The 57,671-nt window shown below is 57.3% G+C and carries 36 protein-coding genes, 1 tRNA gene and 1 pseudogene (1 of these 38 only partly in view); 4 read left to right on the top strand and 34 right to left on the bottom strand.

Features of this window, described 5'->3' with window-relative positions; translation table 11 throughout:
* The 5 genes from bcp to GSQ80_RS22675 all read right to left on the bottom strand — a co-directional run.
* A protein-coding gene (gene bcp / locus GSQ80_RS22695) for a thioredoxin-dependent thiol peroxidase (RefSeq protein ID WP_158789886.1) crosses the window boundary here: on the bottom strand, positions 1–146 show its 5' portion. The gene continues 310 nt to the left of window position 1, outside the view; only the first 146 of its 456 coding nucleotides appear in the window; the start codon lies at positions 144–146; the stop codon falls past the left edge of the window.
* Positions 146–454, bottom strand: a complete 309-nt coding sequence (locus GSQ80_RS22690) for a pentapeptide repeat-containing protein (protein WP_158789885.1) — start codon at positions 452–454, stop codon at positions 146–148. The genes bcp and GSQ80_RS22690 overlap by 1 nt, the downstream gene beginning before the upstream one ends.
* A 25-nt stretch (positions 455–479) precedes the next feature.
* Positions 480–2,285 (bottom strand): alpha-glucan family phosphorylase, encoded by a 1,806-nt coding sequence (gene glgP / locus GSQ80_RS22685; protein ID WP_158789884.1) that lies wholly within the window; start codon positions 2,283–2,285, stop codon positions 480–482.
* 276 nt (positions 2,286–2,561) lie between these two features.
* Positions 2,562–2,852 carry a hypothetical protein gene (locus GSQ80_RS22680; protein WP_158789883.1) on the bottom strand — a complete coding sequence of 97 codons (291 nt, stop codon included), beginning with the start codon at positions 2,850–2,852 and terminating at the stop codon, positions 2,562–2,564.
* Positions 2,853–2,934: 82 nt separating this feature from the next.
* The gene (locus GSQ80_RS22675) at positions 2,935–4,506 is read right to left on the bottom strand and encodes an adenosine deaminase (RefSeq protein ID WP_158789882.1); all 1,572 of its coding nucleotides are present in this window, start codon (positions 4,504–4,506) and stop codon (positions 2,935–2,937) included.
* A gap of 250 nt (positions 4,507–4,756) precedes the next feature.
* Here GSQ80_RS22675 and GSQ80_RS22670 point away from each other — a divergent pair.
* Positions 4,757–4,831, top strand: a tRNA-Phe gene (locus GSQ80_RS22670).
* A gap of 435 nt (positions 4,832–5,266) precedes the next feature.
* Here the strand turns inward: GSQ80_RS22670 and GSQ80_RS22665 are convergent.
* The 14 genes from GSQ80_RS22665 to GSQ80_RS22600 form a co-directional block, all read right to left on the bottom strand.
* Positions 5,267–5,830: a YceI family protein gene (locus tag GSQ80_RS22665; RefSeq protein WP_158789881.1), complete on the bottom strand. Its 564-nt coding sequence runs from the start codon at positions 5,828–5,830 to the stop codon at positions 5,267–5,269.
* 51 nt (positions 5,831–5,881) lie between these two features.
* Positions 5,882–7,012: an NAD(P)/FAD-dependent oxidoreductase gene (locus GSQ80_RS22660; RefSeq protein ID WP_158789880.1), complete on the bottom strand. Its 1,131-nt coding sequence runs from the start codon at positions 7,010–7,012 to the stop codon at positions 5,882–5,884.
* Between the two features lie 263 nt (positions 7,013–7,275).
* Complete coding sequence (locus GSQ80_RS22655; protein WP_158789879.1) at positions 7,276–7,911, bottom strand: DUF2306 domain-containing protein; 636 nt, start codon at positions 7,909–7,911, stop codon at positions 7,276–7,278.
* 365 nt (positions 7,912–8,276) lie between these two features.
* The gene (locus GSQ80_RS22650) at positions 8,277–9,749 is read right to left on the bottom strand and encodes an ATP-binding protein (RefSeq protein WP_158789878.1); all 1,473 of its coding nucleotides are present in this window, start codon (positions 9,747–9,749) and stop codon (positions 8,277–8,279) included.
* Positions 9,730–10,425, bottom strand: coding sequence for a response regulator transcription factor (locus tag GSQ80_RS22645; RefSeq protein WP_254059876.1), 696 nt, complete (start codon positions 10,423–10,425; stop codon positions 9,730–9,732). Before GSQ80_RS22645 ends, GSQ80_RS22650 begins: the two co-directional genes overlap by 20 nt.
* 555 nt (positions 10,426–10,980) lie before the next feature.
* Positions 10,981–12,189: a lipopolysaccharide assembly protein LapB gene (locus GSQ80_RS22640; RefSeq protein WP_158789877.1), complete on the bottom strand. Its 1,209-nt coding sequence runs from the start codon at positions 12,187–12,189 to the stop codon at positions 10,981–10,983.
* Between the two features lie 163 nt (positions 12,190–12,352).
* Positions 12,353–15,910, bottom strand: coding sequence for a TonB-dependent receptor (locus GSQ80_RS22635; RefSeq protein WP_158789876.1), 3,558 nt, complete (start codon positions 15,908–15,910; stop codon positions 12,353–12,355).
* Positions 15,911–16,603: 693 nt separating this feature from the next.
* On the bottom strand, positions 16,604–18,082 hold the full coding sequence (locus GSQ80_RS22630) for a rhamnulokinase family protein (protein ID WP_158789875.1): 1,479 nt from the start codon (positions 18,080–18,082) through the stop codon (positions 16,604–16,606).
* Positions 18,079–20,286, bottom strand: coding sequence for a bifunctional rhamnulose-1-phosphate aldolase/short-chain dehydrogenase (locus GSQ80_RS22625; RefSeq protein WP_158789874.1), 2,208 nt, complete (start codon positions 20,284–20,286; stop codon positions 18,079–18,081). The genes GSQ80_RS22630 and GSQ80_RS22625 overlap by 4 nt, the downstream gene beginning before the upstream one ends.
* A 262-nt stretch (positions 20,287–20,548) precedes the next feature.
* Entirely contained in the window at positions 20,549–21,637 is a 1,089-nt protein-coding gene (locus GSQ80_RS22620) for a substrate-binding domain-containing protein (RefSeq protein WP_158789873.1), read from the bottom strand.
* Between the two features lie 146 nt (positions 21,638–21,783).
* Positions 21,784–22,977, bottom strand: a complete 1,194-nt coding sequence (locus GSQ80_RS22615; RefSeq protein ID WP_158789872.1) for a TIM barrel protein — start codon at positions 22,975–22,977, stop codon at positions 21,784–21,786.
* A gap of 117 nt (positions 22,978–23,094) precedes the next feature.
* A complete protein-coding gene (locus GSQ80_RS22610; RefSeq protein WP_158789871.1) occupies positions 23,095–23,754 on the bottom strand; it encodes a lactate utilization protein in 660 nt (219 codons plus the stop codon).
* Positions 23,744–25,201 carry a LutB/LldF family L-lactate oxidation iron-sulfur protein gene (locus tag GSQ80_RS22605; RefSeq protein ID WP_158789870.1) on the bottom strand — a complete coding sequence of 486 codons (1,458 nt, stop codon included), beginning with the start codon at positions 25,199–25,201 and terminating at the stop codon, positions 23,744–23,746. The genes GSQ80_RS22610 and GSQ80_RS22605 overlap by 11 nt, the downstream gene beginning before the upstream one ends.
* The gene (locus GSQ80_RS22600) at positions 25,198–25,938 is read right to left on the bottom strand and encodes a (Fe-S)-binding protein (protein ID WP_158789975.1); all 741 of its coding nucleotides are present in this window, start codon (positions 25,936–25,938) and stop codon (positions 25,198–25,200) included. The genes GSQ80_RS22605 and GSQ80_RS22600 overlap by 4 nt, the downstream gene beginning before the upstream one ends.
* 125 nt (positions 25,939–26,063) lie before the next feature.
* Between GSQ80_RS22600 and GSQ80_RS22595 the strand changes: the two genes are divergently transcribed.
* Positions 26,064–27,257, top strand: a complete 1,194-nt coding sequence (locus tag GSQ80_RS22595; RefSeq protein WP_158789869.1) for an L-rhamnose/proton symporter RhaT — start codon at positions 26,064–26,066, stop codon at positions 27,255–27,257.
* Between the two features lie 29 nt (positions 27,258–27,286).
* On the opposite strand, the gene GSQ80_RS22590 is transcribed toward GSQ80_RS22595, so the two are convergent.
* The 5 genes from GSQ80_RS22590 to GSQ80_RS22570 all read right to left on the bottom strand — a co-directional run bounded on the left by GSQ80_RS22590 (position 27,287) and on the right by GSQ80_RS22570 (position 37,080).
* Positions 27,287–30,043 (bottom strand): glycosyl hydrolase, encoded by a 2,757-nt coding sequence (locus GSQ80_RS22590; RefSeq protein WP_254059875.1) that lies wholly within the window; start codon positions 30,041–30,043, stop codon positions 27,287–27,289.
* Between the two features lie 65 nt (positions 30,044–30,108).
* Entirely contained in the window at positions 30,109–31,545 is a 1,437-nt protein-coding gene (locus tag GSQ80_RS22585) for an arabinose isomerase (protein ID WP_158789868.1), read from the bottom strand.
* A complete protein-coding gene (locus tag GSQ80_RS22580) occupies positions 31,542–31,910 on the bottom strand; it encodes an L-rhamnose mutarotase (protein WP_158789867.1) in 369 nt (122 codons plus the stop codon). The genes GSQ80_RS22585 and GSQ80_RS22580 overlap by 4 nt, the downstream gene beginning before the upstream one ends.
* A gap of 24 nt (positions 31,911–31,934) precedes the next feature.
* Positions 31,935–33,449, bottom strand: coding sequence for a glycosyl hydrolase family 39 (locus GSQ80_RS22575; RefSeq protein WP_158789866.1), 1,515 nt, complete (start codon positions 33,447–33,449; stop codon positions 31,935–31,937).
* Positions 33,450–33,675: 226 nt separating this feature from the next.
* A complete protein-coding gene (locus GSQ80_RS22570; RefSeq protein WP_158789865.1) occupies positions 33,676–37,080 on the bottom strand; it encodes a glycosyl hydrolase in 3,405 nt (1,134 codons plus the stop codon).
* A 370-nt stretch (positions 37,081–37,450) separates the two neighbouring features.
* Here GSQ80_RS22570 and GSQ80_RS22565 point away from each other — a divergent pair, with 370 nt between their 5' ends.
* Positions 37,451–38,449: an amidohydrolase gene (locus tag GSQ80_RS22565; protein WP_158789864.1), complete on the top strand. Its 999-nt coding sequence runs from the start codon at positions 37,451–37,453 to the stop codon at positions 38,447–38,449.
* Positions 38,450–38,936: 487 nt separating this feature from the next.
* On the opposite strand, the gene GSQ80_RS22560 is transcribed toward GSQ80_RS22565, so the two are convergent.
* From GSQ80_RS22560 to GSQ80_RS22545, 4 genes are all read right to left on the bottom strand, one after another.
* Positions 38,937–40,112 (bottom strand): multiheme c-type cytochrome, encoded by a 1,176-nt coding sequence (locus GSQ80_RS22560; protein WP_158789863.1) that lies wholly within the window; start codon positions 40,110–40,112, stop codon positions 38,937–38,939.
* A 94-nt stretch (positions 40,113–40,206) separates the two neighbouring features.
* The gene (locus GSQ80_RS22555) at positions 40,207–42,648 is read right to left on the bottom strand and encodes a TIM-barrel domain-containing protein (protein ID WP_254059874.1); all 2,442 of its coding nucleotides are present in this window, start codon (positions 42,646–42,648) and stop codon (positions 40,207–40,209) included.
* Positions 42,649–42,836: 188 nt separating this feature from the next.
* A complete protein-coding gene (locus tag GSQ80_RS22550; RefSeq protein WP_158789861.1) occupies positions 42,837–44,768 on the bottom strand; it encodes a lipopolysaccharide assembly protein LapB in 1,932 nt (643 codons plus the stop codon).
* Positions 44,769–44,775: 7 nt separating this feature from the next.
* Positions 44,776–48,399, bottom strand: a complete 3,624-nt coding sequence (locus tag GSQ80_RS22545) for a TonB-dependent receptor (RefSeq protein ID WP_158789860.1) — start codon at positions 48,397–48,399, stop codon at positions 44,776–44,778.
* Positions 48,400–48,925: 526 nt separating this feature from the next.
* Here GSQ80_RS22545 and GSQ80_RS22540 point away from each other — a divergent pair.
* A complete protein-coding gene (locus GSQ80_RS22540; protein ID WP_254059873.1) occupies positions 48,926–50,782 on the top strand; it encodes a CRTAC1 family protein in 1,857 nt (618 codons plus the stop codon).
* Between the two features lie 96 nt (positions 50,783–50,878).
* Here GSQ80_RS22540 and GSQ80_RS22535 read toward each other — a convergent pair whose 3' ends face one another.
* The 6 genes and pseudogenes from GSQ80_RS22535 to GSQ80_RS23170 all read right to left on the bottom strand — a co-directional run.
* Positions 50,879–52,153, bottom strand: a complete 1,275-nt coding sequence (locus GSQ80_RS22535; RefSeq protein ID WP_158789859.1) for a hypothetical protein — start codon at positions 52,151–52,153, stop codon at positions 50,879–50,881.
* Between the two features lie 811 nt (positions 52,154–52,964).
* Positions 52,965–53,882: an OmpA family protein gene (locus GSQ80_RS22530; RefSeq protein WP_254059872.1), complete on the bottom strand. Its 918-nt coding sequence runs from the start codon at positions 53,880–53,882 to the stop codon at positions 52,965–52,967.
* 181 nt (positions 53,883–54,063) lie between these two features.
* Positions 54,064–55,764 carry an endonuclease/exonuclease/phosphatase family protein gene (locus GSQ80_RS22525; RefSeq protein ID WP_158789858.1) on the bottom strand — a complete coding sequence of 567 codons (1,701 nt, stop codon included), beginning with the start codon at positions 55,762–55,764 and terminating at the stop codon, positions 54,064–54,066.
* 174 nt (positions 55,765–55,938) lie between these two features.
* Entirely contained in the window at positions 55,939–56,469 is a 531-nt protein-coding gene (locus GSQ80_RS22520) for a hypothetical protein (RefSeq protein ID WP_254059871.1), read from the bottom strand.
* Between the two features lie 9 nt (positions 56,470–56,478).
* A complete protein-coding gene (locus tag GSQ80_RS22515) occupies positions 56,479–57,060 on the bottom strand; it encodes a hypothetical protein (protein WP_174241381.1) in 582 nt (193 codons plus the stop codon).
* 63 nt (positions 57,061–57,123) lie between these two features.
* Positions 57,124–57,671, bottom strand: a pseudogene (locus GSQ80_RS23170) (hypothetical protein); the annotation flags it as partial.

Genomic DNA, 57,671 nt, shown 5'->3' with positions numbered 1-57,671 from the left:
CCGCAGGCTTCGATGGTGCAGCCGGGGGTGTCGGCCTTGGGGTAGAAGAAGAGGACCACGGGCTTGCCGGCGAAGTCAGAGAGGCTGACGGGGTTGTTGTCCTGATCGGGGAGGGTGAAGTTTTCTACTATGTCGCCGGCTTGCATTAATTGACGTCCTCAACAGTGGTGACGGTGCGGTTGGCCAGGACTTGCATCGCTTCATACGAGGCCAGCAGATCAGTGACGAGAATGCCGTTGATGGTCATGCCGGCGAGCGCGACGTCTGTGATGCAGAGTTCCTTTAGAGAGGCATTCGAGATACGCACGCCGGACAGGTTCATGTCCTCGAGGATGCAACCGGAGAGGTTCACGTTCTCGAATCGTGTGTTGGACAAGTTGACGTCATTAAAGGATGAGCCTGAGAGATTGGATCGGGTCACCTCCAGCGCCTCGGCTACTTCGTTCAGTTTCATCGCAAGCTCTCCGATGAAGGAGATTTTATACGAGCACGGACACGTGCGCTTCGTCGTCGACGACAACCTGGTTGGAGGCCGCGATGGAGGCTGAGGGTGGGTAGTACGCGTTGGAGACATACTGGCCGAGCATACGGTGGGTGTTGAAGAAGGTTCCGTTGATGGCGATGCAATGGCGGCGAATGCGGGCCCATTGCGCCTTGTCGGCGAAGGCTGGAGCGACCGAGTACTCGAGCTTGTGATAGACGCGCTCGGCTTCGACGGCCTCGTCTTCGGAGTTCTCGATGGCCCAGCCGGTGATGTTTTCGGCGCAGCCCTCAACCCACCAGCCGTCGAGCACGCTGAGGCTGGGAACGCCGTTGAGCGCGGCCTTCATGCCGCTGGTGCCGGAGGCTTCGTAGGGGCGAAGCGGCGTGTTCAGCCAGACGTCGACACCGTTGGTGAGCTGCTCGCCTAGATCCCAATCGTAGTTTTCGAGGTAGAGGATGCGGAGCTTGCTGGACTCGAGCTTGGCTGCGGTGGTGAAGATGTCGCGGATGAGGCCCTTGCCGGCGTTGTCGGCAGGATGAGCCTTACCGGCCATGAGGATCTGGAGGCCGCCGATGCGGTTGGCGATCTCGATGAGGCGCTCGGGCGAGTGGAGGATGAGGCTGGCGCGCTTGTAGGTGGCGACGCGGCGGGCGAAGCCGAGGGTGAGGACGTGCGGGTCGAGGTCGAGGCCGGTGCGTTGCTTGACCGTTTGGAACAGGCGCAGCTTGCTGGGTAAGTGGGTGGCTTCGATGGCTTCGGGCTCGATGCCGTAGACCGATTTGAAGTACTGGTTATCGTGACGCCACTCGGGGACTTCCTTGTCGAGCAGCTTTTGGAAGGGCTGCGAGAGCCAAGTGGCCGCGTGGACGCCGTTGGTGATGGAGTGGACGGTGTATTCGGGGAACATCTGCTGTGAGACCTTGCCGTGCAGCATGGCGACGCCGTTGACGTAGCGCGAGAAGCGCAGGGCGAGGTAGGTCATGTTGAGCAGGTCGTTGTGCAGGGCACCAAAGCGCTCGATGGTGGAGGAGCGGTCGGCGCCGAGGATCTGGCGCATCTGGTCGAGGCCGAATTTGTCGTGGCCTGCGGGGACGGGAGTGTGGGTGGTGAAGATGCACTGCTGCTTGACGGCTTCGGCGTCGGCGTCGGTGGCGGTGCTGAGGGGGGAGGGAGCGACGCGGGATTCGAGAAGGGCGATGGAAAGAAGGGCGGCGTGGCCCTCGTTCATGTGACAGACTTCGGGCTGCATGCCGAGTGCGTGCAGGAGATGGATGCCGCCGAGGCCGAGGATGGCTTCCTGACAGAGACGATAGTAGGTGTCGCCGCCGTAGAGGTGGTCGGTGAGGCGGCGGTCCCAGGGGTCGTTGCCTTCGACGTCGGCGTCGAGCAGGAAGACGGGGATGATGTGGCCTGTGTGGCCGATGACGTCGAAGCGCCAGGCGCGGAGGGTGATCTCGCGATTTTGCAGGGTGATGGTGATGGTCTGGTTGGCCGAGGGGAGGGTCGTTTCGGGAGACCAGACTACGTCACTCTCGGTCTGCTGACCGTGGGAGTCGAGGTGCTGCTCGAAGTAGCCGCGGCGGTGCACGAGCGAGATGGCGACAAGAGGGACGCCGGTGTCGGCGGCAGAACGGAGGGTGTCGCCGGCCAGCATGCCGAGGCCGCCCGAGTAGGTGGGCAGGGCTTTGGCGAGGGCGATTTCCATGGAGAAGTACGCGATCTTGCGCGCGGTGATGTCGAAGGATGCTGGCGAAGGCTGGGTTTGCTGGGATTGGGAGCGATTGGTGGGAGCTGGGCTCATGATCTAGGGAGGATCCTCTTCCGGGCCCGACCTTCTGGCCGAGACGGTACAAATACAGCAAACAGGAAATTCATCGACAAAATGCGCTGTCCGATCAGTCTTTCGGATCGCATTCAGCTTGCCGACAGAATTTCCTGCCGCTGTAGTTTACCAAGGTTCAAATAGGGAAAGTGGGAAATGAACCGATTTTGGCACGGTACTCTGCGGTACTGGAGCAAACTTTGGTCTGCTCAAATATGAGCGAACGTTCATCAACGACCCGTCGAAGTGGAGGATCTAGACGCTCTTGAAGCCGAACTTCATGAGCAGGCCGATGATCAGGGCGAGGACCAGGGCAATGGTCGCGTTCGGGAAGGTGATGTTGATCCGCTTGCGGGCGGCGGCGATGAGTAGGATCACGACATAGATCAGGAGCATGAGAAGCAGGCCGTCGTAGACGAAGAGGCGGCCGGGGCCGGTGGAGATGCTCCAGGTGGGGAGGACGTTCGCGCCGGGGAGCAGCGAGCCAATGCCGAAGACGACAAGGTAGAGGATGAATTGAAACACTACCGAGAGAACACGTTTCATCGGGCTTCCCTTCCTGCTGTGTTGATGCTGCGAGATTCAGTCTAGCGTATGGGCTGGGGTCGGGCAGGGATGGAAGAAGATCTTAGGGGATGGAGGCTTCGAAGGCGGCGAAGCGGGCTTCAAGTTCGTACTGGGCGGCGGCTTTCTCGTTGGCGATGAGGAAGGCTTTGCAGGCGGGGGTGAGCTCGGCGGTGGGGGTAATGGGGGCGGCGCAGGCGGGGTTGCGGTGGGCGAAGTCGTCGGGCGAGGAGTAGAGGCTTTCTCCCTGCAGGAACGCGTGTTCGAGGGAGGTGCGGGCGGAGCGCTTGAGGTCGAGGTAGGTGAGGTTCTGTTCCTCGACGCCGCGGGCGTACTCGTGGGTGAGGTCGATGCGGGAGACACCTTCGTCGTCGGTGGAGAGCGCCCAGGGGACGTGCGCGGACATGTAGGCGGCGAGGGGATGGGCTTTCTTTTCGATGCCGAGGATCCCGGCGTTGGAGGTGAGGTTGATCTCGACCATGATGTGCTGGTCGGCCATCTGTTTGAGGAGGGCGTCGGGATGATCTTCGTAGAGGACGTCGACGCCGTGGCCAATGCGCTGGGCGTGGCCGAGATCGATGGCTTCTCGGATGTGGAAGCTGAGGCCTTCGAAGGGGACGAGACCGGGGGCGAGCTCGCCGGCGTGGAGCGAGATGCGGACGGTGGGGTAGATGCTGTGGAGGTAGTCGAGCATCTGCATCTGGAGGTGATAGTCCTGCATGGAGATGCGGCCGTCTTCGGGCATGACGAAATTGATGCCGACGACGTCAGGGTTCGTGGAAGCGACTTCGAAGCCGAGGAGGGTTTGGGCGAAGACTTGTTGGGGTGGGAAGCCGCGGAGGATCTGGTAGAGGAAGTGGATGGTGATGCCGCAGGCGGCGGACTCGTGGTCGGGAGAGTCGCAATGCTCGATGACACTGCGCGCTGCTTTCGCGTCGGCGAGCTCTTTTACGTCGGCCGCGACTTCATCGCGGAGGCCGCCGGCGAAGAGTTCGTCGCGGAGGGCAGCGAGTTGGTCGGCGGTGATGCTGGAGGTTGCGTCGGGTGGCCAGCCGAGTTGGTTGGAGAGTCCCCTGGCGTGAGCGAACGTAGGGGTCTGCATGATTTCGAGGTACTGCTCGTTCTGTGCGGCGGCGCGGGTGGCTACTTCGTCGAGCCATTCGGCGACGGCGGCTTTTTTGAGCGCGTCCCAGCGAGAGAAGGTGGAGAAGAACTGATCGTGGCCACTCCAGCCGCTGGACGGGACGTAGCTGCGCATGGAGAAGGCGTCGATGAGCTTGTCGTAGAGGGGCTGGTTGGTGAGGGTGTCGGAGGCGGGGAGGAGAGGTTTCGTGCAGGGGGGCGGGGCGAGCTTGAGGGCGTCGGGGTCGACGCAGAGGTTTTCCTTGACGGCCTCGGCGAGGAAGGTTTCGGCGTAGACGGCGCCGGAGAGATGCATGTGGAGGTCGGCGCCCTTGGGGAAGGGTTTGAGGAAGGCGTAGAGCTCGCCGGGGCCAAGGGTTTTGGCAGCATTGAGGGCGCGGGTGGCGCGGGCTTCGCCGGAGGCGGCGGCGTTGGCGGCGGATTTATTTTGGGCAACGGAGGTACAGGCCAGCGCGGTGAGGGCGAGGGTGAAAGCGATACGAGCGCGGACCATATTCCCGTGCCTTTCGAGTGCTTTGAATTGTCCAAGGATACCGCAGGGGTGGGGTTCGGGGCGAAGGAGTTTGGAGCATGAGTTTGGAGCTTGGGCAGAGGGATTGCTATACTGTGGGTCGACGTTCTCGAAGGCGCCATCGACCGATGAAGCCGTAATTCCCTCCTGACAGGCAGGCGAAGTTGAGACGCACGAGCCCGGCGGGCGATCTTGGCTGCCTGAGGGTTGCGTTCGCGCAAAAGCATGCCAAGGCCAGATAGCTCAGTGGTAGAGCGCGGCCCTGAAAAGGCCGGCGTCGGCGGTTCGATCCCGTCTCTGGCCACCACCACTCATTCCAGGACATCCCAGCAAGTCTTATAAGGAGCATAACTCCTTATTTTTCGGCGTTAGGTATCTCAGCGCGTCCCGCCGTGTTCCTTGACAGCGCAGGCAGTCTGGGGGCAACTCGCCATTCCGAAAACGTTGCCCCAGGCCCAGAAAGAGTTGCCCCCAAATGCCCTTGACTGACGTACAGATTCGCAATTTGAACGGCGGGCAAAAGTCCATGCCATTGTTGCGTCGACCCGCTGAGAGCGCCCCCGTTTCCGGGACATTGTCCCTTCACGCCGTAGCGGCACGGGGAGAGCAGTTTGTCTTCATAGAAGTCGCCTGGCGTCTCGCGGCGAAGCGATAGCAGTTTCTGCCAACATCGCTGTCGGACATCTCGATACTATGCTCGAGTTGTCGAAATGCCCTTGCGGCGGCCCGAAACGAGCAGTTGCTAATTGGAAATCTGGCCGACGAGATTTAGATCAATCGTCACGTCGTTCTCAGCCTTCCAGATCAGGAAGCTCGGGTTCTTGAGACCCCATTGCACATACGGAATGACGAAGTGCGCCTTCGCCGTGGCCTTCGTTCCTTCCATGTGGATCTCCAGTGGAATCGTTAGGTCATGTGGAGTTCCAAGCAAAGTGAACACTCCACTGACCTGGATGGTCGAGTCACCCGACGCGACAAGCGGTCCAGTGTACGCTTTGGGGGCGAAAGAGACAGTAGCTAACTGGTCCGTCTTGAGAATGTCTTTGTTCATTTTTTTGTCGCGGCTGTCGTTTCCTGTCTTGCCGCTGCCCGCTGCGACGATGATGATTCCAGAGATATGAGCACCGTTTCGGTCAAAACCGATTGATCCGGACTGCACATGGAAGACGCCGTTCACAACCTCGTGGGTCGTATTCAGTTTCATCTTAACCTCGCTCGCATCGGGGCTGACGACAAAGGTCTGGTGTTGTGCGAGCGCGACCGGAGCGAGGACGACAGCGAGGGCGAGAACTACGAAGGATTTCATGGAGTTCCCTTTAGGATTTCGACCGGAAGCGTTGCCACAAGCGCGACTCATTCAGTTTGCGAACGCCTGTGGAGCAATAGTGGCTGGCTGGGTGACACGCGTCATCCTGGCGGTCACGCGCATCGCACCGGGCCAAATTCTAAGGCAGAACGGCAGTACGGCGCGAGCGAGTGCGTTATTCAAGCCATCGGCGGCGAGCTCGGCAAGACGCATCTGGGGAAGCATGGCGGAGCGCAGCTTTGGTTGGAAGACGGGCGCCGGCTCCGAGGCAAGGTACGCAGTTGCCGCGTGATGTGCGGTATGCAGGGCTATGGATATTCCATCGCCGGTGAATGACGGGATCACGGCTGCCTGATCGCCGATGCAGTAAAGACCATCCTCGGTTGCGCGGCGGAGGTACCCGTATGGGATGTGAGTAATGGTGATCGGTTTGTCGAGCAGCGGCTCCGCACCGTCCAGGCGCATCGCGAGGTGGGGACAGTCCTGCTGCATCTTTGCAAGAAGAGCGTCCCAGCGAAGACCCGCACGTGCAAAATATTTTCGCTGCACCACACAGCAGAAATTCGTAACGCCGTCCTCCACCGGCTGGATACCGCCGTAGCCTCCGGCATAGAGTGTCAACTCGGAGGCGTCCGCGAGGGCAGCTGTCTGGGCGGCAGAGAGCCGGTAATACATCTTGAAGCCGACCCACTGGTGAGGGTCTTTTGGGCGACCGTGGCCGCGGAGATCGTGCTTGCCCGTGGCGAGGAAGGCGGTCGGAGCTTCGTAGGTAGTACCGTCGTCGAGCGTAGCCCGCCAAACGTTACCGGCGGCGCGATTGAGTGACTGCACACTGCGACCACGCTCCACGCGGACTCCCGCGGAGATGGCAGCAGCGATGAGCGCTGCATCGAGCGCCTTGCGCGTGAGGGAGGCTGCGGGAAAAGGTAGCGGAGCCTCTGCGGCTCGTCTCGACGCGGCGAGTCGAACGTAATTTATGGGCACAGCCCCAAGCGATGCCACGTCGATACCCAGCGCATGCAGGTCCTCAAGAGCTTCACCACTTAGAAACTCTCCGCAGACCTTGTGGCGCGGCGTGGGCTCGCGTTCAATCAGTGTGACGCTTCGTCCCTTTCGAGCGAGCGCGATTGAAGCGGCACAACCCGCCACTCCACCACCTAGGATAAGGACTTCGTCGTGCAATGCGTTACTCCTGTTCTTGGGATGCTCAAGCTATTGCTAGCGAGAGGGTCTGCTGCTTTCTAACCTGATAGACGTGCAAGGAAATGGTTTGAGGGTCATTCTGTACGAAACGTCATCTTGAGATCAGAAAGAGCTGGTGCCAGTCGGCGGCGGGCGATTGATTCGGCTACTGATCTCGCGCAACGGTGACGAGCCGTTTCATGTGGCAGGACAGGCTGTCACAGCGAGGGTATTTCGCATCCATCCTGAGTTGGGTGGGATTGTCAGGTGCGGCGCGTCGTTAGCTCGTGCCAGTTGAGGCCGAGGTCGACGAGAAGAATGGAAACTAGCGTGAAGGCGATGACCCCGACCGCTGACAGGACATCGCCAAGATGGCTCCAGTAGGCTGGCACAAGATTGAGTACACGACTGGAGACGAAGGTAAACGTGACCGCATAGGAACGCGCCATCCACTGTCGATGTACGGCGATCTGGCGGTTACGTGCGGCGATCACGGCTGCGGTAGTGCAGATGATCCAGGCGGTCCCTTGCATGGCGGTCCCTGGCAGGCCGGGGCGCCCGGCGGCAAGAGCGATTCCCGTAAACGCGCCAAGTATGACTGAGAGGAAGTACATGCGGCCCAGGATGCGATGAAGCTTCAGGTGGCGCTGCCGAAAACGCGACGAGAATTGTAGCGGACCGGCCAACAGAGCAAAGGTCCCGCAGAGGGTATGCGGGACGAGCAGTCCGCGGTCAGCGATAACCTGGAGGCGATAGGCATGGTACATCGGGTAGTCGGTGACAAGGAGGACCTCCGAAGTGATGAAGACAAAGAGCGTCGTGAGACCAAGCGAAACCCAGAGAATCGTCTTGAATCTGGAATTGGCGGGACTAGGCGCTGGCAGAGTGGAAGTTGCCATCATTCTCCTCGAACGCTGTTAGTCGCACACCCACGTTGCGCCGTTCGCGCCTGCTGCATTATTGGCTCCAACACAAGCATCACCGCCTGCGCGATCGAATGTTGAGTGATGTACTCGAAGGTCAAGAGGCTACGCGATCCCGAGACCATCGGCTACTTGAGGACAGGCGGCTTGTCTCGACACAACTTCCACTCTTTAAGACGAGATATCTATTAACTAGATAGCACTCACAGACGAATGATGGAATGACGATTCGTTCATGGATGGCTTCGAAGCGCTTTTGTCCGTGTGGCAACCCTGGCCGGACCCGCGCAACTCAGCGAAGATCCGCGCCTTCACTTATTGGCCAGCCCGAACACGCTGCATCATCCAATTTCCGCGGCAACCGACTGTCCGGACCGCTCCTGCGACTCCTGCACGCACGGCAGGGTAATCACCAGCCGCGCGCCGCCTTCGGCTCGGTTCGAAGCCATCACTGTTCCTCCATGCGCTCGCGCCACCGCTTCCACGAACGCCAGACCGAGCCCATGTCCGCTGGAGTTTCGTCCCTTCACACGCTGCTGAAACATGGCATCTTGTACCTCTGCGGCGAAACCCGGCCCATCATCCTCCAGAGTGACTACCGCTGCCTCGTTCTCCGCCTGCAGGCCGATCGTCACTGTGCAGGAGGCTGGCAGATGCTTGAGCTCGTTGTCGAGCAGGTTGGCGACCGCACGGTGTACCAACGCCGCGTCCGCAAACACCTTGACGGCGCCGCCGCTGCGCAACTGCATTCGCAGTCCGTGCTCAGACATGCAGGGTTCGTACAGATCCATCATCACGCGCATCACCTCATCCAGATCGATCTCTGTGCGCGTCAAGCGAAGAGCATCCGCCCTGGCCTCGGCAACGTCCAACGAGGTGTTCAAGAACTCAGTCAGCCGATCCAATTCCTCAATGGCAGACACGATCATCGGTTCCGCCTCGGGGTCTGCGCCGGCCTCAGAGAGCGACATCTCCAGCTTCCCGCGTATCGCGGTCAGGGGGCTTCTCAGGTCATGCGCAAGCGAATCGGTTATGGTGTGCAGCTGATGCACCGAGCTCTCAATCCGGTCAAGCATACGATTCAGCGTACGGGACAGTTGTCCAATCTCGTCGTTTTGCCCGGTAGTGGGAACGCGCCGGCTTAGATCGGACTCGCCGATTCTAGATGCCGCCTCTGTGATCTCTCGAACGTGACCCAACATGCGCCGTGTTGTGTAGAACACGATCCCAAATCCAAACAGAACGATCAGCAGGCCAAGCCACAGGAAACGTATTCGAAGATTACGCAGCACACGCAACTCGTCGCGCTCAGACAGGCCCAGGTAGATGAAACTTCCATCGTTGATCGGCGATGCAACCACCCGAAACGGTTTCGGAAAGCCCTTCACGTTCAAATGAAAGGGGACATCAGGCACTACCTTCTGAGCCCGAATGGCCGCGAGGTTCGCCTCGCCGTCACCCGCACCTACCCACAATTTTGGCGGCCCCGTCGGATCCGCCTGCAGAAAGAAGACCGAGTCATTTTCCTTGCCTTGATTCCGCGATCGGTTCGGAACCTCTCGACTCGCCAGCTCCGCCACCTCGCCAACGACTCGGTGGTACAAACGATCCTTCGGGGTGCGCTCGGCCACATCGCCCAGCGTCCCGACCTCGCCCGATAGCCATGCATCGCTGCGCCGCTGAATGTCATTCGCGACAAACTGGTGCAGTCCCACGAACACGAGCAAGGTCCCAAACGCAAACGCCAGCGTCGCCCACAGCGAGATCCGCCAGGCCGCGCTGTGAAGCCGTTTGTTATCGATCTTTGAGGACATACCCGACACCTCGCAGCGTCTTGATGAGCGGCTCCCGTCCCTCCACATCGACCTTACCGCGAAGCCGGTAGATATGCACGTCCACCACGTTTGTGTCCGGCTGAATCCGCATGCCCCATACTTCAGCCAGCAGCATCGATCGCGTCACCACGCGCCCAGCATGCCGGCAAAGATATTCCAGCAACACAAACTCCTGAGGGCTAAGATTCAATAGCTCTCCGCCGCGCGAGGCTCTGCGTCGCAGTAGGTCCAGCTCCAGGTCAGCCACGTGCAGCGTCATTGGACTCGAGCTCGTGGCTGCGTTTCGCTTCAGCAGATTGCGCATCCGCGCCAGCAACTCTGCTAAAGCAAATGGCTTCGTTAGGTAATCGTCGCCACCCTGCTCCAGCCCCGCCACGCGATCGTCCACAGACCGTCGCGCCGACAGGATCATCACCGGGCTGCTCACGCCTTGCCGCCGCAGTCGCAGAATCAAGTCGATGCCATCCTGGTCCGGCAGCCCGAGGTCAACAATGAGCGCGTCATAGACCTTGGCAGACGCAAACTTCTCCGCTGTCCCTCCGTCTCCCGCAACATCCACCTCATACCCTTCATCGGCAAGCGACGTCTTCAGAAAGTCTTGAATCTCGAGTTCATCTTCCACCAACAACAACCGCATGAAAAGAGCATAAGCCATTGACTGCATTGGGCAGGCGTCCATAACGCACATCGCACCAGATGAACAAATCGTCATCATGATCAGGCCACCTTCGAACCTAACAACAAAGCGAAGGACCCGCTCAATCCAGAAGTCGTGCAATCGCAAGAGAGGCTCCCTGGCGGGACCTGGCGACCCGATCCGCATCGCGGTTTACAGATATTTCGTTCAGAAGAGGTTTCCTTTGGCGATTGAGTGCGCCATTACCAGGCTCTTGTTGTAGCCAGGGTTTGACATCGTCCGAGGGCGTAAACGGCGCGTGTATAAGATGACGCCTGCCGGAACAAAGGCCCTTGAGAGTGCAACGGCAAAGGTCGATGAACTGCACCGTGAGCTTCACGAAGACCACCCAAGGACTTTGGAAGTCTGATATAGACTCTTGGATCCTGACTGGCGACGGTCTCGCAGTAGTGCTGACCTCCTGCCACCGCGGAATCACAATATTGCTCAACTTCATCGTTGAGAAAAGCCGATGTGTGCTCCTCGTAGTGGCGAGGTTTCAGCCTCAGATGAAACTCTTCCTACTTGGGTCACTCATTGCTTTTGATCTTCTACATTCAGCTGCTGTGGAGTAACCGAGTCTGTGCCTTGTGGGGTAAGGGCGGTGTTCAGGGCTGCACTGGTCTTTGCATGCAGTACTTTGAACTTGGCGAGGGACAGCAACTGCGCTTGCTTGTCACCGAGCATTCGCTGGGCTTGCGCCAGCTTGAACCATGCCACTTCATCGTCCGGACGCAGGACAGTTGCCCGCTGCAGGTGAGGAAGAGCGAGTGCAGGCTTATTCGCCTGCAGCAATACCCTGCCCAGTCCGACTTCAGCCTCTTCGAAGTTTGGATAATATTCGACTGCCGATTCATAGAGCTGTTGTGCTGCCGCTAAATCGCCCTCAGTGCGACGCAGATCGGCAAGTTCATAGGCGGCGTTAGCGTTGCCGGGGTCGACTTCGAGCTCCTTGGAGAATTCTGTTTCTGCACTCTTGAAGTCGCTCTCCTCATGAACCATTTTCCAATGAGAGAGGTACGTGCGACCCATACGGTAATGGATATTCGGATGATGAGGATCCAGTGCAAGAACATTCGCGTAAGCCTGAATTGCATCGGGGACTTGGCCTTGGCTCTCATACGCTTCGGCTCTTGCGAGCTCAGCCCACAAGGAATCTCGTGCACCGTGGAAGAGATCCTGCATGGTCAGATAGGCGGAGTTTCCGAGGATCTTGCCTACGTTGTAGAGAACCTCGGGATCGTTTTTGTACAAATCGCGCATTTCGAGAGCCGTCTCGACTGCTTTCCGATCCATCCCCAACGTTGCATACACGTGAGCGAGTTCCAAGCCTGCCTGGCGCTTGAGGGCCGGATCAGGCGACGCATGAAACGCTTTTTCTAATCCTGGAAGTGACTCTTTGTACCGGCCGCTTTCAGCGAGCGACAAAGCTAATAAGGTGTCCAATCCAGGCAGGCCCGGCTTTAGCTTGCGAGCGGCATGTATCTCTTCGATCGCGCGACCGAAGTCTCCGGACTTGTAGTAGAGAACTCCGAGCGTGGCATGTACTTCGGCAACGCCGGGGTCGATGGCCAGCAGTTGCTTGAAGTCAGTTAGTGCGTCCTGATACTGGCCTGCTGCCATTGCAGCCTGGCCGGCGTTGTAAAGACGCTCGAAGTCCGCGCCCTGTGCGGCCGCGATATGTTGACCGCCAGCGCCCACCAGTATGAGAAAGAAAATTCTACGTAGCCATTTGCTTTGCAAGGCGGGCCCATCCTGTTAATCTCTCGGGATCACTTCCGCAACGGTTGGCCTCGCTGGAGCGGGTTTTTCTATAAATCTGCGGGTGCTTCGAGAACTGCTCCAGGCGCCGTAGTCAGACTACGGCACCTGGGCTTGAGCGGATTGAACATTTTGCGAAAGGGCGTCAGAAGGTTATCTTGCCGCCGAATTGTATGACGCGTGGTGGTCGAGCCGTTGTCAGGTGCCCAAAGTTGCCGGCATTGACGTTGGTGACTTCGGCAGTTGTACCCGGCCCACTGCTGCCTTGGGTGGTCGGATCGACTCCCCATTGGGTGTGGTTGAAGGTGTTGAAGGTTTCCACCCGCAGCTGCAACTTGATGCGCGAGGTGAGGCTGAAGTATTTCACTAAGCCCATATCCCAGTTACTGATGCCGGGCTCATCCAAAATATTGCGTCCGCTATTACCGAAGGTGCCTGCAAGGGGTTGCGAGAAGACCGAGGTATTGAACCATTCCGCGGTGCTCTTGTGGAATCCAGCCTTAGGGTTGCCATCGACGTTGGCACGCTGGTTAGGAGCGCCTAAGAGGCCATACAGATCGGTAGCAAGAACCGAGAAGGGGAAGCCTTGTTGAAAGGTGCCAATACCGGTAAGCTCCCATCCGCCGATCGCGGCGTCTGTGGCACGATTCACGTTTCCACCAAACTTCTTGCCGCGACCGAACGGTAGACGGTAAGCATAGCTGGCGACGAAACGCTGGCCAACGTTGAAGTCAGACCGGGCGTAGTCGAGGTGTGGATTCGCTGAATCCATGGGACCCGCAAAGCTGTTGGTGGCTCCGATGCCGGCAGCGGCAGATTTACTATCCATACTTTTCGCCCAGGTATAGACGAGCAGTGCGACGCCGTCCTCGGACCGATGTTCGAGTTTTACGTTGCCTGAGTTGTAGTTGGAGTAACCGATCCATTTGCTATCGAGAAATCCATTGCTGCTGGTGAAGTTCGGCAACGGGAGACGCATCGTGTAAGGGCAATCATGAGTTGTATCGGCGGGATTGGCATTGCAAGGTAATACATCCTGGGAAGGCAGCGCGCCCGGCTGGTCAACGTTGAATCGTTCGAGCAAGTGCGTTCCTTTATTGCCGATGTAATTGATCTCCAGTGTGGTGTTCCTGGCAAGTTGGCGCTGAACCGAAAGGGTCCACTGCTGCATATAAGGGTTCTGCGGATATTCAGAAAGGATGACCGCCGTGAATGCGCTACCATTTGCCGCGGCCGACACCGGTGCGACGGCGGTCAGCGGGGTAAACAGCTGGTTGGTCGATTTCAGCGGATTGTCTGCGTAAGAAGTGAGGCTTGTGCGAATGAGGAATGGATATTGATCGCCGGAGTTGTCCATCTCGCGAGTCTCAGACGAGTCGAAGAAGATACCGTAGCCCCCACGCACGACCGTCTTTGGGTCGATGCTGTAGGCGAAGCCAAAGCGTGGAGCAAATGGGAGCTTCGATGCCGCCCTGGGTGTCTTGCCGCAGTAGCGGTAGAAGTCGTTCCCTGCGGGAGCGATGCCGTCAGTCAACAATTCCGGGTCCGCAAAGCAAAGTCCTCCTTTGACATTTTGAGGATCAAGCCAGAAGAGTTGGTTGCTGCCGACATTCGGGGCTGCCTGGTCATTCGCATAAGGGATGCTACGGAAGTCCCAACGAAGGCCCAGATTCAGGGTGAGTTTGGCAGTTACCTTCCAGTCATCCTCGAAATAGGGAGCGAAATATTTGAAGACATATTGATTCAAGTGCCCGGGCGCTGCGCCGGTTGCGGAGAACGGACCTGGCTGAAAGGTTGCGGCGCCGTTGTAGTAACCGAGCAGGTAATCCGCGTAGAAGTTGCCCGTTCCACAGGTCACATTTCCGACGGGACAGCCATTGGTGCCGCCTGTTCCGTTAAGGGTAACGAGATTGCTGGTATAGGTGTATGAGCCTAAGAAGTTCGTGGCGAGATTGCGCTTTTGCACCCAGGAGCGGTAGTCCACGCCGAAGCTGAAGGCGTGAGCGCCATGCTGCTTCGACACCGAGTCTGCGAACTCCCATACGGGAATGTCGCTGGTGGTCGGGTTATTGCCGGGACTGCCGCCGTTAATATAGCTGGTTGAGCCAAACGTGAGATTCGGGTATCCGGCGGCGTATGAGGGCAGGTTTGTAAAGACTCCCGTCAAGCCGAGGGCGGTGATATCCGCTTGGCTGGCGGCGCTATCTCCCTGGATAGAAATAGCCTCGAGTTTGCCGAAGCGGAAGTCATTGATAAATCCTTTTGGAAGTGCGAGTGTGTAGCCGCCCGTCCAACTGGTCGAATTCTCGGTGAAAATATTTGCACCGGCATTCAGGTTGAGTGAGTCGGTGGCGTAATTTTGATTGTCGTAATCTGCCTTGGTGTACCGAAAGAAGATCTGTCCGAAACGCTTGAAGTCCTGATCACCGCGGTAGGTTTGCTGATCGGTCACGGTGCTGGCATTTGCGGTAGCAAACCAGTTGTACGGGCCCGTTCCATTTGGATCGGTCGTGCCGGTGGACAGCGTTTTGGAGGTCACATTCGCCAACCTGGAAAATCGATCGCTGGGAATCATGTTGCCGGGAAATGGCAGACCGGTGAGCGGATCAATGGGCAAGCAGTTGTTGCCGGCAAGCAATTGTGTTGTGCAGGCTGATGTTCCGTAGGCGGGAAGCGTGGCAGTTTCGGCCGAAAAATCGCCGCCCAGTTCGGCCGTCGTCGGGGCATAGCCCGATAGGTGTCCGCCTTGAATAATCCTCCAGCCTTCGTAGTTGGCCAACCAGAAAGTCCGATTTCTTCCGTCGTAGAGCTTGGGAATCACGACGGGACCGCTCAAGACAAATCCGAACTGATTTTGCCGCAACTCCGGATTTTCAGTGCTGTTATTGGTGATGGTCTGGTGTGGTATCGCGTCAAAAGCATTGTTACGGACGAACTCGAAGATGGACCCGTGGAGCTGATTGGTTCCGCTCTTACTGATGATGTTTACCTGGTTGGCGCTGAAGCCGTATTGCGCAGAATAGGTCGCACTCTGCACCTTGAACTCTTGGATGGCATCCTGCGAGAGGATCACAGCGGGGGTATTGAGAGCAGTATCGGTATTGGTCAGGCCGTCCAGAGTGTAGTTGTTGGATTCCGGCCGCGCACCATTGATGCTGATAGCGTTGGCTTCATTTTGCCGCATCTGGCCTTGTTCGCCGACCGTCTGGACGGCACCCGCGCCAATGAAGAGAAGGTCGGTGAAATTTCGGCCATTGAGTGGAAGCTGGGAGATCTGCCGCTGCGTGACAATTTGGGAGACTGCGGACGAATCGGTATCCAATGCAACAGCACTGGCGCTTACCTGAACTGTTTCACTCGCGGCTCCGAGCTTTAGCTGGAAGTCGATTCGTTCTTCCTGTGCAACGACGAGTGTAATGCCGCTCACGACGGTCTTAGAAAACCCCTTCGTCTGGACGGATACCTGATAGCTTCCGGGCGTCAGGTTGGACGCAGTGTAATCGCCCGTTCCGCTGGTGGTCACCTTGATGGTGACGCCTGTAGCAAGGTTGGTCACCTCAACTGGTGCTCCAGGAATGATGGCTCCTGTGCTGTCGCTGACCCTTCCGAGGATCGTACCGGTCGTTCCTGCCTGCGCCCAAACCAATTGAGGGACTGTCAGCAGAAAGACCAACATCAATTGCAGCCTCAAACTTCTCACCATATTGCCTCCAGTAATGTCGTGCTGCAATTACAACTTCCTTCAACGACCGTGATTCCGAACTTCTGGATCATGGTTCAGTTGGGCACCGCCGGCGTTCGAGCGCCTTCTGCCAGTGTTGTGTTGAGGTCCTTTTGAAATCCTTAGTTTCAAGGGAAAAACTTGTTCTGCTTTGAAGACAGGGGAAAACCTATACCTCGAATCTGACGATTGTCAAGTAACTTCGGAGGAGGCACCTTATTCACTCCCGATGCAACTAAGCGCAATCTATTCCGTTACTTGGCCCGGGGTGTCGAGTGGATGATCCTCAGCGGCCAGAAATTGTTTCTGCGCGGCCTCCTCGCGTTCGGCAAGAACCCTATTCCTGGCGCAATCTTCGCTATCACGGTGCGAGCAGCTTCGACCTCCGCGCTCATGAAACATCGACTTCCACGAGTCCAATCGGCGGGGTCATTCTCTGCATGAGCGTTTCGCGCTGAAGAACCCAAGTCTGATAACAAGACTTGGCCATCGGCCCAAGGGCAGGATCCAGCAGGTTCCCGGAAGCGCGACTTTAGTGGCACCCCTGGAGTACCGCGGCGGGAATTCCCGGGGCATCGGTGCAGGACCCGGCGAGCGCGCCAGAGCTGGATGCGGGTAGTGAAAAGTAAATAATTAATGCGCGGCGTGTCGGACGGGATTTAGGTCAAGGGTCGGTTAGGGAATGGAACGTTGCGTGAGCGCAGCGACAAACAGGCTGGACCAGTGCGATATGTCTTTTGCAGACGGGCCGGTAACTCTGTTCCCTGCAGACTCTAAGGCGGCCAACTGGACGGCGAAGTTTCCTATGGTCGAGCTCTCGGGTGATCCGCGATGGAGTTCGAGGCCTGTAGCTTCCTGGGTAAGACGATTGAGAAAGTCGTTCTTGCTTGCGCCACCAACTACGAAGAGACGCTTCAGCCTTTTGCCGCTGTGCAGCGCGACGCGATCGAGGACCTTTGCGTATTGCGCTGCGAGACTGTGAAAGATCAGACTCGCAAAGACGGGAGCGTTTTCGGGGCTGTCGTCCAAAGCAGTAAGGCCTTGGCGCACTCGCTGCGCGTTGATGCGTTGCGGCATGTTTCCGGCCAGTAGAAGATCGGGATCGTCGACATCGAGAAGATCTCGCGGTGAAGGGATTTTTTCTGCCGCGGCAACGAGGTCGGGGATCGTCCAGGCGTGGCCTATCGATGCCCACGCGTCCATGCACTGCCGGAGTAGCCACATGCCGTTCACGTTCTTGTGAAAGCAGATCTGGCCTCCGACAGCCCCGAGATTTGTGAAGTTCTCGGCTGCAGCTTCGACTCCATTTTGTGGCTGATCGAGCAAGGTTCCGACAAGCGACCACGTGCCCGAACTGATGTACGCCCAATCGTCGCCCGACGCTGGAATGCCTGCGATTGCGGATGCGGTGTCGTGGCAGGCGGGGGCGATGAGCAGCGTGTTGCGGAAAGCTGGGAGTTCGGCGAGGGGGCCGCGGAGTTTGCCGATTTGCGTACCGGGAGGAACGAGATTGGGAGCAGACGCGACGTTCAAGTGGGCGGACTGAAAGATCTCCTCGGACCATTGGCGCGTTACGAGATCGATGAGGTGGGTGTGGGTGGCGTTGGTGTATTCGGCGACAGGGGCGGCTCCCCAACGCGAGAGGATGTATTCGGGGAGATTGAGCCAGGGGGTGTCGGGAAGCCCGGATAAGACGTCGGCATAGAGCTGGTAGAGCGTGTTGATACGTAACACCTGAATGCCGGTCAACTCGCGGAGTTTTGAGGGGCTGATCTTCTGGTGCAGGGCTTGCTTGGAGCGGATGGTGCGTTCGTCGCGGTAGCAGATGGGGTCGGCGAGGGGATGATTGTTGGGATCGACGCGAACATAGTCCACGGCCCATCCATCGACAGCGATCGATCGGACCCCTTCGGTGGCGATGGCGGCGCACTTCCGAAGGCCTTCATCGAGCCCCGCCTCGATCATCGCGAGATCCCAGCGCAAGGCACCGTCGATCTCGCGGGGGGCATTCGCAAATCGATGGACCAACGTGATGGCAGGCTGGCCACCGAGCCAGCGAAGCAATGAGACGCGACAACTCTCTGCGCCCAGGTCCACGGCAATCGACGCTCGCTTGTCGTGCGAAGGCAATGGGATCCGGGGAGGTTCGCTCATCGCAGATAGGCCTCGGTCAAGCCGCCGTCGACTGGAATGAGGTGGCCTGTGGTGCAACGCGCGAGCGGGCCGGCGAGAAAGAGAATGGCTTGCGCACAATCTTTGGGATCGATGGGCTGATGAGTTAATGTTCGCGTCGCGTAGAACTGCGCGAGCTCATTGCGGAGACCGTCGTCGGTGGCGTTTTCGTCGAAGGGGAGGTTGTATTTTTTCAGCGAGGCGATGACGCGATCGCGGGGAAACATCGTTGAGCCTTTGACAACGGTGGCGGGCGAGATGCCGTTGACGCGGACCCTGGGCGAGAGGCCAACGGCTAGCTCGCGGACGAGGTGGCTGAGGGCCGCTTTGCTGACGTCGTAGGCTTCGCTGCCGCGCTTGGAGACGACGGCGTTTGCGGAGCTGGTGAGGACGACGCTGGCGTCGATTCCCTGCTCGGCAAAGATTTTTGCGGTCTCGTCGGTGAGCAGGTAGTTGGCGGTAACGTTGACTTCGAGGGTGAGAGCCCACTGCGCGTCGCTTATGATTCCGTCGGGCGAGGAGGGAAAGAGCGCGGCCGTATTGATCAGGATGTCAACGCCGCCAAACTGGCGGATGGTGGCATCGAGGGCCGACTTGATGGCTGTGCGATCGCGGATGTCGATGCTGGTCCAGGTGACGGACTCTTTGCCGTAAAGGGCGGCTGCCTCGTTGGCAACGGCCTCGGCACCCTTTACGTCGCGGTCTGCAACGACGACGTGGGCGCCTCGTTCGGCGGCAAGGAGGACGACCTCGCGACCGATGCCGCTGCCTCCTCCGACGATCAAAGCGACTCTGCGGCTGAGCTCTTTTTCTGGAGGCTGGCGCCGGATCTTGGCCTCTTCGAGCTTCCAGTACTCGATGCGGAAAGCTTCGCTCGGGGGCAGCGCGACGTAGTTCGAATACATTGTGAACTGGTCAGAGGACGCGGCTGGACCAGCCTGCGGAATTTCATTGCATACTTCGTTTGCACCGAGAGCACCTGCGCCCTGCATCACGCCGATGGCGTTGGTGTAGAACTCTCCGGTGACGCGTGACTCGGTTTTATTTTTGCCGAAGCTGAACATGCCGATGCCGGGGACGAGGACTACGGTCGGGCTGGCATCGCGCAGTGCGGGCGAATCCTTGAGTGCATGTTTTTTGTAGTAGTCGGCATATTCGGCACGGTAAGTTTCGATCGCGGTCGCGATCAACTCCTTTAGTTGAGCGGGGTCTGCGGATGGATTCCACTTGATAAACATGGGCCGAATCTTGGTGCGGATGAAGTGGTCGGGGCAGCTGGTGCCGAGGTGCGCAAGCTTCTCGGCCTGCGCAGAGTTTACGAACTGGAGGACCTGTGGGAGGTCTGAAAAGCTTCCAATCCAGCGCTGCTTTCGAGAGACGACTCCGCGCAGAAAGGGCATGATCGACAACGCAATCGCTTCACGATCGGGGCGACTCTCAACAACGCCTCCACCAAAGTGTTTGTGGGCCGGGGCAGAGCCGTGGCGCTCGATGAACTGCCCAAGCTGATCGATGATCGTGATGGTGTTGAGGTAGCTTTGGCGCTGAGTGTCTCCCCAAGTGAAGAGGCCGTGTCCGCCGAGGACGACTCCGTCGCAGCCGGGGGTGTCCGCGACGATTTTCTTCAACATCATGCCGAGTTCGAACCCGGGGCGCTGCCAGGGGAGCCACGCGAGATGGTGGCCAAATTCCTGATTGAACTGCTCCATTTTGATTTTTCCGTTGGCGGAGGCTGCGAGAGCGATGCCCCAGTCGGGATGCAGATGGTCTACGTGCGGGAACGGAAGGAAGCCGTGGAGTGGGGTGTCGATGGAGGCGGCGACGGGGTTGTGTCCGAAGGTGCATAGCGGATACATGTCCACCATTTCGTCTTCAAGATCGACGCCGCGATAGGCCTGCTCGAGCGCGAGGAGCTTTTCCATATAGAGCGTCGCGAAGCCTGAGCGCTTGATGCTGCCAAGGTCGCCGCCGCTTCCCTTGACCCAAAGAACCTGCTTGCTCCTGCCGTCGAGGGGATCGATCTGCTCAAGCTTTGAGCTGGTATTGCCACCACCGAAGTTTGTAATGCGGAGGTCGGAGCCCAGGAGGTTTGAACGATAGCGTAGCAATTCGGGGCCGTCCAACTTCGCGGCAACCGCCTCGTCCCAACGATCCTCAAGAAAGTGCAAACCGCTCTTTGTAGCCATACGTAACCCGTCCTATCTCCGTGCGCGCTCCTATCATTCCACAATGTTCACCAATACAGCAATTATTTCGAATGAGAAAACGACTACTTCCGGAGCCGCGCTTGCCTGTCACTGAATCGTACTTTGGCGCAGGGATAACTTCACTCCGGTGGCGACGAGCGATGGGAAGGTCGCGTCGCGGGGAAGTGCCGACGCCAGGGAGCGCCGATGTCCGGGGTGCGGTTGTTGCCTGGCGAATGCGCTATGCAGTTCTCGATGCTTACTATTGGAGTGATTCGCGCGTAACCAGCTTATGTTCCACATAGTTGTAGGGTGGCACGGTTTGTCCCCGCAACAGGAGCAGCCCGAGATGAATCAGGCTCGGACCGTAAGAACTGGTCTCGTGAGAAACGGAGGCAATGAGCGACGATCGAGGCTTGCGCATCTCCTCAATGGCTTCAGCGATGCAGTCCTGGCCGACGATCGCGACATGTCTGGCACGCTTCAATTCATTGACGGCATCGACCGCGCCGAGGGCGCTGGAATCCGTAGCCGTGGCGATGAGGATGTGCTTGTCCTTTGCGTGGCGGATGAGGAAATCCGAGATCAGCTTCTTACTGCGATCGCGCATTCCTCGACCGTCCATGCGGACAAAAGACTCGACGGGCAGATCGGGAATGCCGCTGCGGATGCCAGCGAAGGCGCCGGTGATTCTGCTTTGCACAAGTTGTCCGGCCTCCTGTAGATCCAGCCCAAGCACCCAATCGACCTTGCCGCCCCAATTTTGCGTTGCGTACGCGGCAAGGGTCTCGCCGGCCTCGACTCCTACGCGGTAGTTATCCACCCCGAAGTACGTGGCATGCGGATGTGGAATGTCGACGGCGATGAGCGGGATGTTGGCTCCTGCAATCTTGTCCGCGATCATGGGAGCTATATGCTCGTCCACCTGAAATTCGATGATTACGTCTACCTTGCTGCGAACGAGCTCCTCAGCGTTCTGGAGAGCTGTCGCTGCATCGTATTTGTTGTCGAGGACGAGGAGATCGACACCGACCGAGAGGGCCGCGTCCTTGAGGCTCTCGGTAACCTCGTTGGAGAAGGGCATGTCCGCACTTTGGCCGGCAAAGCCGAAGCGCATTTTTTTGGTTCGGGTTACCTGGCGATACGTTCCATCCGAGGATTGTGAGAGATAGCCTCGGTGCACAAAGGTCTTCAGCACTCGATAGACCGTTGTCTTGGAGATCCGAGTCGTCCGATGGATTGCTTCAAGCGTCATCGGTTGGTTCTCGGTTTGCAAAAGCTCGAGGATATCGAGTGCCTTGGACAGCACAGGAATCAGGTAGAGACGCTTCGATGTTTTGCGTACTGGCATAGTCTCCCGCGGAGGAACAGGCACTCAACGATCCCATTATCCTATAAAGAAGCTGTGTTTCCTTAATGGAATGGCGAGGCTGGCGAGTTTCCATTCAGTTAGAGCATAGTTTTCTCGCGGAGGTGAGGGGTCCTGCTCCGAACGCGTCAGGCGTAGCTGGAAACACTGCGGGCGTTCTTGCTGCCACGCTCTTCGGAGATCCGCTGCACATATCCGCTTTCGGCCAGAGCTTTCAACGGGTCTGCGGGCAGACCTCTCGCCTCGCGCCAATCCCTCACGATGGGACGGACGTCCTGCCAGAACGCACTGCGGAAACACTCCTCCGCTTCGACCAGACGGCATTGCTGCTGTAGCTCTGCGAGCGTTACGCGATCGACCAGCGCGGCCTTCGCATACAATTCCTGCGCAGTGACGACCGACTGAATCATCGCCTCGACTTTGCCTTTGAGGTTGTGGCTCTGGTCGATCATGAAGGCAATTCCTGCCTGCTCGTCTTTTCCTGCGCTGAGGATTTCGTGGAAGATGCGGAAGACCTGATAGGGATCGATCGAGCCCAGGGTGAGATCGTCATCCGCGTATTTTCGGTCGTTGAAGTGGAAGCCGCCGAGAGCTCCGAGATGAAGCAGCCAGGCAACAATCTGCTCGATGTTGGTGCCTTGGTAGTGATGCCCGGTATCCACCAGCACCTTGGCCTTGGGGCCGGCATGACGAGAGAGCTCGAGGGCCATTCCCCAGTCAGCTATGTCGGTGTGGTAAAAAGCAGGCTCGAAGGGTTTGTACTCCACCAGCATGCGCTGGTCGGGAGCGAGGGCGGCATGGGTTGCGCCGAGCACCTCTTCCATCCAGCCAATCCGGTTGCGAATGCTTTGGGTACCTGGATAGTTCGATCCGTCCGCAATCCAGAGTGAAACATCCTTCGAGCCCAGCTGCTTTCCAATTTCTACGGAGTCGAGCAAATGGTCCAGTGCGATCGCGCGAATCTCCGGATTGGGATTCGCAATCGAGCCATACTTATATTCCGCATCCTGAAACAGATTTGGATTGATAGAACCCGACTTCACACCAAACTTCTTCTCCAATGCCTGGACGGCCGGAACGTCCGCTACCCCTTTGGGAAGATCCCACAGAACGTGAAGCGCTACGGTTGGGCTGGCGCCGGTCAGGGCGTTCACCTGGGCGGCATCCGCGAACTTCTCGTCGATGGTGGTCGCTGCGCCACTCTGCAAAAACTTCCCAAACCGCGTTCCAGTATTTGCAAAACCCCACGAAGGAACCTCAATCTGAAAACCATCCAGAGCTGTCCACACCCGTTCCGCATCGCGCACCATATTTGCAGACATCGATAGAGTCCTCATAGCAACTAAGGTTTTTACTATATAGATATTTACTCTCTATTGGAATAGCGACAAAAAATCACGCATTTTTGGGAGTCAATATAGGGGCATTTGTTTGCAATGTCACACAATGAGAATGACATCCAGGAAGCGCGGGCCGTGAACACCTTTGATGCGGGTCATTTCAATATCTGCTGTAGCCGAGGGCCCGGAGACGAAGGTCGTGGACAAGGTTGCGGTTGCCTGGATTCTGGCTATCGCCTCAGGCACTGTCTCGACGACGTCGTACGCGCTGACGAGACAGAGGTGATAATCAGGGACCAAAGTTGCCGCCCGTCTTCCCTGCCCGAGAACATTCTGGAGTACGACGGTTCCGGTCTCAGCGATGGCAACTGTGGAACCTGTGATCACGCCGTCAACTTGATCCAGTTCGGCGGGCGTCATGCACTCGTCCATAACGAAAGTAAGGCTGGGAGGAAGCCACGCTGCGGGAAATCCAGCCGGCATGACGAGCCTGTGCTTACCACGCGCAGCGAGCGTCTCGGCTACACAACGGCGGACGTCGGCGGGGGTCGAGCGAATGACGTGCGCGTCGTAATCCCGCAGGCGATCTTCGAGTAGGATGAGGACGCCCTGGCGCGTTTGGGTAGCGCTGCGCTTATAGCCTCGAGCCAAGGAAGACCATCCGCTCTGTGCGGTCGCGGCGTTCGATGTTCCTCCGTTGGCCACGCGAATTCGATGCAAGATTTGATCTCTTGCGGATAGGGGCTTGTCAGTTGTCATGACCGCTCCTCTTCTCCCACCAATCGCGAAACGTCTCTTTGGGCATCTCCCGGAGGTCGCGGGTCTGCGACCAGCCGCCGAGCATCCCTGGTAGCCAGCTTATCCATCCGAGGCCATGTTCATCTTTGCGCACGAGGGGAGTTTCGGCGATGCGACCGAGACGCTGTGCCGCTCTGAAACGGCGTTCGCTGCGGAAGATCGCGGCCATGGCTTTCATTGCCGCAGCCTCGACGTCAAACAGGCCCGCGATGCCAGAGGTGTTCTGCAACACGACCTTGTTGCGCAGATGGATGAGAACCTCTGGAATATTGATCTTTACCGGGCAGACTTCATAACAGGCTCCGCAGAGCGAAGAGGCGTAGGGCAAGGATTGGGCGTGATGCATCTCCTGTAATTGCGGCGTGAGGATGGCTCCGATAGGACCCGCATAGACCGAGCCGTAGGCGTGGCCCCCGGTCTGGCGATAGACCGGGCAGGCATTCTGGCAGGCTCCGCAGCGAATGCAGTTCAGGGTCTGGCGGGCCTCTTCGTCGGCCAGAATTTCTGTTCGAGCGTTGTCCATGAGCACGATGTGGAATACCCGCGGGCCATCGGCGGGATCCACTCCGGTCCAGATGGAATTGTAGGGATTCATTCGCTCTCCGGTAGCGGAGCGCGGCAGAAGCTGCAGCGTGACTTCAAGATCCTGATAGCGCGGAAGCACCTTATCGATGCCAGCGATGGTGATGAGAGTTTCGGGGAGGGTGAGGCACATGCGGCCGTTGCCCTCGCTCTCGACGACGCAGACACCCCCAGTCTCGGCGATGAGGAAATTCGCTCCACTTACTCCCGTTTTGACGCGGAGAAACTTTTCGCGCAAGAACAGGCGCGCTGCATCCGCGAGGTCCTGGGGCTGGTCGCCCAGGTTGGGGAGATGCATGGTCCGCTGGAAGATCTCGCGAATCTGCTGACGATTTTTATGTAGCGCCGGAACCACAATATGCGAGGGCTGATCCTGGCCGAGCTGAATGATCAACTCGGCGAGATCCGTTTCATAGGGCTGAATCCCTGCTGCCTCGAGGGCTGCATTCAACTGAATTTCTTCAGTGGTCATCGACTTGATCTTGATGACCTCATCCGAGCCGCTCGCCTTCACCAGGCTGACAACGATGCGGCGAGCCTCGGCAGCGTCACGGGCCCAGTGCACCACGCCACCGGCTCGTGTGCAGTTCGCCTCGAACTGTTCGAGATAGAAGTCGAGATGCCGCATGGTGTGTTCGCGAATCTGTTTACCGGCCTCGCGCAAGGCCTGCCAGTCCGGCATCTCGTCTACGACGCGAGCACGCTTGGCCTGAATGACATCGGTCGCATGACGCACGTTGCTGCGTAACTGCGAGTCTCCCATCGCGGCTTTCGCGGCCATGGGAAAAGCAGGGGCGGTCTTCGGATCGAGCGGACCTGCGCTCACGCTTGCACCTCTTCTTCCCCAGCGAGAATGTCGGCCAGGTGCAGAGTTCTTACGCCGGTGTGCTGGCGGTGGAGCGCTCCCTGAATATGCATGAGACAGCTGTTGTCACACGCTGTGCAGGCGTCAGCCCCGGTATCGAGTACGGCGGAGATCTTCTCTTCCAGCATGGCACTGGAAACTGCGGCATTCTTGACGGCGAAGGTTCCTCCGAAGCCACAGCACTGCTCGACGCGGTCGAGTGCAACCAAGTCAATTCCGCGGACGGCCTTCAAGAGACGAAGCGGGCCGTCGCCGAGAGACAGACTTCGGAGCCCATGACAGCTGGCGTGGTAGGTGACGCGATGAGGGTAGTACGCACCGACGTCCTCGAGGCCGAGGCGCTTGGTCAAGAATTCGGAGAATTCAAACACTTTGGGCAGAAGGGCTGCGACGTCCGCGGTGAGCCGTACATCATCAATCTCTGCAGCCATCTTCGGATAGTGATCACGCATCATGGCCACGCAGGAAGATGAGGGAATGACGACGACCTCGGCTGCTCTGAACTGGTCGACGAAGCGCTGGAGTAAAGGCAGAGCTTCAGCCTGATAGCCGGTATTCCAATGCATTTGCCCGCAACAGGTTTGGCCGCGAGGAAAATCCACGGTATGACCGAGTCGCTCGAGAACGCGAACCACGGATTTCCCTGTGGAAGGAAATAGAGTGTCGTTGTAACAGGTGATGAACAACGAAACTCGCATCACGGCCTCCGCAGTATGGATCGTTCGACAGGATAATTCAATAGAGAGTATATTTTCCCTACGCAATTCCGAGTTGTCCTTCATCGTACGCCAAGAATTTATCCTGCAACCATCATGAGGCAAGAGTGGGACCTAATCCGTTTGTCGGCGTGATTTATCACTGGATCGGTGGTTTCGCCTCCGCCACGAATTTCATACCCTTTCGCGGTATCAAACGCTGGTCGTGGGAAATTTACTGGCTGATCCAGGGATTCGCTGCGTGGATAGTCGCGCCGGTGGTACTGGCGACCATCTTCGTGCCCAACGTAGCAGGCATCCTGCGCGCTGCGCCTTCTTCGAGCATTTACTATGCGCTGCTGTGGGGTGCGCTTTGGGGTATCGGAGGCCTGACCTTCGGGCTGGCGATTCGGTACCTGGGCATCGCGCTGGGGTATGCGATTGCGCTGGGACTTTGCACGGCGTTTGGGACGCTGATCCCTCCGATTTACGACGGATCGATCCATACGATCCTGCATGAGACTTCGGGTCAGATTATTCTTGCGGGCGTGGCATTGTGTTTGGTGGCGGTGGCGGTCAATGGGGCAGCGGGCCTCTCGAAGGAACGAGAGATTACGCCGGAAGAGAAGATCGAGGCGGGGGAGTCAGACTTCTCATTCAGCAAAGGGATTGCGGTCGCAATCTTTGCCGGCATTATGAGCAGCTTTTTTGCATTCGGGCTTACTGCGGGAGCTCCGATCGGCAAGATTGCCAAAGCTCAGCTGATTGCGAGTCATCGCCTCGACCTGTGGCAGAATCTGCCGATCCTGATCGTCGTGTTGTGGGGAGGGTTCGCGACGAATTTTATCTGGTCGGTGATTCTGATTGTGAAGAACCAATCGATTCGGCAGTTCGTTGGAGAGGCTGGGCATAACCCGATGCGCGCTGGCCACGGATCGGGAGACACGCTTGTGGATTTCGACCCACGCGATGCTTCGACGAAGGGGCACATTGCACCGAGAGCGCTCGTCGCCAACTATCTGTTCGCTGCGATGGCTGGCGTGATCTGGTATTTTCAGTTCTTCTTTTACTCGATGGGTCAGACGAAGATGGGCAAGTATGACTTCTCGAGCTGGACGCTGCACATGGCGAGCATCATCATCTTCGCGACGCTTTGGGGCCTGGCGCTGAAGGAGTGGAGAGGGACGAGCCGGCGGACAAAGACACTCGTAGCCCTCGGGTTGTTTCTGCTGGTCGGCTCCACGGTGGTGGTGGGGTATGGAAATTATCTAAAAGCCACGCAGCCCGTGCCAGCGCAAAGCGCGAGCTACAAAGCTGGGTGAGCCTGGCTGCTCGTGCTGAAGCTTCCCGGTCACTGCGCGTTGCTGGTGATGAGTTCTACCTTGCCCAATAGGCCGGAGGGGAGGGGCAGCAGATTATCCATATCCTGCGGCGTGAAGCGAGGCCCATAACGTTCCCAGAGAAGTCGGTAGTCGGGCATGGATTGGCCTGCAAGGAGATTGATCGCCGTATTGGCCACCCGCACCTCGAGATCGTTGTTGCCGGGTTTGACGAGTGACGTTATATCCAATTCATAGGGCGGATGCCAGAGTGATCCTGCGCGTTTGCCGTTGACGTAAATCACAGCCGCCTCGCGGATGGGGGGATCGAAACGTGCCTGCATGCCGGGGTGATCGTGACTTTCTGGCAGCTCGGGAAGTGGCTTACCGATTCCGAAGTTCAGCACTACGCGGGTGTCATGAAATTCATCGATAGTGAGATTAAATGTCTTGCGGTACGTCGCGATACCCGAGTAGTAGAGGGTGTTCGGTGCATCGGTCCAAGAGACCAGTGAAGACATGTTCTGATCTGGAATGTTGCCGTCGAAGTGTATCAACCACGCGCCGGTGAGTTCGGCTACGTGGCTGGTGGTGTGGAGTTCACTTGCAGAATCATTCGTGCGGCCGAAGGTCGGGCCGTCATGGAGTAGGAGGATGCGCGATTCGTATGGAGCAAGCTTCAATTGAATCTCGGGCCCATCCATGCGTGCTGCTTGGACTTCTCCTGTGTCCGCGTCGAGCCATTCACCCGCAAGGTGGGCGCTGTGGAAGCGGACGCGGGTGTCGATGGGTTGATTGCCGGTATTCGCAATAAAGTAAATGTCGCTCGCGGAGAGCCTGCGATGGATGAAGCCTACCTCGGGTGCGGGCGTAGCCAGATGCATATCCTCTGGAAGCATGGCTCCGAGTGCCTGCTGAAGCTGGGATGCATCTTTGATGCTACGCAGATTGGCGTTTGAGCCAGCGGAGCCGAAGAAAGTTTGTACATTTGATGCGAGACGGCTCGAGGCCTGCGCATCGAGCTGTAGTCCGGGGATATGTGAAGGAAGACGTCCAAGGGCGATGACCTTGCCGCCAAGCTGCACGTACTTCTGAATCTGTAGGAGGGTCGAGGGAGAGAGGCGGTCTACGTCAGGCAGGATCAGCAAAGGGTAGTGAATGCCACGAGCAGCGATTGCCGCACTATCGATGTAGTCAAAGTTATAGCCGCCATCTTCAATAGCCTGTGTGAGCGCGGGCGTGATCCACCGGGGCATCAGGTCAGACAGCGAAACTTTACCGGGCGTGAAGGCCGCGTACGCATCCTCTTCCGGAAGATAAATGGCAATGTCATTGGCCGGATCGCCCTGGCGCAGTATCCAGCTGACACGCTGGAGATAGCTGGCGATATCCGGCATGACCAGCCACCAGGGATTGTGGGCGTTGAAGACGGCAGCCGCGTAGAAACGCCAGCCTGGTTCGGCGACGGACGGCGGCGAGTAGGGCCAGCCATGCCCCACCAACTGATTCACTCCCTGGAGAAAGAAGCGGTCGGCCTCGGCTTTCATATCAAGGGGCGTAGCGCGGAAGGCTGGTGAATGAAGCCACGTCCAGGTCTCCGCTGAGGTGATGGGACGCCCGTACACGTGGCTGGCCGACGTCGCCCAGCGGGTGTAGGAGAACTGTCGCCAATTTGGGCCCTCGCCCTCCGGAAGATCCACCAGCGCGTTGCTTGAGAGCGAGACTGCCGGCTCACCGTAGCTCTGCGAGCGGAAGAGCGTGTGATGCGCCGCGGCCCAGGCGTTGATTGGCTTGAGATAATTTTCGTCAACCAACTCGGTTAGAGTCTGGCCCCAATCATGGCGTACGGCCAGGGCCTCTTCGGTTGGGTTGTCGGAAAACAATTCGGGTAGGTGGGGGAGCAGATCATATCCGCGACGCTGCCTAAATTGCCCTAACAAACCGGCCGTCCAATCCGCGCCATAGACCTCCAGTGAATCACTGAAGACGGAATATGGCGGCTGGTCCCCGAAAGCCGCAATCAACTTGTCCGCGACGTTGTTAAGGTGATGATCGACTGCCTCGCGCGAGAAGTGGTCCAACACGAAACCATCGGCATCAACCGCCGCCCGTTTTACCTGCTGACCTGTCCGGGTGGAGATAAACCACAGCAAGGTCTGCTCACCGCTAGCAGCGTCAGGAGGGATGGACAAACGCAACTGGCCGTTGGCGGGAAGCGGCAGCATGACGGGAGCCTGGGTTGCATGGCCGGAAGTCCAGCCTGCGTCGGCAAGGAAGACTGCGATGAGCGATTCACCATTGCCGATGGGCGGTACGGGAAGGGAGCGGATGCCTTTGGCGACTGGCGTCTGGGTCATCTGAAGCTTCGTGGCCGCGTCCGTAATTGGCGTGTGGGGACCGCCGTAGGGCCAACCACTGGATAGGGTAAGGCTGGCTCGCATTCCGAGCCGGTGCGCGACGTGGTTGGCATAGCGCACGTTATCGAGGAACTCATCGGAGAGATAGGGAAGGTTGCGAAAGCCGCTCTTCGGATCATCGAGAGCGAGCGCATAGACCGGCTGAATTTCAAAGCCACCAAAACCGCCGTCTTTCATCTGCTCTATCTCGCGACCGAGTTCTGGCTTGGTGACCGCCGGACCGAACCACCACCAGCGCATCATGACTCGCGCATCGTCAGGAGGGAGCGCGAAGGTCTTTTCCAGACGCTGAACCTCCGTCTGCGCTTGCACAGAGGCGGCACAACTGAACACCGCGGCTAGCCATAGAGCGGAGATAGAGATTCTGTTCAAGCAGATTATCCTCCAGGTATCCCGTCACGGTAGCCGCGCCTGGCACGCTCGGCGACTTGACTCTTTCAACAGACACGAATGCAGTTGAGCCGAAGCAGGCGTGCCAACTTGTCGATCTGGCTGGCGACGTGGCCGGTGCCGATGGCGCAATGATGGGCCGGGCCATGGGAGTTCCATTGCTCAATGAAGCCGCGCGCGCCGAGTGCAAATTGATACCGACTGTTGGTGTTGCCGATCTCGAGAATCGCTCCAGGGACGCTTTTTCCTTCGGCGACCAACAACATAAAGCCGTGCCGCTTGTCTTCGACGACCGAGAGTAACGTGACAGGGCCTTGCTTCACGGACATCTCGACGGAGAGCCCCTTGCCGACCTTGCCGTGATAGACCTTCATCGGCCTCACCTTGATTTTGTCCTGCGCGATTCCTATATGACAGGGGCCGTCGTGGCCCATGAGAACACAATCGGCGGAGTAATCCATGGCGTAGTACTCGGTAAAGGAACCACCGACGCCGAGTAGATCGAGGATCTTCATGGCGATGACGTTCTTGATCTCATATTCGCCGGCTACCGGAATTCCCCGCCCCGTCAGCATCGAAGCGCCGAGAATCATGGAACTCATGGTCGATTCGTTTTCGGGAATCCCCGTTCCTTTGTAGTAGTAGGCGAGCAAATCGAGATCGTTGACGGAAACACACTGATCGAGTGCGGCGGCCGTAACAGCGGCGCGATTCAACTCTGCTTCGGAACATTCGCCGCCGAGGTCAAAGAAGTCGGTGAACTCTCTCAACTTTTCCCTGGCGGAATCGCCTGTGACCTCGCGACGCAAGCTGCTGAGTTCGTCCACTTCGATGATCTCGATGTGAAGGCCAAAGCGACCGCTCACCTGAGTGAGATCCGTCGCAACGTCCAGCATCCCGCTGTAGTAGTGGCCCATGAGACCGAGGCGAGCATGAGCCAGATCATGCGCGACCGCAGCCGCACGAAGCCACTCTTCAATGTCGTTCCAACAGACGGGGTCCTCGTGAAGGATTCCAGTTACCTGGTGGAAGGGAATATCCAAACGATGAAAGACATTGGCGATTTCGGGAATGGGGCATGCACTGCAATAAGCGAGCCACTCGCCGGTCATCTCCGTGCTACTACCTAATCGGTTGAAGCTTTCGTAATCAATGGCAGCAGCGGGCTGGAGATTTAGAAGAAGGACGGGCACACCTGCACGCGAGGCCAAAGGGAGGACAGTGGACGAGAGAGCGTAGGTGGTGACGTAGACGATGAGGATGTCGATATCATTGCGACGAAAGAAGTGTGCGGCGTCGATGGCTTTCCGGGGTGTATCGACGAGCCCAACATTGCAGATAATGCGTTCTGGAGACTCAATCTTTCGCTCGACTTCGGAAAGATAGCCGAGCAGCCGTTCTTGCAGTCCCTCGAACTGGGTCCAATAGGTATCAAGGCCTACTCCGGCAAGGCCAACGCGGAGATGTTTGTAGTTGGAATTCACTCGAGTATGCCTTTATCAGATGGGCTTGAGCTGCTTGGAGAACGGTTGCCGGGCATAAAGAAGACTTCCTGCATCCTGGCGACGGGCTCATTCGCAGCGAGATCCGGCACGGGTTCAAAGAGCGGAGCCATCTCACGCTGCCATCGTTCGTTTACATCACTGGCCGCGAGATGTTTAAGAAGTTGATCGAAGTCTGGTACGTGCAGATAGAGAAAGAGTTGTTGTCCACGGCGAAAGATGGAGTAGTCGCTGACCTCAAAGCGCTCCAGTTCCTGCAAGAGCTCAGGCCACACGTGTCGATGGGCTTCTTCATACTCTTCCTCTTTACCCGGTCTAATTCGAAGCTGAAAGGCAACTCTCTGCAAGGTGAATCCCCTAGGATAGAAAGTTTATTTCAATTGCACGACTGCTACTTCGAAGGGTTCGAGCAAGAGAGTTCGCCCAGTCAAAGTGCTGGTTGCAGCAGCATGATTGTCCGTTGACGGAGCGACATAGGATAGTAAGGCGCCGTCAGCATCCGCTGGCAGCGTGACATGCTGCGCGACGTTGCGCTTATTGATGATGAGCAATACCTTCCCGCGTTTGGTGCGGAACGCCTGGGCGTAGAGTCTGGGGTTTTCAACCGTCGTCTGCAACAACTGATCTCCAGGGCTGAAGCTGCGCTTAAGTAAATCGAGGGTCCAGAAGCGGGCATTGGGTTGAGCGGTGTCATAGTCCATCATGGTGACGCTGGGAAACTGAGAGGGATACCCGACGAGTTGAGACTCACCAAGGACGTCGATGCCCTGCTTCGCCGCCTCAGCATAGAGATAAGCGTACAACGCCCCAGCAAGGTTCCAGTAGGCCGCGGGTGGAGGCTTGGCAACATAGCCGGGGTTCCGAATTTCCTTTTCGTCTTCGGGAAGAATTACACCTAATTCATCGAGGTCGGTTTTGGTGGAGGGTGAATATTTGTTGCGAATTTGCTCGACATAGCGAACGGTGTTGAGAAATCCGTCGGCCTGATCAAAGAAGGTGTATTGCCAGCTGTCGATTGTTTGGTCAGGGGTCGGATGAGCGTAGAAGTGATAGGAGATGAAGTCAAGCGGGATACCAGGCTGGTGGTTAGCCGGGTTGAGGAAGTACTCGAACATTTCAGGATGCTGACTGGGCTGTGCGAGCGCGAGTCCGATGAACTTAATCTGGGGATCTACTTTGCGCATGGCAACCGTGACGGCATCGTAGAACTTCGTGTATTGCTCTGGAGTCCATTTATGCTCGAATTCAATTTCATTGAGCACCTCCCAGTAGGGAATTTTATAGTGATGCCCGGAGTTCCAACGCTTACCATTTTCGTCGGTGAATCCTCCCTTGGTGTACCAGGAGAGCAGGCGCGCGAGGTAGTCGGCTGCTTCCTTCATGGAAGGATCACGCAGCTCAGTTCCCTGCGTGTAGTTCCAGAAGACTTGATTTGGGTCGTCGGGATAGATGACCGGTTTGTCGGTCTTGAACATCCAGGCAGGTAGGGTGCTGAAGTTGAGAATGACGGAGTGGCCTTCGGTGGCCTTCATAAAGTCGTCGAGGGTTGGATCGATGTGGGAGAAATCCCAGGAAGTGTTGCCGTTGGCCGGTGGAGCGAGTTCGGCAACCGCCTGGCGGGGATAGGGCAACCAGGGAACATAGCGCACGTAGTCTGCACCGAGGGCATGCAGCGCAGCGAAGGACGAATCGTGTAATTTGGCCCCGCGCAAGAGCTGGGGATTGACTACGACCTGAAGTGTTGGCGTGGACTTTGAGACGGTCACGGTCTGGGTCCAGTCAATCTTGATTTCGTTGGGGTCTGGGGCCTGCTGCGCCTGAAGGATGGGGCCGCAGAGCAGCCCGGTGACGGTCGCAACGAAGATGCAGGTCGTGGAACTTTTCATGGTCGTCCTTTCAAAGTGTTTCGACGCTTAGGGATGGAACCAGAATCGAGCGTCGGTTGCGTGACATCTCTAACTGCCAATCTTCAATCTCGGAGCTTTGGGCAACGTCGCGAAGGCGCAGACGCTGAGACCTTCGGTGATGCATCCAAACACGGTTCACGTCCAGGCCAACCTCCGGAGTATGCGTGCGGTCGCACGCTCGAGCGAACTTTCTACCTCCGGCACGCTATGGCTGCGCTGTTATAGATGAGATCTGGACAGGCCCGAGCAAACCCGATGGCAGCAAGGGAGAATCCGCACTGTAGGGTTTGACATCGGTCGACGTATATTTTGTGGTGGCGTCCGGTTGTTGGTCGCCGATCAACCGGTTCACCCAAGCGTTAGTTACTTTGATCGTGACCTCGTTGTCTCCGGGCTTCAGTGCACCGGTTGCATCGACGCGGTAGGGGGCATGCCAAACGGTGCCGAGATTCTTGCCGTTTACCGTAACATCGGCAAGATTCTTCACCGAGCCAAGATCAATCCAGAGTTGAGCATTCTTCTTGAACAGGCTTTCGGGGACGTGAACTGTCTTGGTGTAGGTTCCGCTGCCGGAGAAATATTTCACGCCAGCGTTGGTGCTGTCGCTCCATGAGATCAGATTGGGCAGCGTGATGGATGGGGGCGCGCCAAGATCAGGCGTGAAGCTGACGGTCCAGGGGCCGTTTACGGTGACGACTCCTGCTGAGACCGGGGCCGGTATCGTCCGCGCCGGCTGGGTTGTCGGCTTACGGAAGACGACGAATACGGTTCCCCACGGTTCCATCTGCAGAGGCAGTGTTGTGCGGCCATCCGCGATTTTGTAGGAAACAGGCTGCGTCGTACCGGTTTCGGCATACCACAGCATCGGGATCTTGCCAGTCACGCGGAAGCTTGCGTCTACTGCTTGATCATGATCGCTACGATTGTCGACGAAGTAGATGTCGCCATCCGGCAGCTTGCGATGGGCGAATAGGATCCGCGTATCTTTCTCCGGCTTGGTGTAATCGAAATCCGGAGCAACAGCTAGAGTCTGGAAAACGTCCGCCAGGTCTTGACCGGCATACACCGTGCCTTTGCCGACATGATGAACTCCCGTCCCGTCTCCAAATAGTTCTGCGTTTAGTTTTTTAAACTCGACGTGATCATCGGCGATACTTGGATCGTCAATGGGTTGCGGGCCAGCCACAACAGCACCGGCTTCCACGAGCTGGTGAATCGCGCGGAGTACCGGCAGAGACATATGTTTGCTGTAGGGATCGAGTCCGAGTACGCGATAGCTCATACCGCTTCTAGTTGTGATTCGACCATTACTGACGCTCAATTCGTGGATCAATCCATCGGCGTTGATGTAGTCGAAGCCATATCCCGCCGGTACGTTGGGAGCCTTGGTATTGAAGATGGCGGTGAGGTTTGAATCTTCACCATAGAAATAAATCAAGTCGGCATCAAATCGTCCCTGCTGCAACATATAGCTGCTACGCGCGAGATAGCTTACCCAGGAACTTGCATCTTCGGCCCAGGTTTCATTGCGATTGAACCACTGGCCGAAGGGTCCGAGGGTAAGACCTGGCTTGGTACCTTTGCCGACGAGCGGCTGATGTGCGGACTCATGAATGACGAAGCGGTTGATGCCGTTGAGCAACTCCTGATCGGCTGTGGGCTTGAGGGTTGCGGGCGACCAGCCCCAGGGTGCGGCAGCCGCTGTCATGGACTCGGCCGCGGCGATGTTCTGACCGTAAATGTGCGCGACGGATGCAGATTCGCGATCGTCGGCGTTGTAGTTATATTGAATCTCATTGACTCCCGGGACTTGTGTCCACATTGCTCCCATGGGGATGTCGTCGAGCTTTTTGACTTCCATACCGTCCGCGATGAAGGCTCGGCCGGACTCGTGGGACTCGCCATAGTGACCCATGCCGCGTTCTTTCAAAGAGGCCTGAACCTGGCCATAATGCTCGTCCGCGGTGAGATCTGCGATGGTTTTACGAAAATCCCAGAGGAAGGCGTCACTCGCCTCAGAACTTTCCACGATGTGACCGGTGAGAACCGGCATCCAAGGGGTTGGATCATAGCCGCGACGCGTCTTGAACTCGGCGATCATGTCGTCGGTCCAGTTTTGCGAGCCAGCTTCCCAGCTATCGGTGATCACATACTTGATGCCTCGCTTGCCCATGTTGTCCGCACCGACCGTATCTTTATAACTATCGAGGTATTGGCTCATATAGCTCTTCACGTAGGCGCGGTTGAGCTTATCGACTTCCAGCCCGGTAGCCTCCGCGGTTGCGGGGTGGTTGGTGATTCCAAGCAGCGAATAGCCAAAGCGAAGGATGACCCACTTCCCGGGAGGAGGGGTCCAGTCCAGCGTACCGTCGGGACGCATCTTGCTCGTCAAATCGACGACGTCACCTTTCTGGATTACGGCTTTCGGGTCAACCGGGGGAGTTGCAAATTCATACAGATCCGGGACAGGGACGAATGCTGCTTTCTCTTCAAACCTGTCCACCCTTGGACCGGGATGCAGTTCCAGTTCGGCGATTTTGTAGGCCGTAGGAGGCGGACTCATCTTAATGCCGAGGGTCTTGGGGTCCATGTTCTTCGCCCAGGCAGGGAGCGGCGGGGGAGGCGTCTTCGTGAAGACGACGCGGAAATACTTTGCGGTGACAGCAGGAAATGAGACGGTCTGCTCGGGCGCTCCGCCATTCGGAAGCTCTTTCACGGTGCGGAAGGTCTGGCCATCGTCACTAGCCTGGAGCGTCTTCTTTGGGTTCGACAAACCGGCTAACGCGGCGGTGAACCCGCGCACGTCTTTGGTAACGATGGTGATGGCTCGCATGGTCTTGGGCTGCGGAAATTCATACTGAATCCAGGCGTCTGCGCCGGCGGCGGGGATGGCGAGATCAGTTGTCTTGAGCAGATCGCCATCGGTCAGGATCGCGATATCGAGTGCGCCTCCACTTGAGGTTACCGTTGGATGGAGGGATTCGAACGGCGCGTCGATGGCTGGCCTACGATAGGCAATCACGATGGAGTCGGCATAGAACTGCGGAATTGGCTTAGTGCCGTCCGGAGCCTCCAATTCATCATGGATAGGCAGGTTTTGAAAGGCGCCCGTGTTGGCGGGGGGATGTGGCAACACAATGCTGGAGGTCTGGCCGTCCTCCACGTCCGTCTCACTCCATACATATTTTTTCATTCCCTGCGAGGCAGGAACCCAGGGGCCGCCGGTTTCGCTCCATCCCGGGGAACCGGCGATGGCCTCCTCCATTCCGAGTTGGTCGGCGATAGTTGTCGCATAGCGGAAAGCGTCCTTCCACTCCGGCGTCATGTATACGAGGCGATGCGGGACCACCTGGGGCGTTGCCAAGGCGGCATCGAACGTCTGGAAGCCGGCTAGTCCTTCCCGATGCATCCACTCCAGATCCAATTTGATTCCGGGCTCGGAGATATTGCCATTCATCCAATGCCACCAAACTCTCGGCCTTGCGGTGCTCGGCGGATTCTCAAAGCCTTGCAGCAACGGGTCCGGCTTGGTTTGTACTTGCGCTCCGATGCCCCTGCCTCCGCAGAGAAGCGAGATAGTCAGGACTGCGGTCGTATAGCGTTTCGTCATGGGAGATCCCCTTCAAACTATCTGTCGCGGCTTCGATCAGAACGCGGCCAGCAACCAGGCAGCGCAATTTTCGGCTCCAGAAACACACACTCTGATATCACACTGAGAACCAATAGAGCAAATATGTCATTAGAGACACATTCATCCAATACGCACACCCAGCAGGAGACGCACGCGCGGTGGTCCATCCGCCCGACTGCATAGCTTGACAACAGATTTAGACCGTCAGTATGCTTTTGCGTTGGATGGAAATTGTTTTTCTTTTGGAATACAAGCTTGCTGGGCGTTCATCGCCACCATTTCATGAGAGCGATGTAGAGACAACCCAAATGCCTCGGAGTGTTTCGGATCCGGGCCTCAATCCAGCATCGTGCAGATCGATTTCCAAGGCATTGGAGGCTTCGTGGAGCGGCGGGAAGTCCTGAGACTTGCAGCATCGACAGCATTCGCCTGGGCGTCACGTCCTGTTGCATCGATCCTTCCTGCATCGATCCCGATCCTCGATGCTCATATTCATTTGTTCGATACACGCCGCCCGGGTGGAGTTCCCTGGCCGGAAACGAGCGATCCCATCCTTTATAAGCCAGCGTTGCCAGAGCGCTATGCCGCGGTGGCGAAGCCTCTCGGCGTTGTTGGCGCCATCGCCATTGAAGCCAGCCCGTTACCCAGCGATAACGACTGGGTGCTTGAAGTCGCGGAAACGAATCCGATGATCGTGGGGATGGTCGGCGACCTTGTTCCGGGCTCGCCTTCTTACCTGCGTGAGCTGGAGCGACTGCGTGCCAATCCTCTGTTTTTAGGGATTCGGTATGGAAATCTTTGGAATCGAAATTTGGGATCAGATATGAAGAAGCCAGGATTCATCGCTGGCCTCAAGAGACTTGCCGAATTTGGCCTCGAATTCGATAGTGCCAACCCAAATGCGGAGTTGATCCGCGCGCTCGCCGATGTAGCGGAGCGAATTCCAGATTTAACCATAGTGATTGATCATCTGCCGTCGTCGCCAATACCGACAGCAGCGCCCGACCGGAAGGAGTATTGGTCGGTGTTGCGCCACCTGAGCGAAAATCCTCGCGTGTTCATCAAGCTGTCAGAAATTCCGGTTCGCGTCGATGGGATTGTGCCGGATGGTCAAGCTTTTTATAAGGCGAGGCTCGATGGTATATGGGATGTCTTTGGAGAAGACCACATTTTGTATGGGAGCGATTGGCCAAATAGCGATCACCTGGCGACCTATGACGAGACGCTCACGATCGTACGCGGTTATGTTGCGCCCAAAGGCCGTAGCGTCTGCGAGAAGTTTTTCTGGAAGAACTCCATTGCGGCCTACAAGTGGCATCGGCGACTGCGAAACCAACCTGCGCCGTAAACCTCCACGGCAAGGGTTGATGCTTAAGGCTAAAGTTAGCCATTCAGCAAAGACTGCTCGTTCCCCAGACTCATCCCAAAGAGTTCCGGAAACGCTCATTTGCGCAAGATAGGGGCTCAATCCTACCGATTTTCGGAAAGGCTCCCTCACTTCAACGGATTCTTCGATGCGAAGCGCAATATGCCCAGAGAGGCCGGCCACCCGAAGCACGAATCTGGTTCCTCGATGAGTGCATTGCCCCGCGGGCCACAGCTAACATCGATTCCAATCGAGCCTGGGCGGATCACTGAGCATTGCCGACTTGCAGTTATCAGCCCTACAAACTATCGGGTAAATTCCATTCGGCGATTTCTTTTGCCAAGTCCGCAGCATTCCCATACCGATGATCGGAAAGAATCGATCCGATATTGCGGATACACCCTAAATGCCGCAGTTCAGGACACCTGATATCCGACTCTTAGATCTCTTCTAGATGAGGTCATCTTTCCTACTGCGGTAAGGTGTCGCGGGCGCGGACGATGCGGATGTCGTGGTCGGTGAAAGAGGCGTGGGTCTGGGGGATTTCATAGCGCGGCATGTGGCAGGAAGCGCAATCGTGCGCGCCGACTTTGCAGGCCGGTGCAGTGACGTGGGGCTGGGTTGGCTCGTTCGCGCGTCGGCCATTGAGGGCGCGATGGCAGGCCAGGCACTTTATGTCGTAGGCGGCTGTTGATTGAACGAGCGGCTGGTGCGGGTTGTGACAGGCGATGCAGGTGATGCGCGGGTCTCCGGCGGTGCCCCAGCAGCGGCTCATTTCTAGGCGATACGGTTGGAAGCGGACGACAACGATTCCGATGTTCGCGGGCATGAGCATTGTGACGTCGGACCAGGTGCGGTGGCAGGCTCCGCAGAAGTCGACAGAGTCGGTAGGCGACATGGATGCGGGATTGGTGATGGTCGCGGCGGACATGTCGTCTTGGCCGGCGGTCATGGTGGCGACATGTTTTGCGCCGGGACCGTGGCAGGCTTCGCAGGTAACTCCGGGAATAGCTTTTTCTGGCTGGAAGCTATCGGAGACGACGGCTTCGGTTGTGTGACAACTAAAGCAATGCTGGGCGGTGTCAGGCTTGAGGGGATCACCTAAGGCTTTTTCGAGTGTGCTGGGGAGTTCGGTGGAGTGCCCGGTGGTGATATCGAGCGCGTGAAGCGAGGCGTAGTAACTGAGACGCGACTCGGTGTACTGGCCGCTGGATTCGAGGATGTAGGTCTGGCCGTATTCTCCGTTGCCGAAAGCCCATGCGATGGGTTGTGCGGCGGTTGCGACTCCGTTGCTGACGGAGGAGTTGTTGTGGCGGATGGCATAGGTGTAGGGGCCCTCGTGGAAGGTCATGTCGGGGTGTTCCGCGAGGAGCGGAGTGTTCTCGGCGCGCGCTGCGGCGTGGTACATGGGCGTGCTATGTTGCGTGGCGACAATGTTGATGTGGCACTTGGCGCAAGCGGCTTCTCCGACGTAGGCATTTGCGGGAGAGATGCCTTTGGTGGGCCACCAGCCGGGACCCTGCATGCGGTCGAGCGTGGTGAGGCTGAGTCCAGGGATGGGAGCGGCTGTCTGGGCGATGCATAGAGCTGAGGCGGCGAGGGCTAGCGTGAAGAGAGGGACTCGAGCTTTGAGGGTGCGCCGCATGCGAAGAGTTTCATCTTGCTGGCTACGAAATTCGGGTTGCCTCATGTCTCGCCCTTGAGGTACGTGAGGATTGGCACGGCTTCGGCAGAACGCTTTACCTGAGTTGCAAGTCAAAGCTCTCTGAACGTGCGGGGATGGTAATGGCAAATCCGTGGTCAATCGGCGAAGCGGTTGATTGAATAGGTTTGCCATTGAGCGATGCCGTGTTCGCGGAGGGCGTCCATCCATAGATTTCGATGCGAATTTCTTTCCACCAGGGTGGATACGTTCCTTCCTGTGGGCCTGCGCGCAGGTGAAAGCCGTCCGATGCGATTTGACAGGTGAAGTTTATGCGCAGGTAAGCGCCATCTTTATAAGCGTAGGTGCGTCCATCGTCCTGATAGACGCTACCGTTGCAGTCGTCTCCAGCGTAAACGCGAAGTGACAACGGGCCTTGTGGGATTTGATTCGTGCTTTCAACCAGTGGCGCGATGGGGAGGATAGAGCCTGCGCGAACGAAGACGGGAAGGTTTGCGAGAGTCGGTACGACCGGGATGGAAAGTTGAACCTGAGCGGATGCGGGCAACGCCGGGCTGGGGCCGGGATCGGGCGGGCCCGGATTTCTGACTTTCTCTCCGGTCCAGTAGTCGTACCAATCAGCCGAAGGAAACTCGATGGTATAGCTGTCGGTTTGGTCGGGGTAGGGCGACGGGGCAATCAACAGATCGTGTCCTAGCAGAAATTCGCCGGAGGCTGGATTGTCGATGTCGATTGGATGACGGTCGGGAGCGGCGTTGGGATATTCGAAGAACAGTGGGCGAATCATGGGAAGGCCAGTGCGTGAAGCTTCTTCCGCGAGGGTGTAGAGGAAGGGCATGAGGCGGTAGCGTTCTTCGATAAAGCGGCGGCGGATAGCTTCCTGCGCGGGGCCGCCGACCCATGGCTCCTGATCGCCGGTTCCGGCCTCGGTATGATCGCGGTCGATGGGCTGGAAGGCAGCGATTTCAAGCCACTTGGTTAGCAGATCGGCGGATGGCGTTCCGGCGAATCCGCCTACATCCGCCCCGCTGAAGGCGAACCCGCTGAGGCCGAGATTTTTGAGCATGAAGGTTGTCATGCGGAGATGGTTCCAACTGCTGCTGTTGTCTCCGGTCCATGTAGCGGCATAGCGCTGGCCACCTGGGTAGGTTGCGCGAGTGAGCACAAAGGGGCGCAGATTGGGATCGAGCGTTCTCAGCCCCTCGAAGGTGGCGCGTGAATTTTCCATGCCGTATACGTTGTGAATTTCAGCGTGCGTTGCGGTTCGCTGGGTGAATCCCGACTCGTCGATGCGATGGACAACATCGAGGGGCATGGTGTGCGTGGGCGTCTTGAAGATGGAAGGCTCATTCATGTCGTTCCAGAAACCTTCGATGCCGAGCTTGTGAAAGTTCCCGTAGAGCGTGCCCCACCAGGCGCGCGTCTGCTGCTGCGTGAAGTCGGGAAAGACGCTGGGGCCAGGCCAGACGACTCCGGTGTAGACGGAGCCATCGGGGTTCTTCACAAAATGATCGCCGGCCATCCCGCTGTCATATGGGAAATAGTTCTGGTCGGAAAGCTTTGCAATGTGAAGGTCGGTAATGGCGACCACGTGGAAGTTCTGTGCCTTCAGCTTCGCGATCATGCCGGAAAAATCGGGAAAGGCTTTTGTGTCCACCGTGAAAGGACGATTCTTTTCCTGAAATCCGATGTCGAGATAGATGGCGTCGGCGGGGATGTGATCGTCGCGGAGGCGCTGTGCCACCTCAAGCACCCGCGCCTGCGGAGTGTAGGTATAACGCGATTGCTGGTAGCCGAACGACCACATGGGCGGCAGGGGCGGCCTTCCTGTGAGCCACGCATACGTCTCAACCACTTGCTTTGGAGACGGCCCATAGAGGATGTAGTAATTCAGCGGGCCGTTTACGGCGCCGAAGGAGTAGATCCCGGGGATCTCTTTGCCAAAATCGAAGCTCGTGCGCCAGGTGTTGTCGAGGAAGATGCCGGATGCGATACCGGCTTGATAGATCATAAAGAAGGGAATGCTTTTGTAGATGGGGTCGGTCGATTCCTCAAAACGGTATGCGTCGGTGTTCCAGAGCGAGAAGGCTTCTTCGCGCCGGTCGAGCGGACCGGTTTTGTCGCCGAGGCCGAAGTAGTGCTCGTCGAGCGGCATCGATTTGAAGACGCGGAAGCTGGTTCCTTCAAAGCGGGCGGGCAGCGCGTCCTGTTGCACGATTTTTCCGGAGAGATCGCGCACCGTAAGTTGCAGCGTGCTTTTGTCGATCTCAATATCGAGCGCGGCGGTGCGGAAGCCGAACGACGTTGTGGAGGATTCGGGCTTCACATTGACGTGGCTGCGGAGAGCATCCGGCAGAACAGCCCACGACGCATTTTCCGGCAGGGTGCCATTGGGCACGATGCGAACTCGGATGACGTTGTCGCGCAGCGCAATAATCTCTTCGCTCGCGGAGCCGTCTGCGATGGCGACTCCGTTAGCCAGCGCGGTGAAACCGGTGGCGCGGTCGAGGACAACCAAATCTTGCCTTCCAGGAGTCTGCTGGGCATGGAGAACGAGGGCCGAAGGCGCGAGACATAACGAGAGAGTCGCGCTTAAAGAGCAAAACTTTCGCATTCGTATCCTCGAATAAAATCATTTGGGAGGTGAAACCCATTTGGTTTGGGCAGTCATTTTGGGGGCTTGGAAATTCGCGCGGATCGGAGCAGTTACGGCACGTCATCGGTGCTGGCGGGGTGCGAATCCTGCACCGCGATCACCGCGCTTTCGCGCCGCTTCTGCTGGAGGACTTTCATTTGCTGGATGGCGACGGCCGCGTCGGCAGTGTCGCCGAGCTTACCGTACAGGCGTGCGAGCTGGTAATGAATGCTGCCGTCCTGATCGCTATCCACTCCCAGCTTCAGCTCGCGTAGCGCGTCTTGCATTTTTCCGTCGGCCGCGTAGGCTTCACCCAACATAGCGTGAACATGTGGCAGCATCTGCGGCTTGGCATTGAGGGCCTTGAGTAGATATGGCTCCGAGTCAGAGAAATTGTGCTGAGAGATTAATGCTTCTCCCATCAGGAGATTGATCTCTGGATCGTCTGGACTCTGGGCGAGAGCCTTACGCGCAATTTCAATGGTCCTGGCGGTGTTCGCGTCGTCGAAGTATGCAGTTGCCAGGCCGAGCAGGGCGGCAGCATCGTTGGGAGAAAGGTCGAGAGCCTTTGAGTATTCTTTCTGCGCATCGTCGTAGCGTTCGCGCTGGCGGTAGATGTCGCCGAGCAGGATGTGGCTGCGCGCGGAGTCGGGTTCGAGCTGCTGGAAGCGTGTGAGCGATTCAAATGCCAGCTTTTCATTCGCCTTGATGGACCAGTAGAGCGCCTGCGCTTGTGGATGTGAGGGCAGTGATTGAAGCGCGCTTCCGGCGTCGGAGGTCAGCGTGTAGTCGCCAGTGAAAAACGAACAAGCAGCCAGCGTCTCGAGGGTGGCGGCGTTGCCGCTGTTCAACGAATCATTTAGAAGGCCGGCGCAGCGGGCGTATTGTCCCGACTGATACGCCTGGCGGCCTTGATCGTGCGCGGCAATCCGGGATGGCGCTGTATTCTGAGCGGTGGCTGACTCTTGCGCTGCATCCGAAGGCGCCTGCATTGATTGAATGATTGCAGCGTAAATTTGATGATCGACTTTACCGGTGGATTGCTGCTGTGCAAGCTCATTCAGAAAGCTCTGAGCATGATCGGGGGCGATGCCATCGAAGAGCAGCGGAGCGCTGAAAGCGAAAAATCTGTGATCCCTGTTCCAGAGTTCCTGGAGTAGTGAAAGTGCAGCTTGATTGTCTCCCGCATCGATGCGCAGACGCGCTTCTCCTAGAATGGCGAGGGAACATTCAGGATGCCGGCTGCGCTCGGCCGTGAATTGCAGCGCTGCATTTTGCGCATCTCCTCGCTTGAGGGACAAAAAGCTTGCCTCCGATCCCATACAGGGAGGCTGATCGGCTGCTGCGAGAATGCTTTTGTAGAGATCTGCGGCTTCCTTATAGCGAGCCTGCTTCACCAGCGATTCGGCATAGAGGGCTTTGGCGTACGAGGTGTCGGCGTATTTGCCGGTCATGGCGCGCGCATCCTCTTCCACCAGATCGAGCTGGGCGATTCCGAGATCGAACCACGCTGAACCCTTTTGTGGATCGAGGTGGGTTGCGCGGCGCAGCTCTCGGATGGCCTGGGGGTATTCGCCCAGCGAAGAATAAGCACGACCAAGCGTCAGAGGTGGAAGAGGATCGGCTGCGTTCATCTTTTCCGCCTTTAGGAGCAATGGAAGGGCTTCTTTCGCGTTTCCCGCTCGCACATAATCGATGCCAAGAAAAAGATTTGGAACATAGAGCGATGGCTTCTGCCGGAGGGTTTCCTGAAAGCTCCGGATTGCTTCGGAATACTGCCCGGATTCGTGTTGCATGAGCCCGAGATTGGCGCGCAGCTCCGGGGTATTGGGGCGAAGTTTGACTGCCTGTTTGAAATATTCCGCCGCAGCGGCATAGTTGTTCGCAGCTTGCGCTTGCTGCGCTGCCGCCAGCAGAGACTCAAGACTGGAGGGTTGGTCCTGCTGGCCGAATGAGCGTCCGGCCAGCAGGAGAAAGATTAAGAATGTGAACCATCGTTTCAATGCGGATTTACCAATAAAATTTCCCCGCAAGCTGAATATTTCTAGAGGGGAACGTGTTTGTGATCTGCCCGAAGTTACTCGCGCAGGACGAGGTCGCATTGGGATCGCAACCACTGTAACCCGTACCCGATGGCGAGTAGAAGTTCGGATGGTTGAAGGTATTAAAGGTTTCGAAACGGAACTGGATTCTCATCGTGTGGGGGAGGTACCAGTTTTTGTAGATCGCGGTATCCCAGTTCTGGTAGTGCGGTCCGCGCAGGTCTGAGAAGAAGCGCGGAACATTGCCCCAGGTGTCACCACCGTCGATAGCCAACTTGGCGAAACTGAAGGCCGCGGTATTGAACCACTCTTTAATAGTGGGGTGGGGGACATGCAGGCTTCCTGTGTAGTCAGGCCGTGGGTTGCCGCCGAAGGTGTTGATGTCATTGCCGGAAATGCTGATCGGGATGCCCGTCTTGAAGGTCGCGATTCCGGAAATCTCCCAGCCGCCGAGTATCGCGTCGGCAGTGCGACTCATGCCCGAACCGTAAGCTCTGCCATGGCCAACCGGCAATTGATAGATGTAACTTGCGACGAGGCTATGAGGAATGTCAGAGCCGTCGACGCTCTTTTCAGCAGCCAAGTTGTAGTTGTTGGCCGGGCCGCTGTTTCCGTTGTACGACCAGCTCTGGTTGCCTTCGACGTTATCGAGGAACTTGGAGTAGGTGTAGGAGATCATCGCGGTCAGCCCGTGGGTGATGCGGTGATTATATGTAATCTGCAGGGCGTTGTAATCGGAGAAGCCGACAGGGGCGTCGGTTTCACTTACGCTGGCCAGGCAGTATTGCGGGTAAGGTGAGAGGACTTGCGCTTCCTGTACGGTCGGACCGTTCAGATTGCAACTGCTCGACGTAATGGAGCCGTAGAACGGATTGGGGACTTGTGCCTGGAGAGCTGCTGTACCCATCGACAGGTACTGCGGGTTCAACTGGTCGTGATCATAACCGCCCGTAATCATGCGCGTACCACGGTTTCCAAGATAGTTGATGTCGACCGAATCATTCGGCGTGATGGCGAACTGCAAGCCGAATACCCACTGCTGAACATAGGGAGACCGGCGGCTTCTCCAGACGCTGCCTAACCCGTTGCCGACTTGTTGGTATTCGCCCTGGGAGTTGCCAGTGATCTGGTTGTAGGTGTTATCCCAGGGGTCGCTGGTGCTGATGTTCGGATTGGGATTGATTCCGCCGTTTAGGCTGGTGTTAGCAAACGTGGTTGCTGAGAAGCCATCCGGATCGCCAGGAAAGCAGCAGGTAACGGCTTGCGGATAGAAGATGCCATAGCCGCCATGGATGACGAGCTTGGGCACCACCTGATAGGACAAGCCGAGGCGCGGCGCCCAGTTGTCATAGTTGGGGTTGTAGGCATAGCGGTTTCCGGGTCCGAGAAACTGGAGCGCGCCGAGGTGCGGCGTGTTGACCGCGTAGCTGATGGGGTTTAGAACTTCGGGGTTGAAGATGGAGGCTTCATTGCCCCGATAGGTGACGGGGGTCTGAATCTCATACCGAATCCCAAGGTTGAGCGTAAGCTTGGGGGTCGGTCTCCAGTCGTCCTGCACATACTCGCCGATGAGGTGGTTTGAGACCAGCGGGTTGTAGGCCGTTCCAGCGCTTGCCGAGTCCAGTGTGCCGAGCAGCGCCTCCGCTACGCCATTACCGCTGGCAACGCCTGATCCAAAGGAAGGATTCGGTCCTGCAGTGAAGCCTCCGTTGAACTGCAGCGTGTCCTGGAAGTAGTTGTGCTGACTATCCACCTGCTCCACTCCCATGATTCCGAAGTTGAGCGTGTGTTTCCCAAATATTTTGACGAAGTCCACCGCCACCGAGCCGATGGGGCCGTGGTTGGTGACCGCCTGTTGATTGTTGCTGCCCGGACCAAGCGGGGACTGGCTACCAACGTCAACAATCGGGAACAGGGGGTAGGTCTCCGAGACATACGGCGGAAGTCCGAGTTCTCCAGACGGATCGAATCCGAACGACTGGTTATCCGAAGTTTCATGCCAGAGCTGGACGCCCGCGGTAATGTTCATGGTGAAGGTGGGGCTGAATACTTTCGATAGCCCTGCCCACATACCCCACCGGTTGTTGGGGCGCTGGTTGCCGGGACCTGCGGGATCACTGCCCCAGTTCTCTGCCGATCCTGTCTTGGTTTCTTGCTTGTAAGAGTAGCGGAAGTACGCCCGGGCCGTGTTGGAGATGTTGTGATCCACACGGATCAGGTATTCGTTGGAGACGGCAGGCGCGGCTCCCGATACAACCAGGTTGTTGGCCAATCCGGAAAGAGTCGCTTTGGGGTAATAGCTCAACAGCTTGGAACCCACGGGATCAGGGGTGTAATTGACAAGGTTGCTGAGGATGTTGCCTGGAATGGGATCGCGGATGTAGCAGGATGGATTGCATTGTCCGTCATTGTTTACTGCGCCGGGCGTAACGCCGACCGTGATCTGGTGCGCGCTGCGGGGATCGTAGATCTGTCCGGGATAAATCGGACGGCCTAGATCATCGTGGCCTGTCGGTTGCGAGCCTAGAAGCTCGGAGAAGTTGCCGTTGAGAAAGTTGGAATCGGGGACCGTATATGTGGCGATGCTTGGAGTGGTTACCTGGTAGTGCTCGTAAAGCCCGAAGATGAATGTCTTCTCGCGCTGCTTATAGATCTTGGGGATGTAGAGCGGACCACCGGCGGACAGGCCGAACTGATTACGGCTGAGCTTGGCAATCGGCGTATCGTCATGATCGGCAAACCAGAGGTTGGCGTCGAGAGCCTGGTTGCGGTAGAACTCGTAGGCGTCGCCGTGGAAGGAATTGGTTCCAGACTTGGTGACGACGTTGACCACATTGCCGGTACTCCATCCATATTGAGCGGTGAAGGAGTTGCTCTGGATTTTGAATTCCTGAACGGCATCAACCGAGGGCACATAGATGACCGCGCCCCATTCCGGATCGGTATCCCAGGAGCCATCGAGCATAAAGGCCGAGGTGCCAAAAAAGCCGCCGCCGAAGTTGAGGAACGAAATGTCCTGATCGGCGTTGTCCGTGCTGTTGCTGCCGCCGCCGAGCAGCATTTGACCTTCCGAGGTATTGTTCACCGAAGAATTAAGTGTGGTAAGGCCGTAGACATTGCGTGTGTTCAGGGGGAGTTCTACGATCTGCTTGGCGTCAAGGTCCGCCGAGACATTAGCGTTATCGGTGTTGAGCTGAGAGGCCTCAGCGTTGACGCGTATCTCCTGGCTCATTGACCCAATCACCAGGGCAACGTTCTGCGTGGCTGACTGGCCAGGGTCGAGTGAGATTCCTGTCTGCTGATAGGTCTCGAAGCCCTTGGCCGCAATCGATAGGGTGTAGGTCGAAGGCGCAAGTTGGGGGAAGGTAAACCGTCCGATCGCGTCGGTAGTATAGGTCCGGTTGACGCCGTTCAGCGTACTGGTAAGTTTTACCACCGCCTGCGGCACGACCGCACCCGACGGGTCGGTGACAGAGCCGCTGAGCGTTGCCGTGGTTACCGCCAACTGGGCCTGCAACCCGATGGAGCAGCACATTAGAAATGCAAACAGGACGGCGGCTCGAGTGACGCATGTGAGTATCTTTGCTTTCAAAGTGGTGCCTCCAAATAGGTGACATCGAAATGGACTTGCAGCTCGCCCTGGCCTTACGGCATCCCGTTCAAACCGAAAGAACATATGTCTCCAGAGCTCACCCCTTGTAGATGGGGAAATTACGGCATGACAAGGCCTTTACGGCATTGCGTCAGGTTCCTATCAGGTAAAGTTCATTGCAAGTCTCTTGTTATCAGAAATTTCGCGGAAGCCAACTAACGGAAGTCAGTCGAGGTCTTATCGTTTTGTCACCACGACGAAGGCAATATTCCGGTTGGTTGAAGCCTCCATCCGCCGGTGGAGGACGATCTCCACAGGATGAGGGACGCGCGGTGGCCCTCGCATGATCGATGTTTGATCCCTCTCGCACACTGCCTGTAGTTGCGAACCCATCTGCGGAGTGTTGTGATGGGGGGAACCTTTTTGGAGTCTTCTGATGAGTTGGTGGCATAACCGGTATCCTTCCCGTCCTGTGTACGCGAGCTGTGCGCGGGTGCGGGCGGCAATGGACGGCCTTGGGAGGTTCATGCGACCTAGCCTGTCGGCAGCGGTGACGCTGCTTGTCTGGGGGATGCTGGCTCCGTGCGGGGGAAGCGCTCAGTCCACGACATCGGGCAAGCCACCCGCAGATTCGCAATCGAACACGCCCGATGAAGGCGCGCAGGGGGCGACCACGGGGATGAAAACCGGAGGTGCCCACGCGGCCATATACGACCAGCAACTCCGCCCAATTACCGCAGGAGGCTTTGTGAAGAGCGGCCCGGTGCTCTTCAAGGACATCGCCAAGCAGGCAGGCCTAACGAGCTGGCACCATGAGATGGGTACGCCGGACAAGCGCTTTATTATCGACACGATCGGATCCGGAGTTGGCCTCGTGGACTATGACAACGACGGCTGGATGGATATCTATATGGTCAACGGCTCAACCTATGACGCCATGACCGGCAAGACGATCCCGCCCCATGCAGCGCTCTTCCATAACAATCATGACGGAACGTTTACCAATGTGGCGGAACAGGCCGGAGTGACGAACGACCGGTGGGGGTTTGGCGTGGCCATCGGTGATTATGACAACGACGGCTGGCCGGATATCTATGTGACGAACTTCGGGAAGAACAGGCTGTATCACAATAACCACAATGGGACCTTCACCGATGTGGCGGAGAAGGCCGGAGTTACCCTGGGAAACTGGTCTACCGGTGCGACATGGGGAGATTACGATGGCGATGGAAAGCTGGACCTCTTCGTGCCCGGTTATGTCCATTACGACATGGCTGATCTTCCTGCTTCGGTCGGCAAGACGATGGCCGGATGCCAGTTTCGCGGGATGAACGTAATGTGCGGCCCGCTAGGGCTGAAAGGCGAGTCCGACCATCTCTTCCACAACAACGGGGATGGAACCTTTACCGATGTGAGCGAGAAGGCCGGGGTTGCGGACAAGAACGACTACTATGGGCTGTCGTCGGCCTTTGTCGATGTGAACAACGACGGAAAGCTCGATCTGCTGGTGGCTGACGATTCGACCCCGAACTATCTCTACATCAATAAGGGCAATGGGACGTTTGACGACGTCAGTTACGTCTCGGGGTATGCGCTGAACGGGGACGGGCGCGAGACGGCTTCAATGGGCATTGCCATCGGAGACTATGAGAACAACGGGCTGCTCGACGTGTATAACACGACCTTCTCGGACGACTACTACCCGCTCTACCGCAACAATGGAGACGCCAACTTTACCGACGTGAGCTACGAGATGGGGATCGCCGAACCGACCATTCCGTTCCTTGGCTGGGGCACGGCCTTTGTCGATTACGACAACGACGGATGGAAGGACTTGCTGGTAACCAATGGGCACGTCTACCCGTCAGTCGACCACCGTGCATGGGGGACCTCGTGGGCGCAGCGGCCGCTGCTGTTCCATAACAACGGGGGCAAAAAAATCGAGCTGGTTCCGGCGGTGGAAGGCACCGCGCTGGCAACCACCTATGTGGGTCGCGGCATGGCGATCGGAGACTTATTCAACGACGGCAAGATGGACGCGGTCATCAATGTGATGGATGGACCGCCCGCGCTGCTGCTGGACGTGTCCCCAGACAAGCACAACTGGATCGACATCAAGCTGGTGGGCGGACCGAAGAGTCCGCGGGACGCGATTGGCGCGACGGTGTACCTCACGGCCAACCACATGCGCCAGCGGGGCGACGTGATCTCGGGAGGCAGCTATGCTTCCACCAATGATCCGCGACTGCACTTCGGGCTCGGCGACGCTACTGTCATCGGCGACGTCGAGGTGCATTGGCCGAGTGGAGCGAAGGAACGATTTTCCGTTTCCCAGATTGACCGCGTCGTCACCTTGGCAGAGGGCTCCGGCACAAAGTTTTAGTGGGCGTTTCGTGGACCGTTCGAACCGCGGCGTAGAAATTCCCAGCCACTTAAATTGTGGGTTCTGAAACAGGATCAGTAGATTCTCTGTCGATTTCTACCAGAAGTACATTGCGACAATCTTGGGCGGGGAGGAGCTACCGTCGATGATTTCGGTGCTGAGGACGAACTCCATGTTTTTGCCGTTCCAGCCCTTTGGGGCATGGGCCTTGATGGCGTCCATCTCGCCGGGCTGGGTGAGAAATTCGCCGGCGGCGACGGTTCCGCCGCGAGCGATGCCGGCGGCCACGACGGCGAGCTTGCCGGTGTTGGCGTCGCGGAAGCGGGCTACGATCGCGTAGTCGCGATAGCTGTGCGTGGTCTGCTGAACCTGGCGGTCCACGCTCCAGCGGAGTTGCTCGTGTGACTGCGTATCCTCGATCCAGAAATGGGTCATGCCGGGATCGTTTCCGAAACGATAGCGAAGATCGCGGGTCATGCGTAGCGTCCAGGTGTTGTCAAAGGCACCGAGGAATATTGTTGGGCCATTGCGCAGATCGCTCAGCGTGGCCGTATCTTCACCCAGCAGGGTGTAGTGGCGGCGGCGCATCTCGAGAAGACCGGAGAGGCTCATCAAGGGCTGGAGATCGTCAAGGACCACACCGCGCATTTGCTCGTCGAGGTGCTGCTGCTGGTTGGGCGCGGAGGCGTCGAGCAGGGTTTGCCCGCTGAAGGGGCTCTGTGGAAAGCAGAGAGAGATGGGGTCGGTTGAACCGAAGACGGGTGCCCAGAACTGATCCAGGGTGGTTGGACGCGAGTCTACCCAGAGCCAACTGCCGACCAGCGATGCGCATAGCAGGACGCCGACGAGAACCAGCCACCAGGCATGAAATCGCCAGTGGGCCGTATACAGTGGCAGGTCTCCGGCGATGGCCTCTTGCCCGGATGGAGCGTGGGGGGATCCGTTCAGGGGAGGGGCGAACGGCAATTCGGTGGATGGAGCGGCCGGCGCGATCGAGTCAGCGCATGGCCACTCGAAGTGGGGGATGTAGGAGCCGGGCAGAAGGGAGATACGGAGCTCATCGGGGCTCTCGGTGTTCTGGTAATACTGAGCGATGCGCTTGCGGATCTCGGCAGCAGTGACCCGGACGATGGGGTCGGAAGTGGTGTCGTAGCCGGAGTGGCGGCCAAAGACTTCGATGCCTAAGGTGCGCTCCTTGAGTTGGTCGCCGCGACCTTCGAGTTCCTCCTGGACGATGAAACGGAGAAAGCTGGGAAAGCGCTTACTGTGGGAGAAGTACGGATTATCGAGAAGACGATCCAATTGACGCAGGATGTCAACTTTCTGATGCTCGCCATACACGGTCGCCGAAGCGCCCTCGTAGTCCGCCATATATCTCGATATCTCGCCAGTGGCGGATTATACCGTTTCGGTAGGGTTTTGTCGCAGGCCCCCAAAACGATAGTTTCCCAATATTTTGGCGATTCTTATCGGGATAAGAATTGCGCCTACCAAAAAGGCCTAGACATTGGCACGTGCGGAAACCATAACTGGGCGGTCGCCTGTGGTGTCATTCCCGTCTCTCCGGTGACTGTTGAGTGCTTGCTAACACCTTTGGGCCTATCGCCACCATCGGACATGCAAGAATGCTTGTACCTGATGTCTTGGCGAACGGGCGACAAGATTCGGTGGAGCTTGCATCTCTTTATATCTGGGGGCAACTTTCGATTACAAGTTCGCAATTTCAAGGGCGGCGAGAAGCCCGTGAAGTCTAGCGACTGGGTCATCATGAACTTGTGCGTAAAGACTCCGCGATTCGCAGACACACAAAAAGAACAGCGCGAGGAAACAAAGACCAGGCAATCGAGAGGGCCACTGCCTTGAAGCATCACCCAACGCATTGGATTCCTTTCGATGATTCCAAACCGCGTTCTGGCCCCTGATATTCGATTCAAACCGGAAGATCACGGTGCTCCCTTCGTTCTCCCATCAAGGCGCGCAATGGTAACGGATCCAACAGCCTCATAATCTGTGTCTATTCCCACGGATCAACTTCTGTGACTGGCAGGGAGCGCTTCTTACGAATGACGGATTCGCGATCCAGCTCAATACAATTCCCATAAGGCGCCTTCAAGATGGAAGCTAGACCTGACAGGCCTTCTCGTCTCACCTCCAAGTCGCCTGCAGAAAGCCTGAATTGTTGCTAATTGCCAGCGATCCCTTTGTTCTGAAGCACTCTAACGACGACTCGCCGATTTTGTTGCTGGCTCTCCGCCGTTTTGTCATTGCCCACTTGCCGACTTTCCCCCATAGCCCCCGGGGCAAGCATGTTGGTTAGAGGGATGTGACCCTGCTGCTGAAGGAACTGTGTGACGCTATTAGCCCGGTCTTCGCTGAGTTTCTGGTTCAGCGATACGCTGCCCACCGATGAGGCGTAGCCTTTTACCTGAATCGTAAACGCCGTGATCGTTTTAGCTTTTTCCGCAAGTTGCATAAGCTGCGGTTTGTATTTCGGATCAATGGTAACTTTCCCGTTGGCGAAGTAAACCGTCACCTCGTCCATGATGTTGTAATCATCCAGCTGTCCGAAGCGCTTGTTTGCCGCCTCAATGGCCGCCATGTTGGCATCGATCTTCGCCTGTGCGGCGGAGAGCTGCTGTTGTTGTTCCTGCATCTCTTTTTGCTGCCGCTCAAGTGCTGCTTGCTGCTGCTCCAATTCAGCTTGGCTCTGTTGGATTTGCTCCTTCGCTGGTTGTAAGCCGGCTTGTATAGTCTGGGCGTCCTCCAAATCATTGCCCTTAAACTTGACCGAATTCGCTACAAATTCGTTTTGAGCGTTATAGGCACCCTCGATTTGCACCTGGAGACCTGGGATCAGCGCGGTGATTGACATTTGTTTGCGTCGCGCTTTGAACACCCCTTGAATTTGCCCGACCTGTGTGGTCTCCGACAGCAACACCACCACCTTCGGGTCGCTTGAGGTCTGCACTGTCATGCTGGCCCCGTTTCGTCCGGTTATGAGTCCGCTCAATTTGGTGGCCTGAGCGGATAACACATGCGAACACAACATCATCGTGAGCAGGGGTGCTGCTAAAGTAACTGCTAGGGAATTTCTCTTCATAGTCCGCTCCTTATATTGCTTTGTGCGAATTCATAGCCAAATGAAATTTCTTTTCAAGCCCTGTCGGCGCTAAAGGCTGAACAGTAGTTGCACATCTGGCCACCGACTCGACAAGACACCCGCAAGAAGCCATTCGACATGCCGGACGTGCCTCTTCGAGGTGAAAGCAAACAGCTGATCGTCATTTCTTTGGGCCTGCTAAGGCTGGTTGCACGAGTGGCAGATCTACAGTAATCGCAGCATGGTCGGATAGAGGTTGGGCAAGGGCTTCGTTCGCATCATCCAGCGTGCGTGCAAAGCTGGGTGCGAAGCGGTAGGCATCAGCTGCTTTAGAGTCGTCTTTTAGGTAGGCCTTCACAAACACCCAATCAAGCTTGAATTTTCCTTTGGCTCCGAGTGTCCGCGGCAACGAGAACGTCGTGACGAATCCTTTGCTGGCGCGCTCGTTCGAATTGCCCAACGTTCCGTCACGGTGATTCACAGAGAGCTCTTCGTCGCCTCTGAAATCGAGTCGCGTACCATCGTCAAAGCGGTACTTCTCCAGCTGGTCAAAGAAATTCTCTTCGGGATTGGGCGCCAATAAAGGAACTCCTGAAGCTGTTGGGTCGCTCTGAAATTTGGCGGACTTAAATGTAAAGCTGACAAGATCCATGACCGCCCCAACCCCAGTGGCATACTTTATTCCCTGCGTAGCCCAAAATGTTGGGCTATTCAGTTTTTTAAGCACCGCCGATTTTATGCTGAGCACCGTACCGTCCCTTCCGGTCGTGTTCATATCACCGGCAACAATCAGCGGGTTACGGATCGGCCGAATCATATCCAGAAGTTCATCTGCCTGTTGAACCCGGCCTTTTGGTGTCGTGCGATTCTCTAGATGGGTTGCGATGATCGTGACCTTCTGCTCGGGAAGTTCTGGAACATCGATGGTTGCAATGAGGTTGGTACGACCTCCGCGACGAACCTCGCGCACAATCGCCTCTCCGAAGATCAAGCTCGCACTCTTACGCTTACCAGCTTCGAGAGCTCCGTACTTCTTCTCGGCGTTATACCAGTCGTAGGCCTGATACTTGAACGGCACAAGCTTTACGTCTCGGAGAGGATAGCGAGATAGGATGGCTGTTCCGTGCATTCCAAGAACGCGGTCTTTATCGACGCTAAATAGCGTCTCCAATTCCTTGCGTTCCGTCTCATTTTTCACATTGGCGAAGGATTGCAGACCGAGGACTTTTGGATCAACCTCTATAAACTCGACTCCATAAGCCCAATTCATCTTGAGCGCATTGGCAAGCTCTTTTACCACCGCCTGATAGTCGGTTCTCTTCATTCCCCAGTCGAGCTCGTTCAGTTCGATCACGTCTGCCGATTGAAGCAAGTCGATCTGTGCACTGATTTCTTCGTCCGTTGGTTTTTTTGTGTCCTCGCCACTCGCAACCTCGGAATGCATCTTGGCAAGGAAACCCTTTTTGTCCGTCAACAATAGCTTAATATCGTCGAGTTCCATGCCCCTCTCGATATTCCACTGGACCAGCCGTAAGGAAGGACCCACACCATTGAGGGCAGGACGAAGAGGTCTTGTTCCGGCGAAGTATGCTTCATTATTTACAAATGGTGTCGTCAACAACGTGTTGAGTTTTTCGGACAGCGCAGGATTGACCGTTTCCTGCTCGTTGAGAGTCACCAGCTCCTGGTAGCTCAGAAACGGGGGGTGCGAGTCGCGAACGTACTTCGCTCCATGATCATTCTGCGCGACGGCGCTCGAACAGACGATCAATGTCGAAATCAACGTCAATCGGCCTGTGACGACAGCTGTCTTTGTACATTTGGCTGCCAGAAGTGATACCTGTTCGAGAGGTACTTCAAATAGCCGTCCAAGCTTCGTCACAGTCTTCTCCTTAGGAACCGTTATCGAGCGCGTACTTGCCTTAAGTTCTCGTGGCTAAACGGAACCCGTCAGAAAAAGTGAATAGATCTAGTGCTTCGAGTTCGATTGAGTCTCTTCGCCGAGTTCGCTACTGCACAATGCCAACCCTCAATAACCGGGAGCTCACTCTATTCGTTACGGCAGAATGACCAACTCGGGCTTGCTGCCGCCAGCCATGCCGTAGACGCTCCCGGACGTGAATGCTCCAGCGTCGTACTTGTAGCAACCCGGGGTTTGGGCCGTCACAGTTATCGGCTTTGCTCCGCCGCCGAGGATGGCATTATCAGAGTCAAAGGGCGAATCTGTTCCGAACGAAATCGAGAACCCGGTGTTCTTGCTCGAGGACATCCAGACTACCTTCGTGCCTGCTTTGATGCAGAAAAACTGATTGTTTTTCGCCTTCGGAAACCCTGGCTTCACGTTTGCGCCATAGCCGGACCGTGTCACATTAACAGTGCACACAGCGGATGCTGATCCGCACGTATTGGCCGCGGTGCACATGGTTTCAGGTTTTGGCTCGTCGCAGACGTACTTGCTTGCCGCATGGGCGACGACGCCACCTAGCAGAAGGGTGGCCGTTGCGATTATTACGCTGTAAGAATGCAGTTGTTTTCTCATCTTCACTCCCTCAATAGAACGTTGACGCGTATCTTCAAATAAATCCACGATGGCGGACTACTTCGGTTCTCCCGTCGGCCAGACGATGACGTTGTTAAGCCTCCAAGGATTGATTCTGAGGTCCCACTGTGGCTCGCCGTCTTTGTTGATCGTGAGCTGGCTGGCTGGATAGAGAACGCCGTCGCTCTTATTTTTGTCCTGGTCGTTGATCCTGATTTCGCCTGCCGTCAGATTGAAGGACTGCGATTGGGTGTTCCAGTAAGATTCGCCGAAAGCAATCCTGCGGTTCGTGACGAAGCGGATGGAACGGCCAGTTGGGGTCTTGGTTTCGTGGATGTAGGAAACATCGAAGCCCAACGTACCTGTGATTGAGATGCGACCGACCGCTTTCATCTTTTCCAGTGCATTGGCCAAGCCGTCATTCTGGCCTTTCTTGAAGGACTCGATCAGAATCTTCTGATCATCGGGAGTGGAATACTGGTAGATGATAAGACTGATCCTGGCGGTCTTTCCCATCTGGGTGCTCGTCCCATAGGCTTGGGCATCAATCGTTTCATACTTCTGGGCAAATCCTGCGACCGCTGATGCAGCCAAAAGCCCTGCAACGATAATTTTCAACTTCAATTGCCTGGATATCATTTTCACTGTTTCCTCCGTTTGAACGTTCAGAGTTGAATGACGTTGAACTGCCGAGTGGCCCGCTTACTGATTCCGACGGCGCGGCGTTCCTCCCGAGCCTCGGGAAAAACGACCGCCTTCATGCCGCTCGAACTGTTGGGTACGCTGGGTTCCTCGTTGGCGAGCTTGCGCGTCTCGATCGAGCTGCTGAATCGTACCTGAAGAGGTTGCAGGCAGTTGTGCTGCGCCGGGCCGGTTGGCCGCGTCCCGGGCGGGTTGCTGGGAAGGCCCCGTACCTCGCGTTGAGGTCCCATTCGTGGCGTGAGGAGTCGGCTTTGGCCCCGTGTCTGCCCAGCCACCATTCTCATATTTTTGCCAATCTCCGCTTGAGTCCTTGCGGTAGACATCGCCATTTCTGCCCGCGTAGACGTTATCGTCCTTACCCTGCGCGACGAACCCGCTATTTCCATTGGCGCCGTTATAACCGACACCCCGGGCTCCCTCAGAGGTGCGAAAGCCTGCTGCGGTTCCGTTGGAGTTGGTCCTGTGCGCTGTCTGCGCCCACTGGTCTCCGCGTATTGCGACAGAACTCCCCCAGTTTCCATAAGCGTTCGAACCCTGGCGAGTTGCTC

This window comes from Granulicella sp. L46 (assembly GCF_009765785.1).
Lineage (GTDB): Bacteria > Acidobacteriota > Terriglobia > Terriglobales > Acidobacteriaceae > Granulicella.
Note: the sequence above shows the minus strand (reverse complement) of the source record. Positions and strands in the feature narration are given on the sequence as shown.

Excerpts from the sequence above, each read along its gene's own strand:
- GSQ80_RS22610 (WP_158789871.1), bottom strand. The coding sequence starts at position 23,754 with ATGACAACTGACAAGCCCCTATCCGCAAGAGATCAAATCTTGCATCGA.
- GSQ80_RS22655 (WP_158789879.1), bottom strand. The coding sequence starts at position 7,911 with ATGGCAACTTCCACTCTGCCAGCGCCTAGTCCCGCCAATTCCAGATTC.
- GSQ80_RS22680 (WP_158789883.1), bottom strand. The coding sequence starts at position 2,852 with ATGAAACGTGTTCTCTCGGTAGTGTTTCAATTCATCCTCTACCTTGTC.
- GSQ80_RS22645 (WP_254059876.1), bottom strand. The coding sequence starts at position 10,425 with ATGGCTTATGCTCTTTTCATGCGGTTGTTGTTGGTGGAAGATGAACTC.
- GSQ80_RS22630 (WP_158789875.1), bottom strand. The coding sequence starts at position 18,082 with ATGAGCGAACCTCCCCGGATCCCATTGCCTTCGCACGACAAGCGAGCG.
- GSQ80_RS22625 (WP_158789874.1), bottom strand. The coding sequence starts at position 20,286 with ATGGCTACAAAGAGCGGTTTGCACTTTCTTGAGGATCGTTGGGACGAG.
- glgP (WP_158789884.1), bottom strand. The coding sequence starts at position 2,285 with ATGAGCCCAGCTCCCACCAATCGCTCCCAATCCCAGCAAACCCAGCCT.
- GSQ80_RS22540 (WP_254059873.1), top strand. The coding sequence starts at position 48,926 with ATGCGACCTAGCCTGTCGGCAGCGGTGACGCTGCTTGTCTGGGGGATG.
- GSQ80_RS22535 (WP_158789859.1), bottom strand. The coding sequence starts at position 52,153 with ATGGCGGACTACGAGGGCGCTTCGGCGACCGTGTATGGCGAGCATCAG.
- GSQ80_RS22635 (WP_158789876.1), bottom strand. The coding sequence starts at position 15,910 with ATGGTGAGAAGTTTGAGGCTGCAATTGATGTTGGTCTTTCTGCTGACA.
- GSQ80_RS22690 (WP_158789885.1), bottom strand. The coding sequence starts at position 454 with ATGAAACTGAACGAAGTAGCCGAGGCGCTGGAGGTGACCCGATCCAAT.
- GSQ80_RS22615 (WP_158789872.1), bottom strand. The coding sequence starts at position 22,977 with ATGTCTGCAAATATGGTGCGCGATGCGGAACGGGTGTGGACAGCTCTG.
- GSQ80_RS22675 (WP_158789882.1), bottom strand. The coding sequence starts at position 4,506 with ATGGTCCGCGCTCGTATCGCTTTCACCCTCGCCCTCACCGCGCTGGCC.
- GSQ80_RS22575 (WP_158789866.1), bottom strand. The coding sequence starts at position 33,449 with ATGAAAAGTTCCACGACCTGCATCTTCGTTGCGACCGTCACCGGGCTG.
- GSQ80_RS22560 (WP_158789863.1), bottom strand. The coding sequence starts at position 40,112 with ATGCGGCGCACCCTCAAAGCTCGAGTCCCTCTCTTCACGCTAGCCCTC.
- GSQ80_RS22515 (WP_174241381.1), bottom strand. The coding sequence starts at position 57,060 with ATGATATCCAGGCAATTGAAGTTGAAAATTATCGTTGCAGGGCTTTTG.
- GSQ80_RS22600 (WP_158789975.1), bottom strand. The coding sequence starts at position 25,938 with ATGCGAGTTTCGTTGTTCATCACCTGTTACAACGACACTCTATTTCCT.
- GSQ80_RS22620 (WP_158789873.1), bottom strand. The coding sequence starts at position 21,637 with ATGCCAGTACGCAAAACATCGAAGCGTCTCTACCTGATTCCTGTGCTG.
- GSQ80_RS22570 (WP_158789865.1), bottom strand. The coding sequence starts at position 37,080 with ATGACGAAACGCTATACGACCGCAGTCCTGACTATCTCGCTTCTCTGC.
- GSQ80_RS22665 (WP_158789881.1), bottom strand. The coding sequence starts at position 5,830 with ATGAAATCCTTCGTAGTTCTCGCCCTCGCTGTCGTCCTCGCTCCGGTC.
- GSQ80_RS22650 (WP_158789878.1), bottom strand. The coding sequence starts at position 9,749 with ATGTCCTCAAAGATCGATAACAAACGGCTTCACAGCGCGGCCTGGCGG.
- GSQ80_RS22530 (WP_254059872.1), bottom strand. The coding sequence starts at position 53,882 with ATGAAGAGAAATTCCCTAGCAGTTACTTTAGCAGCACCCCTGCTCACG.